The organism is Enterococcus sp. 5B3_DIV0040, from assembly GCF_002140755.1.
GTDB lineage: Bacteria > Bacillota > Bacilli > Lactobacillales > Enterococcaceae > Enterococcus_D > Enterococcus_D casseliflavus.
Map to the genome: position 1 here is coordinate 23,752 of NZ_NGLC01000003.1, position 57,671 is coordinate 81,422.

49 protein-coding genes and 1 pseudogene (1 of these 50 running past the window's edge) are annotated in these 57,671 nt (G+C 43.7%); 41 read left to right on the forward strand and 9 right to left on the reverse strand.

Annotated elements, in window-relative coordinates; genetic code table 11:
* The first annotated feature begins 399 nt into the window (after positions 1–399).
* From A5883_RS17350 to A5883_RS17370, 5 genes are all read left to right on the forward strand, one after another.
* Positions 400–3,045 carry a valine--tRNA ligase gene (locus A5883_RS17350; RefSeq protein ID WP_061053800.1) on the forward strand — a complete coding sequence of 882 codons (2,646 nt, stop codon included), beginning with the start codon at positions 400–402 and terminating at the stop codon, positions 3,043–3,045.
* Between the two features lie 147 nt (positions 3,046–3,192).
* Positions 3,193–4,506, forward strand: coding sequence for a bifunctional folylpolyglutamate synthase/dihydrofolate synthase (locus A5883_RS17355; protein ID WP_086339175.1), 1,314 nt, complete (start codon positions 3,193–3,195; stop codon positions 4,504–4,506).
* The gene (locus A5883_RS17360) at positions 4,499–5,173 is read left to right on the forward strand and encodes an HAD family hydrolase (RefSeq protein WP_005225153.1); all 675 of its coding nucleotides are present in this window, start codon (positions 4,499–4,501) and stop codon (positions 5,171–5,173) included. Before A5883_RS17355 ends, A5883_RS17360 begins: the two co-directional genes overlap by 8 nt.
* A gap of 82 nt (positions 5,174–5,255) precedes the next feature.
* Positions 5,256–5,948: a RadC family protein gene (radC, locus tag A5883_RS17365; RefSeq protein WP_005225154.1), complete on the forward strand. Its 693-nt coding sequence runs from the start codon at positions 5,256–5,258 to the stop codon at positions 5,946–5,948.
* A gap of 199 nt (positions 5,949–6,147) precedes the next feature.
* Positions 6,148–6,348, forward strand: coding sequence for a cold-shock protein (locus A5883_RS17370; protein WP_005225155.1), 201 nt, complete (start codon positions 6,148–6,150; stop codon positions 6,346–6,348).
* A gap of 144 nt (positions 6,349–6,492) precedes the next feature.
* On the opposite strand, the gene rnjA is transcribed toward A5883_RS17370, so the two are convergent.
* On the reverse strand, positions 6,493–8,172 hold the full coding sequence (rnjA, locus tag A5883_RS17375) for a ribonuclease J1 (protein ID WP_005225156.1): 1,680 nt from the start codon (positions 8,170–8,172) through the stop codon (positions 6,493–6,495).
* 1 nt (position 8,173) lies between these two features.
* Positions 8,174–8,386, reverse strand: coding sequence for a DNA-directed RNA polymerase subunit epsilon (locus tag A5883_RS17380; RefSeq protein WP_005225157.1), 213 nt, complete (start codon positions 8,384–8,386; stop codon positions 8,174–8,176).
* 401 nt (positions 8,387–8,787) lie between these two features.
* Between A5883_RS17380 and A5883_RS17385 the strand changes: the two genes are divergently transcribed.
* The 3 genes from A5883_RS17385 (at position 8,788) to A5883_RS17395 (ending at position 12,931) form a co-directional block, all read left to right on the forward strand.
* A complete protein-coding gene (locus A5883_RS17385) occupies positions 8,788–10,521 on the forward strand; it encodes an ABC transporter ATP-binding protein (RefSeq protein ID WP_074934635.1) in 1,734 nt (577 codons plus the stop codon).
* The gene (locus A5883_RS17390) at positions 10,518–12,275 is read left to right on the forward strand and encodes an ABC transporter ATP-binding protein (protein ID WP_005225159.1); all 1,758 of its coding nucleotides are present in this window, start codon (positions 10,518–10,520) and stop codon (positions 12,273–12,275) included. Before A5883_RS17385 ends, A5883_RS17390 begins: the two co-directional genes overlap by 4 nt.
* Before the next feature lie 62 nt (positions 12,276–12,337).
* Complete coding sequence (locus tag A5883_RS17395) at positions 12,338–12,931, forward strand: gamma carbonic anhydrase family protein (protein WP_005231095.1); 594 nt, start codon at positions 12,338–12,340, stop codon at positions 12,929–12,931.
* Positions 12,932–12,993: 62 nt separating this feature from the next.
* On the opposite strand, the gene clpP is transcribed toward A5883_RS17395, so the two are convergent.
* Positions 12,994–13,584, reverse strand: a complete 591-nt coding sequence (gene clpP / locus A5883_RS17400) for an ATP-dependent Clp endopeptidase proteolytic subunit ClpP (protein WP_005225161.1) — start codon at positions 13,582–13,584, stop codon at positions 12,994–12,996.
* Positions 13,585–13,759: 175 nt separating this feature from the next.
* On the opposite strand from clpP, the gene A5883_RS17405 reads away from it, so the two are divergent.
* From A5883_RS17405 to glnA, 6 genes are all read left to right on the forward strand, one after another.
* The gene (locus tag A5883_RS17405) at positions 13,760–14,278 is read left to right on the forward strand and encodes a hypothetical protein (protein WP_005231097.1); all 519 of its coding nucleotides are present in this window, start codon (positions 13,760–13,762) and stop codon (positions 14,276–14,278) included.
* 223 nt (positions 14,279–14,501) lie between these two features.
* Positions 14,502–15,251: a glycerophosphodiester phosphodiesterase gene (locus tag A5883_RS17415; protein ID WP_005225163.1), complete on the forward strand. Its 750-nt coding sequence runs from the start codon at positions 14,502–14,504 to the stop codon at positions 15,249–15,251.
* Positions 15,248–16,165, forward strand: coding sequence for a tRNA (adenosine(37)-N6)-dimethylallyltransferase MiaA (gene miaA, locus A5883_RS17420; RefSeq protein ID WP_005225164.1), 918 nt, complete (start codon positions 15,248–15,250; stop codon positions 16,163–16,165). The genes A5883_RS17415 and miaA overlap by 4 nt, the downstream gene beginning before the upstream one ends.
* Positions 16,162–17,406, forward strand: a complete 1,245-nt coding sequence (gene hflX / locus A5883_RS17425; protein WP_005225165.1) for a GTPase HflX — start codon at positions 16,162–16,164, stop codon at positions 17,404–17,406. Before miaA ends, hflX begins: the two co-directional genes overlap by 4 nt.
* 289 nt (positions 17,407–17,695) lie before the next feature.
* On the forward strand, positions 17,696–18,076 hold the full coding sequence (locus A5883_RS17430) for a MerR family transcriptional regulator (RefSeq protein ID WP_005225166.1): 381 nt from the start codon (positions 17,696–17,698) through the stop codon (positions 18,074–18,076).
* Between the two features lie 59 nt (positions 18,077–18,135).
* Entirely contained in the window at positions 18,136–19,476 is a 1,341-nt protein-coding gene (glnA, locus tag A5883_RS17435) for a type I glutamate--ammonia ligase (protein ID WP_005225167.1), read from the forward strand.
* 316 nt (positions 19,477–19,792) lie between these two features.
* Here the strand turns inward: glnA and A5883_RS17440 are convergent, their stop codons facing one another.
* Positions 19,793–20,182, reverse strand: a complete 390-nt coding sequence (locus tag A5883_RS17440; protein WP_086339176.1) for a YxeA family protein — start codon at positions 20,180–20,182, stop codon at positions 19,793–19,795.
* Between the two features lie 234 nt (positions 20,183–20,416).
* Between A5883_RS17440 and A5883_RS17450 the strand changes: the two genes are divergently transcribed.
* The 3 genes from A5883_RS17450 (at position 20,417) to A5883_RS17465 (ending at position 22,817) form a co-directional block, all read left to right on the forward strand.
* Positions 20,417–21,019: a LysM peptidoglycan-binding domain-containing protein gene (locus tag A5883_RS17450; protein WP_074536355.1), complete on the forward strand. Its 603-nt coding sequence runs from the start codon at positions 20,417–20,419 to the stop codon at positions 21,017–21,019.
* A 153-nt stretch (positions 21,020–21,172) separates the two neighbouring features.
* Positions 21,173–21,874, forward strand: coding sequence for a glucosamine-6-phosphate deaminase (gene nagB / locus A5883_RS17455; protein ID WP_086339177.1), 702 nt, complete (start codon positions 21,173–21,175; stop codon positions 21,872–21,874).
* 232 nt (positions 21,875–22,106) lie between these two features.
* Positions 22,107–22,817: an MgtC/SapB family protein gene (locus tag A5883_RS17465; RefSeq protein ID WP_074536356.1), complete on the forward strand. Its 711-nt coding sequence runs from the start codon at positions 22,107–22,109 to the stop codon at positions 22,815–22,817.
* A gap of 61 nt (positions 22,818–22,878) precedes the next feature.
* On the opposite strand, the gene A5883_RS17470 is transcribed toward A5883_RS17465, so the two are convergent.
* Complete coding sequence (locus A5883_RS17470) at positions 22,879–23,703, reverse strand: DUF92 domain-containing protein (RefSeq protein ID WP_086339178.1); 825 nt, start codon at positions 23,701–23,703, stop codon at positions 22,879–22,881.
* Between the two features lie 369 nt (positions 23,704–24,072).
* Between A5883_RS17470 and A5883_RS17475 the strand changes: the two are divergent.
* The 7 genes and pseudogenes from A5883_RS17475 to dhaS form a co-directional block, all read left to right on the forward strand.
* A pseudogene (locus A5883_RS17475) lies at positions 24,073–25,970 on the forward strand (TIM-barrel domain-containing protein); the annotation flags it as partial.
* A gap of 126 nt (positions 25,971–26,096) precedes the next feature.
* Positions 26,097–26,480: a DUF5110 domain-containing protein gene (locus A5883_RS19395; RefSeq protein WP_333493791.1), complete on the forward strand. Its 384-nt coding sequence runs from the start codon at positions 26,097–26,099 to the stop codon at positions 26,478–26,480.
* A gap of 33 nt (positions 26,481–26,513) precedes the next feature.
* Positions 26,514–27,854 carry a citrate transporter gene (locus A5883_RS17480; protein ID WP_086339179.1) on the forward strand — a complete coding sequence of 447 codons (1,341 nt, stop codon included), beginning with the start codon at positions 26,514–26,516 and terminating at the stop codon, positions 27,852–27,854.
* Between the two features lie 39 nt (positions 27,855–27,893).
* Positions 27,894–30,020: a hydantoinase/oxoprolinase family protein gene (locus A5883_RS17485; protein WP_086339180.1), complete on the forward strand. Its 2,127-nt coding sequence runs from the start codon at positions 27,894–27,896 to the stop codon at positions 30,018–30,020.
* Between the two features lie 14 nt (positions 30,021–30,034).
* The gene (locus tag A5883_RS17490) at positions 30,035–30,682 is read left to right on the forward strand and encodes a hypothetical protein (protein WP_086339181.1); all 648 of its coding nucleotides are present in this window, start codon (positions 30,035–30,037) and stop codon (positions 30,680–30,682) included.
* Positions 30,654–33,164: a glycoside hydrolase family 31 protein gene (locus A5883_RS17495; protein ID WP_086339182.1), complete on the forward strand. Its 2,511-nt coding sequence runs from the start codon at positions 30,654–30,656 to the stop codon at positions 33,162–33,164. The genes A5883_RS17490 and A5883_RS17495 overlap by 29 nt, the downstream gene beginning before the upstream one ends.
* Positions 33,165–33,503: 339 nt before the next feature.
* Complete coding sequence (gene dhaS, locus A5883_RS17500; RefSeq protein WP_060793018.1) at positions 33,504–34,031, forward strand: dihydroxyacetone kinase transcriptional activator DhaS; 528 nt, start codon at positions 33,504–33,506, stop codon at positions 34,029–34,031.
* A gap of 46 nt (positions 34,032–34,077) precedes the next feature.
* Here the strand turns inward: dhaS and A5883_RS17505 are convergent, their stop codons facing one another.
* A complete protein-coding gene (locus A5883_RS17505) occupies positions 34,078–35,070 on the reverse strand; it encodes a dihydroxyacetone kinase subunit DhaK (RefSeq protein WP_086339183.1) in 993 nt (330 codons plus the stop codon).
* A gap of 353 nt (positions 35,071–35,423) precedes the next feature.
* Between A5883_RS17505 and dhaK the strand changes: the two genes are divergently transcribed.
* From dhaK to A5883_RS17555, 10 genes are all read left to right on the forward strand, one after another.
* Complete coding sequence (gene dhaK / locus A5883_RS17510) at positions 35,424–36,404, forward strand: dihydroxyacetone kinase subunit DhaK (protein WP_086339184.1); 981 nt, start codon at positions 35,424–35,426, stop codon at positions 36,402–36,404.
* A gap of 13 nt (positions 36,405–36,417) precedes the next feature.
* Complete coding sequence (dhaL, locus tag A5883_RS17515; RefSeq protein ID WP_086339185.1) at positions 36,418–37,005, forward strand: dihydroxyacetone kinase subunit DhaL; 588 nt, start codon at positions 36,418–36,420, stop codon at positions 37,003–37,005.
* Positions 36,998–37,369, forward strand: a complete 372-nt coding sequence (dhaM, locus tag A5883_RS17520; protein WP_060793022.1) for a dihydroxyacetone kinase phosphoryl donor subunit DhaM — start codon at positions 36,998–37,000, stop codon at positions 37,367–37,369. The genes dhaL and dhaM overlap by 8 nt, the downstream gene beginning before the upstream one ends.
* 20 nt (positions 37,370–37,389) lie before the next feature.
* Positions 37,390–38,526 (forward strand): glycerol dehydrogenase, encoded by a 1,137-nt coding sequence (locus A5883_RS17525; RefSeq protein WP_086339186.1) that lies wholly within the window; start codon positions 37,390–37,392, stop codon positions 38,524–38,526.
* Positions 38,527–38,824: 298 nt separating this feature from the next.
* Positions 38,825–40,132: an NAD(P)/FAD-dependent oxidoreductase gene (locus tag A5883_RS17530; RefSeq protein WP_086339187.1), complete on the forward strand. Its 1,308-nt coding sequence runs from the start codon at positions 38,825–38,827 to the stop codon at positions 40,130–40,132.
* Positions 40,122–41,564: a helix-turn-helix domain-containing protein gene (locus tag A5883_RS17535; protein ID WP_086339188.1), complete on the forward strand. Its 1,443-nt coding sequence runs from the start codon at positions 40,122–40,124 to the stop codon at positions 41,562–41,564. Before A5883_RS17530 ends, A5883_RS17535 begins: the two co-directional genes overlap by 11 nt.
* 131 nt (positions 41,565–41,695) lie before the next feature.
* Positions 41,696–43,216, forward strand: coding sequence for a glycerol kinase GlpK (glpK, locus tag A5883_RS17540; RefSeq protein WP_005225176.1), 1,521 nt, complete (start codon positions 41,696–41,698; stop codon positions 43,214–43,216).
* 3 nt (positions 43,217–43,219) lie between these two features.
* A complete protein-coding gene (gene glpO, locus A5883_RS17545; RefSeq protein WP_086339189.1) occupies positions 43,220–45,049 on the forward strand; it encodes a type 1 glycerol-3-phosphate oxidase in 1,830 nt (609 codons plus the stop codon).
* Complete coding sequence (locus A5883_RS17550; RefSeq protein WP_005225178.1) at positions 45,042–45,758, forward strand: MIP/aquaporin family protein; 717 nt, start codon at positions 45,042–45,044, stop codon at positions 45,756–45,758. Before glpO ends, A5883_RS17550 begins: the two co-directional genes overlap by 8 nt.
* 90 nt (positions 45,759–45,848) lie before the next feature.
* Entirely contained in the window at positions 45,849–46,904 is a 1,056-nt protein-coding gene (locus A5883_RS17555; protein WP_086339190.1) for an alpha/beta hydrolase, read from the forward strand.
* A 59-nt stretch (positions 46,905–46,963) separates the two neighbouring features.
* On the opposite strand, the gene nrdF is transcribed toward A5883_RS17555, so the two are convergent.
* From nrdF to nrdH, 3 genes are all read right to left on the reverse strand, one after another.
* Positions 46,964–47,929 (reverse strand): class 1b ribonucleoside-diphosphate reductase subunit beta, encoded by a 966-nt coding sequence (gene nrdF / locus A5883_RS17560; protein ID WP_005225180.1) that lies wholly within the window; start codon positions 47,927–47,929, stop codon positions 46,964–46,966.
* Positions 47,930–48,026: 97 nt separating this feature from the next.
* Positions 48,027–50,186: a class 1b ribonucleoside-diphosphate reductase subunit alpha gene (gene nrdE, locus A5883_RS17565; RefSeq protein WP_086339191.1), complete on the reverse strand. Its 2,160-nt coding sequence runs from the start codon at positions 50,184–50,186 to the stop codon at positions 48,027–48,029.
* A 97-nt stretch (positions 50,187–50,283) separates the two neighbouring features.
* A complete protein-coding gene (gene nrdH, locus A5883_RS17570; RefSeq protein ID WP_005225182.1) occupies positions 50,284–50,508 on the reverse strand; it encodes a glutaredoxin-like protein NrdH in 225 nt (74 codons plus the stop codon).
* A gap of 356 nt (positions 50,509–50,864) precedes the next feature.
* Between nrdH and A5883_RS17575 the strand changes: the two genes are divergently transcribed.
* The 7 genes from A5883_RS17575 to A5883_RS17605 all read left to right on the forward strand — a co-directional run.
* Entirely contained in the window at positions 50,865–51,332 is a 468-nt protein-coding gene (locus A5883_RS17575) for a FeoA family protein (protein WP_060793026.1), read from the forward strand.
* The gene (feoB, locus tag A5883_RS17580) at positions 51,332–53,470 is read left to right on the forward strand and encodes a ferrous iron transport protein B (RefSeq protein WP_086339192.1); all 2,139 of its coding nucleotides are present in this window, start codon (positions 51,332–51,334) and stop codon (positions 53,468–53,470) included. Before A5883_RS17575 ends, feoB begins: the two co-directional genes overlap by 1 nt.
* A complete protein-coding gene (locus A5883_RS17585; RefSeq protein ID WP_010747544.1) occupies positions 53,467–53,598 on the forward strand; it encodes a hypothetical protein in 132 nt (43 codons plus the stop codon). The genes feoB and A5883_RS17585 overlap by 4 nt, the downstream gene beginning before the upstream one ends.
* A 280-nt stretch (positions 53,599–53,878) precedes the next feature.
* Positions 53,879–55,147: a CapA family protein gene (locus A5883_RS17590; protein ID WP_086339193.1), complete on the forward strand. Its 1,269-nt coding sequence runs from the start codon at positions 53,879–53,881 to the stop codon at positions 55,145–55,147.
* A gap of 243 nt (positions 55,148–55,390) precedes the next feature.
* Positions 55,391–56,005, forward strand: coding sequence for a hypothetical protein (locus A5883_RS17595; protein ID WP_005225192.1), 615 nt, complete (start codon positions 55,391–55,393; stop codon positions 56,003–56,005).
* A 266-nt stretch (positions 56,006–56,271) separates the two neighbouring features.
* A complete protein-coding gene (locus A5883_RS17600; protein ID WP_086339194.1) occupies positions 56,272–56,928 on the forward strand; it encodes an HAD family hydrolase in 657 nt (218 codons plus the stop codon).
* Between the two features lie 577 nt (positions 56,929–57,505).
* Positions 57,506–57,671, forward strand: partial view of a DUF7006 family protein gene (locus A5883_RS17605; RefSeq protein WP_010747547.1) — the beginning only. The gene runs 218 nt beyond the window's last position; the window shows 166 of its 384 coding nt (coding positions 1–166); the start codon lies at positions 57,506–57,508; its stop codon lies off the right edge, out of view.

Here is a 57,671-nt window from a genome sequence, read left to right on the forward strand (position 1 = left end):
GAGTGGCCCACAAAGTGGGACAGAGCAGATGATGAACAGTACTAGGCGACCATAGGGAGCGTAGTAACCATACTAGGAATCACAATGATTGGCTTGCGATGCAAGACAGAATAGATGATGAACAGTACAAGAAGTCATCAAAATTGGTTCACGAAGCGAGTCAGATCGGTTGCCAAAAGCCCTAAGACACAATAGCGGATCACGGAAGCGAGCCTTGACCTCTGTAAGCAACGTTTTTTTACGAACAACAAGCGAGGCGTCAACAAACAGCTGATAATCATCTCTACCACGGCACTAATCCTGAACGATTCAAACATTGTCACGCTTTACCCAGCAACAGGCACCAAAAATCCACACCAACCATTACGTCTAAAAAACGTAACTTTAGGAGGACCAACAATGACAGAAACTGAAAATCTATCCACCAAGTACAATCCCCAAGAAGTAGAAGCGGGGCGCTACCAAGATTGGTTAGAACATGACCGTTTTAAACCAAGCGGCAACAAAGAAGCAAAACCTTATTCTATCGTGATTCCGCCACCAAACGTAACAGGAAAATTGCACTTAGGTCATGCCTGGGATACCACGTTACAAGACATCATCATTCGTCAAAAACGGATGCAAGGGTATGACACCTTATGGTTACCAGGAATGGACCATGCCGGGATCGCTACCCAAGCCAAAGTAGAAGAAAAGCTGCGGGAACAAGGGATTTCTCGCTATGACCTTGGTCGGGAAAAATTCGTTGAACAAGTATGGGATTGGAAAGAAGAATATGCCGGTCACATTCGGGAACAATGGGCGAAACTAGGTTTATCTCTAGACTATAGCCGTGAACGGTTTACGTTAGATGATGGATTATCCGAAGCGGTTCGCAAAGTTTTCGTGACGCTATATGAAAAAGGCTTGATCTATCGTGGCGAGTACATCATCAACTGGGATCCGCAAGCCCGCACGGCATTATCTGATATTGAAGTGATCCACAAAGACATCGAAGGTGCTTTTTACCATATGTCTTACGAATTAGCAGATGGCAGCGGTGTGGTGGAGATCGCAACGACTCGTCCAGAAACGATGCTGGGGGATACAGCAGTCGCGGTTCATCCAGAAGATGAACGTTATCAAGCATTGATTGGTAAAAAAGTGATTTTGCCTTTGGTCAATAAAGAGATCCCAATCATCGCAGATGAGTACGTGGACCAAGAATTTGGAACTGGGGTCGTAAAAATCACTCCTGCCCATGACCCGAATGACTTTGAGGTCGGTAACCGCCATGACCTACCACGGGTCAATGTCATGAATGATGACGGAACAATGAACGACTTAGCAGGTACTTATGCAGGCATGGATCGTTTTGCTGCTCGTAAGCAAATCGTGAAAGACTTAGAGGCGTTAGGTCGTCTGATCAAAATCGAAAAAATGGTTCATAGCGTAGGGCACTCAGAACGGACAGGCGTAGTAGTCGAACCTCGTTTATCGACACAATGGTTCGTAAAAATGGAGCCATTAGCAAAACAAGCCATCGACAACCAAGAAACCGACGATGCGGTGGACTTTTATCCGCCACGTTTCAACCAAACATTCTTACGTTGGATGGAAAATGTCCATGACTGGGTGATCTCTCGTCAGTTGTGGTGGGGCCATCAAATCCCAGCTTGGTACCACAAAGAAACGGGAGAAATGTATGTAGGACTTGAAGCGCCAGCGGATGCCGAAAATTGGCAGCAAGATCCAGACGTATTGGATACCTGGTTTAGTTCTGCTTTATGGCCGTTTTCAACAATGGGGTGGCCAGATGAAAACAATGAAGATTTCCAACGCTACTTCCCAACGAATACATTAGTGACCGGGTACGACATCATTTTCTTCTGGGTAAGCCGTATGATCTTCCAAAGCTTGGAATTTACTGGCAAACGACCATTTGAAAATGTCCTGATCCACGGATTGATCCGTGATGAACAAGGTCGCAAAATGAGTAAGTCGCTTGGAAATGGGATCGATCCGATGGAAGTCATTGAACAATACGGTGCCGATGCATTGCGTTGGTTCTTATCAAATGGCTCTGCACCGGGACAAGACGTGCGTTTCAGCTATGAAAAAATGGATGCCGCTTGGAACTTCATCAATAAAATTTGGAATGCTTCCCGTTTCGTCTTGATGAATGTCAGCGAAATGACTGCCGAAGACATTGATTTTTCTGGTGAAAAATCAGTGGCGGATCGTTGGATCTTGACGCGCTTGAATGAAACGATTGAAAAAGTCACTGACCTTTTTGAACGCTTCGAATTTGGGGAAGCGGGTCGTCAATTATACAACTTTATCTGGGATGATTTCTGTGACTGGTACATTGAAATGTCGAAAGAAACCTTATACGGTGACAATGAAGCAGCGAAACAAGTCAATAAGAGCATCTTAGTCCATGTTCTTGATCAAATTTTACGCTTGTTGCACCCAATCATGCCATTTGTTACAGAAGAAATCTGGAGCAAACTGCCGCATACAGGGGAATCATTAGTTGTTGCTGAGTATCCACAAGTGGCACCAGAATGGACCGATGAAAAAGCGGCGCAAGGGATGGAAGTGTTGAAAGAATTGATTCGTTCGGTTCGAAACATCCGTGCAGAAGTAAACACACCACTTTCGAAACCAATCACTTTGCTGATCCAAGCAAATGAGCCTGAGATCGAAGAATTCTTGATCGCCAACAAAAACTATATCGAACGCTTCTGTAATCCAGAAGAACTAGAAATCTCTAACAGCTTACAAGCCCCTGAATTGGCGATGTCAGCCATCCTATCAGGCGCGACGATCTACTTGCCGCTAGCTGGGTTGATCAACATTGAAGAAGAAATCGCGCGTTTGGAGAAAGAACTAGCGAAGTTCACCCAAGAAGTTCAACGGGTACAAGGCAAATTGGCAAATGAACGCTTCGTTGCCAATGCACCAGAGGAAGTCGTAGCACAAGAACGCAGCAAAGAAGCCGATTATCTTGAAAAACAAAAAGCAGTCCAAGAACGGATCGAGCAATTGCGCACGATTCAATAGGAAGCGTCGACTGTCTGCAAACAAGCATCTCTTGTAGATGCTTGTTTTTGCGTAATCGATAGAAACCGTCAAACAAATTTCTCGTTTAAAGGAAAGAAATTGGGAAAGCTGTGGGATTTTTGATAAAATAAGAGCGAGGTGAAGGAGATGACAAGCGAAGAAGCAACAGCGTGGATCCATTCGCGTTTGGCATTTGGGCAAAGACCCGGATTGATGCGTGTCGAAGCATTATTAAAACGAATGGGCAATCCTGAAAAAAACATAACCATGATCCATATCGCCGGCACGAATGGCAAAGGATCAACCGTCAGCTATTTGCGCAGTCTTTTAGAAGAAGCTGGGCAGCAAGTGGGGACTTTTACTTCCCCGCACATTGAAGCGTTCAATGAACGGATCGAAATCAATGGACAATTTATATCAGATGAGGATTTGGTCGCTTGGGTGGAAAAAATCCAGCCGCTGGTTGCTGAAATCGATCGTGATGAAACCCTGACGGGCATCACTCAGTTTGAGATCATTACTGCCATGGCATTAGGCTATTTTGAAGAAAAAAAGGTCGATGTTGCGATAATGGAAGTTGGCCTAGGGGGACTTTTAGATAGTACCAACGTTATTTCCCCGATGTTGACAGCGATCACGACGATCGGCATGGATCATATGGATGTCTTAGGCGATACCATTGAAAAAATCGCTGCCCATAAGGCGGGGATCATCAAGCCACAAATTCCCCTTGTGACTGGCAATATCGTTGAAAGCGCGCTTTCGGTGATCGATTTGAAAGCTGCAGAAGCACAGGCACCTGCGTATCATGCAGGGCAAGAGTACCGTGTGACCTATCGTCATCCTGATGAAGAGTGGGGCGAATTGTTTGATTTTGAAAATGAGCATGGCAAAATCAAAGGCTTGAAAACACCGATGTTAGGCCGCCATCAACCAGAAAATGCCGGTGTTGCGATCCAATTGTACAGTCTGTATTGCGACCTGCGGCAGCTGCCATTTTCAGCTAAAGAAATTCGCAATGGGCTAAGAAAGGCCTATTGGCCCGCCCGAATGGAACGAATCAGCAGTGAACCACTGGTGATCATCGATGGCGCCCATAACGTGCATGCCATGGCTCGCTTGGTGGATACGATGAAAGAAGAGTTCAGCGACTATCGCATCCATGTGCTGTTCTCAGCCTTAGAAACCAAAAACGTCAATGAGATGCTTCAGCAATTGCTGGCAATTCCGCAAGCCGAGATTTATTTAACGACCTTTGATTTCCCAAAAGCATTGCATTTAGCAGACGGCTATCAGGAACTCGATGAAAAACGAATCTCAACCGTCTCTTTATGGCAGTTTGGCTTGGCAGAATTATTAGAAAAAATGACCAATGAAGATTTGCTGCTGGTGACAGGATCGTTGTATTTTGTTTCAGAAGTTCGTGAATTGTTGTTGGCAATAGGAGGAAGAAATGGCTAAGTTACGTGGTGTGATTTTCGATATGGACGGCTTGATTTTTGACACGGAGCTGCTCTATTACCAGGCTACTCAAATCGTGGCGGATCAAATGGGGATTCCCTATACAAAAGAGTTGTATTTAGCTTATGTGGGGGTCTCGGATGAAGAAGTCTGGGCAGCTTACCATGAGCGGTTCGACGAAGCCTTTGGCCATCAAATGATCGAAGACTTTATCCAAGCGGCTTTTCAGCAAACGCTGGAAATGTTCCAACGGGGCGAGGCTGAATTGAAGCCAGGTATCCACGAGTTATTGCATTATCTTGATGAGAAAAAGATTCCCCGAGTGTTGGCGTCTAGCAACCAGCGCAAAGTGATCGATACCTTGCTGGAAGCAGCAGGCTTAACGGCGGAATTTCCTGAGATCGTCTGCTTTGATGATGTCACACGGGCAAAACCAGATCCTGAGATTTTTGAAAAAGCCCACGCATTATTGGCGGTACCAAAAGAAGAATTGGTGATCCTTGAAGATTCGGCTAACGGTATTCATGCTGCTCATGGGGCAGGGATCTCAGTCATTATGATTCCCGATTTGATCGCGCCGACGACCATCATTGAAGAAAAAGTCTTGAAAGTCTTACCATCACTAGAGGATGTCCCAGATTTTCTAGAAACCGCCTTTTCGATCTAGCTGCGATTTTTTGCGCACCTGATTCATGAAATACTCTCTCCTTTGCGTATCTTTTATTAGACCGACGCAAAGGAGTTTTTTTATGATCAATGAAACTGTGATTCCCCAAAGTTCGTTTCCCCGAGAGCGTTTAGTAGAATATGGAGTGGATGCCCTTTCGAATCAAGAATTATTGGCCATTTTGCTGCGAACTGGCTCACGTCCTCTGAATGTCCTCGAATTAGCGGCCAGTGTCTTGAATCGTTTTCAAGAATTGTATGAACTAAAGCAAGCGACGATCGATGAATTACAAGAAATTCGCGGCGTCGGACAAATCAAAGCCATCGAGATCAAAGCGATGGTTGAATTAGGTGTGCGAATCCAGCGCTCCGCTCAACCAAAGTACGGTAAGGTCAACTCTAGTATGGCGATCGCCCATCAGTTGATCCAAGAGTTGAAGGATTGTCGTCAAGAGCATTTACTAGGGCTTTATTTGAATACGAAAAATGAGATCATTCAGAAAAAAACGATCTTCATCGGATCGTTGAATCAGTCGATCGCTCACCCACGGGAGATTTTTCATTGGGCGGTACGCTACAGTGCCGCCCGAGTGATCGTCGTCCACAACCATCCCAGCGGCAGTCCCCAAGCCTCAGAGGCAGATCTGCTGTTTACACGCCGCTTGATCAAGTGCGGAGACTTGATGGGGATCGACATATTGGATCATTTGATCATTGGCGACAATGCCTATGTCAGTTTGCGAGAAGAGGGGCTGTGGCAACAGGAAGACGTGTGAAAATAAGCCGAGTTTGCGAACATTATTAAAAATAAAGGTGAATTGTCTAATCGTCTGTCTTGCAAAAAAATACGGGCAAGTGTAAAATATTATTGTAATTTTGTTTGCTGAATAGATGTTGAAACGCACGTTAGGCCTCTATCGCACAAAGGCAATGTTACACACAATTAAGTGCTTATGCACGAGGAGGTTTTTTTTAATGGAACAAGGTACAGTAAAATGGTTCAATGCTGAAAAAGGGTTTGGTTTTATCTCTCGCGAAGACGGTACAGACGTATTTGTACACTTTTCAGCGATCCAAGGTGAAGGATTCAAAACTTTAGAAGAAGGTCAAGCAGTAACTTTCGACGTGGAAGATTCTGATCGTGGACCTCAAGCAGTTAACGTAAACAAAGCGTAAGCTTTCAAACAAACTGCCAGTAAGAGCACTTTGAAATCAAAAACCCCAAAAGACCATCGATTCGATGGTCTTTTTTTTGCTTTTTATAAGGGAAAGGAAAAAGGGTAGTTCTCAGTAACCTGAGAACTACCCTCGCATGTGAGACTATAAATCGTCCGGCGTCATGATCATCGAAAGGATCATTGGATGACGCTCGGTTTTTTCAAATAGGAATGGCTGTAACGCCGAAGACATCGCTTCTCTTAATTTATGTTCTGTTGGGTCTGGTTGGTTCAAGACTTCCCTCAATGCACGGAAGAGGATCTGCTGTGCTTCGTTGATCATCTCGCCAGATTCCCGCATATAAACAAACCCACGAGAAAGGATATCTGGTCCAGCAAGGACTTCTTTCTTCGCCACATCGACTGTCGCGACAGCTAAGACGAGGCCTTCTTCTGAAAGAATGCGACGATCTCGTAGGACGACATTTCCGATATCACCGATACCGCTGCCGTCGACATAAACATCATTGGCATTGAAATGACCAGCCAAGCGAGCGGTATCCGCTGTTAAGGCCAACATGTCACCATTTTCCATAATGAAACAATTTTCTTTTGGTACACCGACATCTTGTGCCAACTGGGTGTGGATGTTCAGCATCCGAAATTCCCCGTGGACAGGCATAAAGAATTTTGGCTTCATTAGACGCAACATCAGTTTTTGTTCTTCTTGGCCACCGTGACCAGAAGTATGGATGTTGTTCAATTTGCCATGGATCACGTTTGCGCCAGCTTCCAACAACAAGTTGATCAGCTGATTGACACTCGTGGTATTTCCTGGGATTGGTGAGCTTGAGAAAATCACGGTATCATCTGGGTGAATTTGGATTTGACGGTGAGTCCCGTTGGCAATCCTACTTAAAGCAGCCATTGGCTCTCCTTGAGAACCCGTACAAAGGATCATGGTTTCGTTTGCAGGCAAACGATTGATCTCATGAGATTCCACAAAGGTTCCATCTGGCACCTTGATATAGCCAAGGCGCTGTCCGTTGACGATCGCATTTTCCATACTGCGTCCAAAAACGGCGATTTTACGTCCAGTCGCAACCGCCGCATCTGCAGCTTGTTGGAGACGGAAAATGTTGGAGGCAAAGCTGGCGAAAATGATCCGACCATCGATTTTTTCAAAAATCTTTTGGATCGAGCTGCCGATCGTTTTTTCTGATTTGGTAAAGGTCGGAATTTCTGCATTGGTACTATCGGAAAGGAGGCAAAGGACGCCTTCTTCACCAATTTTTGCCATTTTGTGCAAGTTTGCTGGTTCGCCCACAGGCGTAAAGTCAAACTTGAAATCGCCAGTTGCGACGATATTGCCAGAAGGCGTTTTGACAACGACACCTAAAGCATCAGGGATACTGTGAGTCGTTCTAAAGAAGCTGATGGATGTTTTACGGAAACGAATCACCGTATCTTCATTGATTTCGTGTAATTCCGCATCCCGCAATAAGCCATGCTCATCTAATTTGTTGGTGATCAAAGCAAGTGCCAAGGGTCCCGCATAGATCGGGATATTGGCTTCCCGCAACAAGTAAGGGATTCCGCCAATATGGTCTTCGTGACCATGAGTGACGATCAAGCCTTTGACTTTCGGTAAATTTTGAACGATGTAGCTATAATCGGAAATGACATAGTCGATCCCAAGCAGTTCATCTTCGGGGAATTTGATTCCCGCGTCAATTAAGATGATCTCATCTTGGAATTGAACCCCATAACAGTTTTTTCCGATTTCGCCAAGTCCACCGACGCCGAATACGCCAGTCTCATTATTTTTCAGCGAAACTTTCATCTTAAAACTCCGCTAATTTGAAATCAGCGTTTTCTTTTTCGTAAGCTAAATGTTTTTCATCTAGTTCTTGAACGAACTCGATGTTGTATGGGGTATTTTGTTCAACCAGACGGCGTGCGATCACTGCATCGTCTGCTTCAATGTACAAAGAGTGGGTTTGTTCTCTCTTTGGGTTGCGGTCTTTTGTTTCTTGGTAATAAATTTTGTAAATCATATCTTTTCTCCTTTATCTGCTTTTCGCAGTAGTCTATTTGGTTGATGAATTCGCTGCATCACAAAATCGAGGTCCGAATAAAGTGACCTGAAAAGAAGGCTTCGAGAGCCGCTGCATGCTTTTTTCAGACAATCGTTGTGAGAAAAAAGAGAAAGCCTCGTCTTTGCTTTCCAAATGTCGTCATAAAAAATTCACCGGGTTTGTAAGTCGTTCCACTACAAGTATCCCTAGTTTATCACAGAAAAACGAATAAGTATAGAAACACGTCATTTTGAAAAGGCTTACTGAAAGAAAATGAAAGGACTATCGCTGAAGTTTGCTTTTTTTCGTTGAAAGTGCATTACAATAAGAATATTCCTATGCTATAGTAGAAGTAATGAAGTAAAAAAGGAGGGGATTTTTTGAAATTAATGTGGCACTACACGATGAGAAACAAGAAACTGCTGGTTTTTAATTTCATCTGTGTTTTTGGTTTTATTTTGATTGAATTAGGTTTGCCGACGTTATTGGCAAGAATGATCGACAAAGGGATCGCCGCTGGTGATCGCGACTACATATGGAAAATGGGTGCGGCGATGATCGCGATCACCATTGTGGGGATCACGATGAACATTTTGTTAGGCTATTTCACGTCACGTATCACCACTAACATTGTGGCAGATATTCGTGACGATCTTTTTGAAAAAGTCCAAGGCTATTCACATACCGAATATGAAAAAATCGGGGTTTCATCATTGATCACCCGTGTGACCAATGATGCGTATCAAATCATGCTGTTTATGCAAAGCATCTTACGGACAGGTTTGATGACACCCATGATGTTTGTGGTCAGCTTGTACATGGTCATGCGGACAAGTACACAACTAGGGTTGTATGTTTTGGGGGCATTGCCGATATTGCTGATGGCCGTCATCGCCATTGCCAAAATCTCGGAACCATTATCCACCAAACAACAAGCCAATCTAGATAAAATCAATGGCATCTTGCGGGAAAATCTCTCTGGTTTACGAGTGATCCGTGCCTTCGTCAATGAAAAATTTGAAGAAAAACGCTTTGGCAAAGTCAACCAAGCCTATGCTTCTAGTTCTCGCAGCTTGTTTCGCTTGATGGCAACGGCACAACCGGGCTTTTTCTTCTTGTTCAATATCGTGATGATCTTGATTATTTGGACGGGAAGTATTCAAATCGATCAAGGGCAACTGCAGGTCGGTGACTTGATTGCATTTATCGAATACATCTTCCATGCCCTGTTTTCTTTCATGTTGTTTGCGACTGTCTTTACGATGTATCCACGAGCGGCGGTTTCTGCTCGTCGAATCCAAGAAGCGTTAGATGCGACTTCTGAAATCAAAGAGCCAGAACATCCAGTGACAGAAACTAAGACGAAAGGCTTCTTGGAATTCAAAAATGTTACCTTTGCTTATCCAGGACATGCTCAAAGTCCAGTGATCCGTAATGTTAGCTTTACCGCTTCACCAGGGGAAACCGTGGCGTTTATCGGTAGTACTGGAAGTGGAAAATCAACCTTGATCCAATTGATCCCACGTTTTTACGACGTCAGTGAAGGCCAAGTCTTGGTGGATGGTGTTGACGTTCGGGATTACAGCTTAACGACGTTGCGCAACAAGATCGGGTTTATCCCTCAAAAAGCGTTGCTATTTACAGGGACGATCGCAGAAAACCTACGCTATGGCAAAGAAGATGCCACGCAAGCAGAGCTGGAACGAGCAGCCGAGATTGCGCAAGCGGCAGATTTCATTTCTCGCACACCAGATGGCTTTGATGCTCACTTGGCAGAAGGCGGAACCAACTTCTCTGGCGGACAAAAACAACGCCTAGCGATTGCCCGTGCGGTGATCCGCCAACCAGAGATCTATATTTTTGATGATAGTTTTTCTGCATTGGATTACCAAACGGATGCAAAATTGCGGGCACGCTTGAAAAAAGAAACCACAGAATCGACCGTTTTGATCGTTGCTCAACGAGTAGGAACGATCATGAATGCCGATAAGATCGTCGTCTTGAACGAAGGCGATGTGGTTGGCATCGGCACCCACAAAGAACTGCTGCAAACTTGTCCAGTATACTACGACATTGCGGCGTCACAATTATCAGAGGAGGAGTTGGCACAATGAAAGCAATCTCTTCTTTAAAACGGTTAGGTGCTTACATCAAACCGTACAAAGTACAATTTATCCTAGTCTTGCTGTTTACTGTTGCAACCGTCGGCTTCAATGCGGCAATGCCGTATGTTTCTGGATTACCGACGACAGAGATCAGCCGCAACATCGCTGCAGGCGAAGGCGTTAATTTTGATTACGTGATCCTTTGCTTGATCTGGATCGCAGTCGTTGGTGTCGGTTACTGTTTCTCACAATTGATGTCAGGGCTGCTGATCACCAACGTTGTCCAATCTGCGATGCGAGATCTGCGGCAAGACATTGAAGAAAAAATCAATCGTTTGCCCGTTTCTTACTTCGACCGCAACCAACAAGGGAATATCTTGTCACGGGTGACCAATGACGTGGATGCCGTCAGCGGTGCGATGCAACAAGCCTTGATCGGGATCGTCAATGCCTTCTTAGGAATCGTTATGGCGGTTTCCATGATGTTTTACATTAATACCTACATGGCGTTGGTTTCATTGATCATGATCCCAGCCTCCTTATTGATTTCTCGCACGATCGTCAAAAAGTCGCAAAAAGACTTCCAAGGCATGCAAAATGCGTTAGGGGATCTGAACGGCTACGTACAAGAAAACATGACTGGATTCAGTGTGTTGAAAGTGTATGGACGGGAAAAGCAAACACTTGAAGGGTTTAAAAACGTTAACCACCAGTTGCGCTATTACGGCTTTCGTTCTGCCTTTGTTTCAGGATTGATGATGCCGTTGGTGCAAATGACCGCTTACTTTACCTATATCGCAATGGCAGTCATGGGGAGCTTTTACGTGATCAGCGGCGTGATCGTTGTTGGTCAGCTGCAAGCATTCATTCAATACATTTGGCAAGTCAGTCAGCCAATGGGGAATATTACCCAGCTGTCTTCCGTCTTGCAAAGTGCCTCAGCAGCAGCAAAGCGGGTCTTTGAAATCCTAGATGAGGAAGAAGAGCCAGTCAATCAAACCGATATCCAATTGCCAGAACAAATCAGAGGCGACGTGACCTTTGAACATGTCGGCTTTGCCTATGATCCGAAAAAACCGTTGATCAAAGACTTGAACTTTGAAGTCAAAGCTGGACAAACCGTGGCGATCGTGGGACCAACAGGTGCTGGGAAAACCACCTTGATCAATTTGTTGATGCGTTTTTATGATGTCAATGAAGGGGCCATCAAGATCGACGGCATCGACACGAAGAAAATGGAACGTCACGATGTTCGGTCACTATTTGGGATGGTCTTACAAGATGCATGGTTGTACGAAGGCACGATCGGCGACAACATTCGCTTTGGGAAATTAGATGCCACCGATTATGAAGTCGTTGATGCAGCGAAAACCGCCAACGTCGATCACTTCATTCGCACGATGCCAGACGGCTACGAAATGATCATCAATTCTGAAGGGGACAATGTCTCCTTGGGGCAAAAACAATTGTTGACCATCGCTCGGGCAGTCATCTCTGATCCGAAGATTTTGATTCTCGATGAAGCCACCAGTTCGGTGGATACCCGCTTAGAAGCGCTGATTCAAAAAGCAATGGATAAAGTGATGGAAGGTCGTACCAGCTTTGTGATCGCCCATCGTTTGTCAACGATTCGTGAAGCAGATCTGATCTTAGTGATGGATCAAGGGTCGATCATTGAAAAAGGCAATCACGAAACCTTGTTGGCAGCTGGCGGCTTTTATAGCCAACTGTACCAAAGTCAATTTTCAGAAGAAGCCGAGTAAGCCCAAAAGAGCGTCCAGTCTGACTGGCGCTCTTTTTGCATTGTCGCAAGGGTGGTGCTATAGTGAAAAAAGAAAGCGCAGATCCGTTTATGGATTGGAAGGAGAAGTTGATGGACAAAGAACAATCAGGGAATGAAACCCACAAAACAGTTTCGCCAGCCTCGTTGCAAGGAACACCTTGTTTTGTGGCAAAAAATGCGACGATCGTAGGAAACGTGACTCTAGGAAAAGAGAGTACGGTCTGGTTTCAAGCAGTGATTCGAGGCGATGCCAATCGCATCGAAATCGGCGCGCGTACCAATATTCAAGATGGAACGATCATTCACGTTGATCACGATGCCCCGACGATCGTGGAAGACGATGTGACTGTTGGGCATCAGTGTATGCTTCATGGCTGTACCATCAAAAAAGGGGCGCTGATCGGCATGAGCTCGATTGTTTTGAATCATGCAGTGATCGGTGAAAATAGCTTGTTAGGTGCTGGTTCGTTAGTAACGGAAGGAACCGTCATTCCGCCCAATGTGTTGGCGTTTGGTCGTCCTGCACGAGTGATCCGTCCGTTGACAGAAGAAGAAATCGCCAAAAATCAGGCAAACATCACGCATTACGTGGAAAATGGGTATGCTTACCAACAGGGCGAATATGGTGAAGTCTGACGCCGAACCAAAAGACGCAAAAAGGTGTACGAATTGCTTCGTACACCTTTTTTTATGCAAGCTTATTTCAATTTGTTTGATTCCATGATCTCGTCGATCAAGCCGTAATCTTTGGCTTCTTGTGCGGTCATGAAGTTGTCACGATCGGTGTCGCGTTCAATCACTTCGATTGGTTGACCAGTACGTTCTGACAAGATTTTGTTCAGACGTTCGCGGGTTGCCAAAATGTGGCGGGCAGCAATTTCGATCTCAGTTGCTTGTCCTTGTGCGCCACCTAATGGTTGGTGGATCATGATTTCTGCATTTGGTAATGCAAAGCGTTTGCCTTTTTCACCAGCGGTCAATAAGAATGAACCCATAGAAGCAGCCATCCCCATAACGATGGTTTGAACATCGGCTTTGATAAAGTTCATGGTATCAAAGATCGCTAGACCAGCAGTAACGCTTCCGCCAGGCGAGTTGATGTACAAGTAGATGTCTTTTTCAGAATCTTGCGCGTCCAAGAATAAAAGCTGAGCAATGATCGAGTTTGCTAAGTCATCGGTTACTTGACCACTCAACATAATGATCCGATCTTTTAATAGACGAGAATAGATGTCATACGCTCTTTCACCGCGAGATGATTGTTCAATGACTGTAGGAATTAAATTCATAGTGATAGTCCTCCTAAAAATCGTTATAGATATAGTTTAGCATAAAGTTTTCGCAATATCTAAGAGATAGTATACCGATTAGGTCAAGAAAGGTCAAATAAAAAGTTCGTTATCTTTTTTGCGAAACTTTCAAATATGATACAATATGAAAAAAGGAATGAGGAAGGATCGAAGAATGGCAGTAGCAATAGCAGGTTTGATCGGCGTCTTAGTGGGCGCATTGTTAGTAACCATCATTTTTAATTTACGCATTCGGTATGAGGAGCAAAAAGAAAAACAACGCCGTTTGTTGGAGCATAAAGTCAAAGAAATCGAAACGTTGGTTTTATTGAATCAAAAAATCAGTGAGATTCTACAAAAACGGGTCATGCTGATGGATGAGTATGTCAGCTTTGATGCCTTTGACGACTGTTATATCACCATCGATGATTTTGCCTATCTACAATCTTTTGCGGCGCAAAACAGTTTTTATCTACCGAATTTTTTCTTGGAAGAATTTTTCAAAAAAATCGGAACACGTCGGGTGATTTTATCCCCAGAGGAAACTGTTAAAATCGGTGGGTATACCTATAAAGGCGGTCGGATCATTATGGAAAATTTCCTTGATCAATTAGTCGAAATGGTCAATGAGCGTAAAACCCAAATGAAAAACATGACGAGCGAACCGTTGACCTATTTTTCAAAAACGATTTGATTCTACTGGTCAGCCGTTTTCCTTGGTTAAGGCAACCAAACCAGAGTATCGACGGTTGCGCTTTTTTAACTGATCACACACACTCTTACTGCGATCATAGTAAGGGTGTTTTTCTTTGACCGAAACAAAGCGTTATTATGCATTAAGAGGATCGAAACAAACAGAGGCTTTTTGGTTCTAGGAGATTCCATGGTAAAATAAAGAGTGAGAATGGAGTGAAAGAATGATGGTACAAATCGTTGCCCACCGCGGGAGTAGCGGCAACCGACCTGAAAACACGCTACCAGCATTTGCGGAAGCGGTGCGGGTCAAAGCTGATATCATTGAGTTAGATGTACATCTATCAAAAGATGGCGGCTTGATCGTCATGCATGATGAAACGGTTGATCGAACGACCAACGGCAAAGGTCGGATCTGTGACCTGACGGTTGCTGAACTAAAAGAACTCAATGCTGGCAGCTGGTTTTCTGAGGAATTCCAAGCCGCCAAAGTCCCCACACTAAAAGAAGTGTTGGATTTACTTGCAGCGAAGAATTATCGTGGCATTTTGACGATCGAATTAAAAACCGATCATTATGAGTATGAAGGAATCGAAGCCAAAGTATCCGACTTAATGAATAGTCAAGAATGGCCCTTTACTCATTGGTATTGTTCCTTCAATATCGAGACCTTGGATCGGATCCATGCGATCGAACCGGATGCGACCCTTGATTTTATTATGGGACGCGGGGAAGACAAACCACCGTTGGCGCTCAGCCGACCGTATATCGAAGGAATTCATCCTGCCTATCGCTGGGTCCAAGAGACAGCAACGGTCTTAACTGATTTTCCGATCGCGATCCGTCCGTGGACTGTCAACGAAGAAGCGGCGATTCGCACCTGCTTGGCTCTGGGGTTGACGGGGATCATCACCGATTTTCCAGAAAAAGCTCGGGCAATTGTGCAACAGGTCCGCGAGGAAACAAAAGGATGAAAAAAGTCTTAGTAATCGTGGGACCGACCGCAGTCGGCAAAACCGCCTTGAGTATCCAGTTAGCCCAAAAATACCATGGGGAGATCATCAGCGGGGATTCCATGCAAATTTACCGTCAGTTAGATATCGGTACCGCCAAAGTGACGAAGGAAGAAATGGCAGGGATTCCTCATCATTTGATCGATATTCGTGGGATGACGGAAGCATACTCTGCCGCTGATTTCCAGCAAATGGGGCGTGAAGCCATCGAGACGATCCAGCAGCAAGGAAAGCTGCCGATCGTTGTAGGGGGAACAGGGTTATACATCCAAGCGCTTTTGTATGACTTTCGTTTAGGGGCAGAAGAAGGCGACCCAACGATTCGTCAGCGTTACGAACAAGAAGCAGTAGTCATCGGCAAAGAAGCTTTATGGCAAAAGCTGCAGGCGGTCGATCCCTTGGCAGCAGCGAAGATCCACTACAACAATGAGCGGAAAGTGATTCGTGCGTTGGAGGTTTTTGAAACGACTGGCGAAAGTATCGCTGCACCAAAAGAGACACCACAAGCTTTGTACGATTTCTTCATGATCGGGTTAACCACTGAGCGAGAAGTGTTATACCAGCGAATCAATCAGCGGGTGGACTTGATGATGGATCAAGGCTTGATCGAAGAAGCAAAAGCTGTTTTGCAGTATCCAGAAACGCAAGCCGCTAAGGGGATCGGCTACAAGGAATTTTTGCCCTATTTTCAAGGGCAGGCCACATTGGAGGAGACCATTGAGCAAATCAAGCAAAACTCACGCCGCTACGCCAAGCGGCAGCTGACGTGGTTCAATAACCGAGCACAGCCCCGATGGATTGATTTAGTGAGGCAACCTGAAGAACAACGTACCCTTGAAACAGAAATCGACCAATGGTTGGAGGAGAAAAGATGAGCCAAGAACGTGTGATTCTTGTCGGAGTAGAAACGGAGAAAAACTATCTTCATTTTGATTCGTCAATGAAAGAATTGAAAAGCTTAACAAAAACCGCCAATGGTGAAGTTGTTTTTTCACTGGTGCAAAAACGGCAGCAAGTCGATCGACAAACCGTGATCGGCAAGGGGAAAGTTGCGGAATTGCAGCAGTTGGCAGAAGCACATGAAGCAGATCTAGTGATCTTCAATCATGAACTGACACCAAGGCAAAGCCAGTTGATCGGTGATGCGCTAGAAGTGCCAGTGATTGATCGCGTTCAGCTGATCCTTGATATTTTTGCGATGCGTGCCCGTTCCAAAGAAGGAAAGCTGCAAGTAGAATTGGCGCAGCTGGATTATTTGCTTCCACGCTTGATAGGGCAAGGAAAGAACATGTCTCGGCTAGGGGGCGGAATCGGAACGAGAGGACCAGGGGAAACCAAGCTGGAGACCGATCGTCGACACATCCGCAACCGCATCACCATCATCAAACGGGAATTGAAGGAAGTGGCAGCCCATCGAGACCGGACACGCCAAAAGCGCAAAGACAGCCAAGTCTTTCAAATGGGCTTGATTGGTTATACCAATGCTGGAAAATCAACTATTTTAAACATTTTGACCAGTGCGGATACGTATGAACAAGACCAGTTGTTTGCGACACTTGACCCTTTGACGAAACGCTGGCGGATGCCAGAAGGATTCGAAGTCACCATTACCGATACGGTTGGTTTTATCCAAGAATTGCCGACCCAATTGATTGATGCGTTTCATTCCACACTGGAGGAAAGTCAAAACATGGACTTCTTGCTGCATGTCGTCGATGCCAGTTCCGAAGAACGGGTCCAGCAAGAGGAGACGGTCTTAAAATTAATGGAGGAACTTTCTTTGACCCAATTACCGATGTTGACGGTCTACAATAAGGCGGATCGCATCGACGCCGATCAGTTTGTCCCAACACTATTTCCCAATGTCTTGATCTCAGCAAAGAGTACCAAAGGCAAAGAGCGCTTGACTCAGGCGATCAAAATGGAATTGATGCAGATCATGCAGCCTTATCATCTGGTGTTGCAAGCCGATGAAGGCAATGCGCTGAATCGTTTAAAACGGGAGTCGCTAGTGTTGAGTAATGCCTTCGATGAAGCAACACAGACCTATCATATCAAAGGATTTGCGCTGGAGGATACCTATCCACTACGCAGAATGGCGCAAGAACAGGAATAAACAGAAACGGTGCAACCGATGCACCGTTTTTTTGTGGTGACAAAATTATGGGAGTATAAGTGGTTTGACTTTCTTCAAGTGCAAAACCCGAACATTTTTGGCTAAGGCACCATTTCTTCCAGAAAAAGGACTGCTTGAACATGCGATCAAATCAAGGGCCCAATGGAAAAATCAAAAAAATTTGCATTCATGTCACTTTTTCTAACATGAGGGGTTGACACACAAAAAAAGAATTGGTATAGTTTCCATAAAGTTACGCAGCATCATTGAAACGGAGGGGAGCCAAGTTATGCGGGAAAAAGAATTGCGGCGCTCAATGTCAGTCTTTCCTATCGGAACAGTCATGAAATTGACCGATCTCACCGCCCGTCAAATTCGTTATTACGAAGAACAAGAATTGATCCACCCGGAACGCAGCGATGGCAATCGACGAATGTATTCGCTGAATGATATTGATACCTTGCTAGAGATCAAAGACTATCTTTCCGATGGACTGAACATGGCGGGAATCAAACGAGTTTATGAAATGAAAGTTGCCAAAGAAAAAGAAGCGAAGAACAAACCGCCGCTGACCGATGAAGATGTACGTCGAATTTTTTATGATGAACTCTTGGCTCAAGGTGGATTGAATCAACAACAGCCATACCAGCAAAAAGGTCCACGAATGTAGAGCATTAGTAGATCGTTGCTGTGATATAAAAAAAGAATTGGGAAAAAGGAAGGGATACTATGCCAAAATTTGAAAGAACTGCCGAAGACATCAAACAAATCGTAAAGGATGAGAACGTGCGCTTTTTACGCTTGATGTTTACTGATATTTTAGGAACGAACAAGAACGTTGAAGTACCTGTAAGTCAATTAGATAAAGTACTGGAAAACAAAATGATGTTTGACGGTTCTTCTATTGAAGGGTTTGTCCGTATTGAAGAAAGTGACATGTATCTGTATCCTGATTTGTCCACCTGGATGATCTTCCCTTGGGAAAGTGAACATGGCAAAGTGGCTCGTTTGATCTGTGATATCTACAATCCAGATGGCACCCCATTTGCAGGCGACCCTCGTGGCAACTTAAAACGGGCATTAGCTGACATGCAATCCCTTGGTTTTACTTCTTTCAATCTTGGACCAGAACCCGAATTTTTCCTATTCAAATTAGATGAAGCAGGCGAAATCACAACGGAATTAAACGACAAAGGCGGCTACTTCGATTTTGCCCCAACCGATCTAGGGGAAAACTGCCGTCGCGATATCGTATTAGAATTAGAAAGCCTTGGCTTTGAAGTTGAAGCGTCTCACCATGAGGTGGCACCAGGGCAACACGAGATCGACTTTAAATATGCGGATGCAGTGGAAGCATGTGACAACATCCAAACCTTCAAGCTTGTCGTGAAAACCATTGCTCGTAAACACGGCTTGCATGCGACCTTTATGCCAAAACCATTATTCGGCATCAACGGTTCAGGTATGCACTGCAACATGTCCTTGTTCAAAGGTGATGAAAATGTCTTCTTTGATGAAGAAGGACCAATGCAATTAAGCCAAACAGCGTATCACTTCTTAGGCGGTTTGATCGAACACGCCCGTGCTTACACGGCTGTCTGCAACCCAACCGTCAACTCTTACAAACGCTTAGTGCCAGGTTACGAAGCGCCTGTATACGTGGCATGGTCAGGACGCAACCGTTCACCATTGATTCGGGTACCAGAATCAAGAGGCTTGTCAACACGTTTGGAATTGCGTTCGGTTGACCCATCCGCTAACCCATACTTAGCAATGGCTGTTTTATTACAAGCAGGACTTGATGGCGTTAGACGTGAGTTGACACCACCACCAGCTGTCGACCGCAACATCTACATCATGAACGAAACAGAACGGGCAGAAGCACAAATCGAAGATCTGCCATCAACGATCCACAATGCCATCAAAGCATTGCGTAAAGACCAAGTGATGATCGATGCCTTAGGCAAACACATCTATGCCAACTTTGTCGAAGCAAAACGATTAGAATGGGCAGCCTTCCGCCAAACAGTCTCCGAGTGGGAAAGAGAACAATACTTGGAACTCTATTAAAATCGCAAAAAAAGCCGCTAGAGATAAACAATCTAGCGGTTTTTTTATGATGAAACCAGCGTTTATCCTATTGATTCTGGTTTTATTTATTTCCGATCGTCAATAGCTGCTTGATCAAAGTTTGAGAAAAAAACCATTGCGAAGCTAGAGCGGTTTTGTCTACAAGAAGCGTAACTCCTGACCATTGGGAAAAATCAAAAAATACCAGTCGGGCGAGGACTGGTAAGAGGAAGAAAAATAGTTTTGGTATAAAGCTAGCATAGACCGTCAAAGTAAAATGAACCTTAAAAAGTAGAAAGTTTCTTGTAAGAAGTCCTTATTCGTCAAAGGTTTTCAGCTCAGATAGTATTTTTGCGGGGACTTCTGATTGAGGGACTTCATTGGGACCAGAAATGATGCGGGTCTTACTGATTTCTGCTTTGACTAAAGTATTTGGAGCCAATGGTTTTACATTTTCGCCCGTCAGGTCATAGGTCATGAGTTCTTTTTCACCATTTTTCTTTACGAATTCAAAGGTGTATTTGTAGGTAAAAGAGCCATCGATTTTTTCACCAGAATCGCTGTAGGTCTGTGTCTTTTCAGGGACTTTGTTGGGCGTGATAGCATAAGCCGTGATGCCGCGATACGTTGTTGCATAGTACGTGTAGCCGAAATAGCCGGCTACGACAATAATCAAAACGCCAAGCGTTAATAGTAGTTTTTTCATGGGTGTCATTCCTTTCCATTACTAGCATCACTATAGCATGTGGCCACTAAAAGCACTCATCGAAAGGGATAACAATATTGTAAGTTTAGCATTTTTGAATAAAAATCCTGTAACTTTCTGTTTAACAATTGTGATAATGAAAAATATTTCTGAAACCTTCCTGCAATATTGTAATGTTATTCTCTTACTTGTGCCCGATAGCGGGACAAATAATCAAAAGAGAGGTTTTTTCATTTGAAAAAATTTGCATTTACAGTTGTTGCAGGATTTGGTTTATTCGTTGGCGGAACAGTTGTTTCAGCAGCAGAACAAACCCATGTTGTCGAACCAGGAGACACTCTATCTGGGATCGCTGCTACTTATCAAACAACGGTCGAAGACCTTTTAGCTTTAAATGATTCGATCGAAAATCCAAATATGATTTTTGATGGCGAAACATTGTTGGTTTCTAACGATGGCCAATCAGTAGAAAACAAAGAGACAAGTACGAAAGAAAGCACAGAAAAAAGTGAGTCTACAGCGACTGCTAACGTGAGTCAAACTCGTTCAAGCGTTCCTGGTGCTGGTTCTGGTGTCTTGAATCCAGTGGATGGGATCAATTACTTCAATGGTGTGAGAGAATCGTACTACTCACAAAAAGTCTTGCCAGGAGGCGGATTGAATATCCCTGGTCGCCATGTAGCATCAGACGGAACCATCCGTGATGCCGATGGGTACATCGTTGTTGCCAGTGATAATCAACCGAAAGGATCGACTGGTCAATCATCTTTAGGTGCCTATAAAGTCTATGACACAGGTGTCGGTCATAGCGGTATTGATGTTTATACGAATTGGTAAACAAGTAGAATACGAGTAGAGACGAGCGCATTTTAGAGCTCGTCTTTTTTTGATTGCCGAGAAAAAATCGTCATCTGGTCTAGACTAATTATTGTAATCAAACACAACCTGTGGTATTATTGGACTATACCAAATAGAAACGGAGCGCTGATCATGGAAATTATTCGCGTTAAAGATGCTGCTCAAGGCGGAAAGAAAGCTTTTGAATTGATTCAAGAAGGTATGGCAAATGGCGCCAAGGTCCTAGGCTTAGCAACAGGAAGCACGCCAGAAACCCTTTATGCAGAAATGACTGCCAGTGAAGTTGATTTTTCAGAAATGACTTCAGTCAACTTAGATGAATACGTAGGACTAGGCGGCGAAGACGAACAAAGCTATCGCTACTTCATGAATGCTCATTTATTCAATAAAAAACCATTCAAAGAAACCTTCGTACCAAACGGCAAAGCGGAAGACTTAGAAGCAGAATGCCAACGCTACGATAGCGTGATTGGGGATCACCCAGTTGATATCCAAATCTTGGGTATTGGACAAAACGGACATATCGGCTTCAACGAACCTGGTGCATCCTTTGAAGGAACGACCTCAGTCGTTGATTTGACTGAATCAACCATCAATGCCAACAAACGCTACTTTGATAAAGTCGAAGACGTCCCAACGACGGCAATTTCAATGGGGATCGGTTCGATTATGCAAAGCAAAAAAATCATTTTGATGGCATTTGGCGAAGTCAAAGCGGATGCGATCCAAAAAATGATTGAAGGACCCGTAACCAACGAATTACCGGCTTCTGTTTTACAAAAGCATGATGACGTGATCGTGATCATCGATGAGGCTGCTGCCAGCAACCTGTAAAACAAAATCAGCCCTTTTCAGAAATAAGTCAGAAGGAAAAATGAGCCATCCTCGCAGCTTCCCCCTGCGCTTGTGCAGTAGCGCCAGCGCAGCTGCGAGCAATGGTTTGTAGCTAACTTGCTTATTTTCTGAGGGGGCTTTTTTTATTTGGCTGATTCGGCGCTGTTTTTTTCTTTTTTTCATCAGAGATGCTATAGTTAAAAGAGAGAATACGAAGAAAAGAGGGATGCAAATGGTTGATATGCATTTATCCATTCCTGAAGTAGCGCTGAGATTGCTGTTGGCAATGATCATGGGAGGAGCGATTGGGTACGAGCGGCAATACAAAAGTCGACCAGCTGGACTTAGAACCCATATCTTGGTTTGCATGGGAGCTTGTGTCATTGCTTTGATCCAAGTGGAGATCGCCACAGGTGCCATGCGAGATGCACTAAATCATCCAGATTTAGCAGGCGTGATTCGTTCAGACGAAGCACGATTGATCGCCCAAGTCGTCAGCGGGGTCGGTTTTCTAGGCGCCGGAACGATCATTGTGACGAAGCGCTCGGTGACGGGGTTGACGACGGCTGCTTCCTTATGGGCGATCGCCGGTTTAGGAATTGCCATCGGGATGGGCTTTTACACCATCGCATTAAGTAGTTTTATCGGGATCTTCTTTGCATTGACGATCGTTAAGCGGATCGTCCGCGTACCAACAGCAAAGAAATTAGAGATCCAGTACATCCACCGCACTGAGACCAAAGAGTTTTTGACGGAGTACTTCCAAGAGAAAAATATCGTGATCGAAGATGTCAATTTTGATGTCAAATTCATGGAAGACTATCGCATTTATACCAACATTTATACGATTGATCTCCCCCGAGGACTAGGCTTTTCTGAAGTGATCGAAGAATTGTCTGTCTACAAAAATGTCACGAAGATCCGCTTAGTGGATATTGCTTAATCGGTATTGAGTCAAAAAGCAGCAAGACACCTCACATTAGTGACGTGCTTTGCTGCTTTTTTTATGATGCGGTAGACATTTTTAAGTAAAAGAAACATACAGTCAAAATAACGATCACTATTGAAGTCAGCAAATTGACCCCTTCATTCGTTACAAAGGTAAGACCGCCGACTTGCTTGGTGGCAACGTCGTGGTGGACTTTTTTTTCGGTGTATTGGTGACAGACAGGACATTGATAGCGCACCTGAATCGTTGCGCCCAGTAAGCTGTCCAAAAGACTACCGCAAAAGCCTAAGGCAGTCAAGGTCAACCAGAGATCAAAGGAGAACGGCTTGCCGTTCAACCATAAGGCTGCTGCGAATAAACCAGTGATGGAGAGACTCCCTGCTAGGGAAGCGGCAGTTCCCAACCAACTGACACCGCCGGAAAGTCCCGGTGGTAATTTTTTTCCCGTTAGTAAGTGACGCGGTGGACTTGGACTCAGCACGCCGATTTCTGAGCCCCAAGTGTCAGCCGTACAGCTAGCGATTCCCGCCACAAATCCCCAAAGGAATAGCGGTTCTTTCGTCCAAAAGGCAAGCAGTAGAGCAAAGATGCTTGGTGTGATGTTCGCAAAGACTTGTTTTGCATCACGGCGAGCACCTTTGGCAAGCACAGCTAACTCTGGCTGACTGCGCATTTTCTTTAAAAGACCAATGATGCCAGAGCTGGCAAAGAAAAAGCCAATCAAAAAGATGCTGTACCACGGACCAAAGCCAATGACCAGTGTGCCGCAAAGAATCGCAGCCAGTGCGCCAGAAACAGTCAGCCACTGAAAGACGAATGCTGCCGCTGCAACGAATGTACTGGCAAACAATCCCAGCATGAATTGATAAAAGAAAACCATTTGAACACTCCTTTTTGCTGAATAGACTAGACGTTTTACAAATCACTTCGCTATCGAAAGGACAATCCAAGGGACAATCCAAGGGACCAGAATCAGGTTGCAGAAGTGAGGAGGACAATTCTCGAAATCTGTCCGTTGTATATTAATATATGAGAAGTTACTATTATCAATAAGCAAACGGTCATAGAAAATTGCTCTTCCTAGATAGAAAGCAATTATTTTTTTTAGTGTAAGTGAAAGCGATTTCTAAGTCCGTTTTTGTGACAATCGTTTAAGGAGGTATATATGAAGATTGCAACAAGTGTCATCGATAGTCAAGAAAAAAATCACTGTTTTTTGATTCGAACAAATGGTTGTTTAGTGAAGATCATGTTCTTGACTGACGAAATTATTCGGATTCGTGCCAGCTTTGATGAGGAATTTGATGAGGCGTCTTACAGTTTAGTGTTGACAGGGTGGGAAGATCGCTTCGATCAGTTGATTGGAGCAGAGCGTCAGCGAGTCGATTTACAAGAATTTCAGGTCATTGAAGAAGAAGACAAGATTGGGTTGATCGGCAAGAAATTGAAAGTGTTTCTCTACAAGGATCCCTATCAATTGGTGATTTACGACCAAGAGGATTTGGTTTTGCACAAAGATATCGTCGATCTTGCATTGATGGAAGATGCGAATAAGCGCAAAATCCACACCAGTGAAATAGTAGAGGGAGATTGCTTTTACGGATTTGGGGAAAAAACAGGTGCTATAGAGAAAAGTCATACTTTTATGGTTATGAGTCCTCGCGATACGATGGGCTATGATCCTAAAAATGCCGATTCTCTTTATAAGCACATTCCCTTCTATGTAAAAAGCAATAAGCGAACAAAAGTTGCCAGTGGTTACTTTTATCACACCACATATGAATGTGATTTTGATATGGGGCGCTCACATAGTAATTATTGGAAGAAACACAGTCGTTTTCGAGTAGACGGAGGAGACATTGACTTATTTTTTATTGCAGGACCAACGATCAAAGAAGTGGTTCAGCGCTATACCTCGTTGACTGGACGGTCGGCGATGCTACCTAAATATGCATTGGGCTACCTAGGTTCATCCATGTATTATTCTGAACTGTCTAAAGATTGCGATCAAGCGATCATTGATTTCATCGATACCGCTAAAGAAGAATCGGTACCGATCGATGGCTTCCAGTTGTCTTCAGGCTATTGCAATCATGAGGGGCAGCGCTACTTTTTTACGTGGAACAAGGAGCGATTTAAAGACCCTAAAGGATTCTTCGCTGAGATGGAGAAACGGGGCGTCACGACCTCGCCTAATGTCAAACCTGGGATTCTCTTAACGCACCCATTCTTTCAGGCACTTCAAGAAGAACAAATTTTTGTGAAAGACAGCATGGACAAAGGTAAAAATGCTTTAGGTACTTGGTGGGGAGGAAAAGGAGTTTTCGCTGATTTTACCAATCCCCATACACGGAGGATTTGGAAAAAGTATTTAAAGGAACATGTCTTATCTTACGGTGTAACCAGTGTTTGGAATGATAATTGTGAATATGAAAGTATTGTCGATCAAGATGCTCGTTGTTTTTATGATGGGAAAACCGGTACCATTGGTCAGTTACGTCCAATCATGGCAAATCTTATGTGCCAAATCACAACCGAAGCCATCATAGAAGAGCACCCTAACACCCGACCCTTTGTGGTTTGTCGGGCAGGCCATGCGGGAATTCAGCGTTTTGCCCAATCGTGGTCTGGGGATAACCGAACGAGTTGGGAGTCGCTAAAATACAACATCGCGACAGTTTTAGGAATGGCGCTTTCTGGGGTGACCAATTATGGCTGTGATATCGGTGGCTTTTATGGGGATGCTCCTGAAGAAGAGTTGTTTGTCCGCTGGGTCCAAAATGGAATTTTCCAGCCCCGCTTCTCGATTCATTCAACCAATACTGATAATACGGTGACTGAACCCTGGATGTTTTCTGCAAGTAAGCAACGGATTGCGGAGGCGATCCAATTTCGATACAAAATGATTCCTTATTATTATTCATTGATGGTGCGGGCGGCTGAGACTGGTTTGCCAATTATTCAACCGACCTTTATGAAATTTCAAGAGGATGCTAACTGTTATGACAACGGCATTGATTTTGTTGTCGGAGAATCATTACTCGTAGCGAATGTCGTTGAAAAAGGCCAAAAGTCCGTGAGGTCTATTTGCCAGAAGGGGCAGTTTATTATGACTTTTATTCACGACAGAAGTACCAAGGGGGCCAAACACTAGCCATTCCTGTGACGATCGATAGTGTACCGTTGTTCGTGATTGGTGGGTCGATCACCCTTTTTGCAGCGAATGAAGTGAGAAATCTTCATTCTGAGGCGGTCACTGATCTAGAGATTTTAGTGGCACCAGATCAAGCTTGTCACTTCACCCATTATGAAGATGACGGGAAATCATTGGCTTACAAGACAGGCGCCTACTTGAAAGAAGAGATCCATGTGGAACCTGGAGAACAGGTCAAAGTGACAGTGAAACGAACGGGTGACTATCCAACGCAGATCGAAAAGATTCTTTTAAAAATCATCAACCACGAAAAAGCCCCTTTTTGGGTAACGATTGATGATCAGCTTGTTCCTCATTTTCAGCATCATAAGCAATTCGAGGCTGCGAAGGAAGGCTGGTACTATAGTCAAACCATGGGTCAAGTCTTTATCAAATACCAAAATCCAAAAGCAGATTATCAAGCGGTGATCTCCTTTGAAAACTTTGATTTGTTAGGGATGTAAGAAAAAGAAATGTAAAAACGAGGAGGAAAAGAAATGATTACACAGGTATTAGGCGGATTGGTCATTTTGTCGATTTTATTTATGGCTTTTTATTGTATCAAGGGCTATAACATGACCGTTGGCTTTTTCTTAATGAGTGCGATTTGGATCGCCATTAGTTTTGCAGGAAATGTGATTGAGCCCAATAGTGCTATGGAGGGATTGACCGCAGTTGAAGTGCTGACGGATGTCTTCCAAGCGGGACCCGAAGCATACGGACGAAATGTTTTAGTCAATGTGTTGTTCGGGGCATTCTTTGGTACCGTTTTGATTGAAACAGGGATTGCTTCTACTTTGATTCGTAAGACCGTGGAATTAGGGGGCGATCATCCGCGAGTGACCGTCAACTTGCTGTGCTTGGTTACAGCTGTATTGTTCACTTCGTTAACAGGTGTCGGACCATACATTGCTATCGGGGTAGTTGTTTTACCGATCATGCTGGCATTAGGTATCTCACCACTTGTTTCCGTTTTTGCTTTTATTGGTTCAGCGGGAGTGAGTGCCTCCTTCTTGAATGTAGTGAATTTCCAACAGTATCAAACGATTTTCGAAACGACGAGTCCAGAATTTGCGAATTATAGTTACAATGATTATTTCCCATTTGCGATCGTGGCAGCGACGATTTCTTTGATCGTGATCTTGACGATCGTTAATGTGAAGATCGGGAAAGCCAAAAAAGTCTATTCTTGGGATGCAGGTCAGTCCACAGCCAAAAGTGCTCCTGCTCTTTCACTGATTTCCGTTGCTATGCCCGTGATTTTATTGATCGCATTTAATCTACCCGTGATCCTTTCCTTTATTTTATCCAGTTTGTTTGCACTGATCACGACAGGGCATCTAAAAGGCGGCTTTGTGGAAGCAAGTCGGAAAATTGCCAAGTATGGGTCTGATGGGGCGATCAGTGTTGCACCGATGATGGCGTTCTTGTTAGCCATCGCCACTTACAATGCGGCAGCTGCGTATGTTGCTCCCTATTTAGGCGCATTATTAAGCCCAGTGATTCCTGCGACCACATTAGGATTGGCGATCGTGTTTGGTGTCTTTGGTGTCTTAGGGCATTTTAGAGGGCCGATGAACTTAGTCGGAAGCGGTCTTGCACTTTTACATGTCGTAGCTGCGGTAACAAGTTGGCCGATTCAATTTCTCTATCCATTGTTTATCGTGACAACGATCATTCCCCAAGGACTAGACATTACCCTTTCAGGAGCAGTCTGGGCATTGGATTATGCCAAAGTACAGTCCAAAGATTATATGCGTCTTGGGATCCCAACATCAGCGACCCTATGTGTCATTATGGCAATCGTTGTCTATCTCATGTACGGATCTTTAATGTAAAAAATCAGCACAAAAGGCTAGAAAAGAGTGGTATAGAACATGACAAGAAGAGTACGGATGGGAATTGACGTGGGTGGAACCCATACAAAAGCGGTAGCGATCGATAATGCGACGCATGAGATTATTGGGAAATCTTCCGTCAAAACAACCCACGATGATGTTTCAGGAGTGGCAAAAGGTGTCATTCAGACCTTTCAAAATTGCTTAAAAGAAAACAATATTGCTCCGGAAGAAGTGATTTTTGTTGCCCATAGTACCACGCAGGCGACCAATGCATTAATTGAAGGTGACGTGGCGAAAGTAGGGATTTTAGGGATAGCCAAAGGCGGCTTAGAAGGATTTCTCGCGAAGAAACAATTAAACATAAAAAATATTGTTTTAGGAGAAGGCAAAGAAATTCAGATCGCTAATGAATTTCTGAAACTAAAAGAAGTATCCGAAGACAAAATCGGTGACAAAATTGCTGCGCTAAAGCAAGAATCTGCGGAGGTCATCGTTTCTTCCATGGCGTTTGGGGTAGATGATATCGGTCCCGAGGAGCTGGTTTCCAATGTAGCGAAGCAAAAAAATATTCCTTCTACGATGGCATCAGATATCACGAAGCTATATGGCTTAACGCGGCGAACCCGTACGGCAGTGATCAATGCCAGTATTTTACCAAAAATGCTAAATACCGCAACATCAACCGAAAATGCCGTTCGACAAGCAGGCGTAACTGTTCCGTTGATGATCATGCGTGGTGACGGTGGGGTGATGGAAATCACTGAAATGAAGCGTCGTCCCGTATTGACGATGTTGTCAGGACCGGCTGCTTCGGTCATGGGTTCATTGATGTATCTGCGGGCTTCAAATGGGATCTATTTTGAAGTTGGTGGGACGACCACCAATATCGGTGTCATCAAAAATGGACGGCCCACGATCGATTATTCTATCGTGGGTGGTCATGCTACGTACATCAGTTCATTAGATGTACGAATCCTCGGCGTTGCAGGTGGTTCAATGGTTCGCGCGGATAAAAATGGGATCATTGACGTTGGCCCACGTTCTGCACATATCGCAGGACTTGATTATGCCGTATACACCGATACTGAGAAAATCAATCAGCCAAAGGTCGATTTCTTTTCGCCTAAGCCTGGTGATCCTGCCGATTACGTCCGAATTCTTATGGAGGACGGTTCAGCTGTCACCATTACAAACTCTTGCGCAGCCAATGTCTTGGGTCTGGTAGAACCGAATCATTTTTCTTATGGAAATATTCCTTCTGCACGTAAAGCAATGCAAGTATTGGCGGATTATTGCAAGACGACAGTGGAGGATATCGCGAACCAAATCATGGAAAAATCTTACCAAAAGATTGCACCGGTCATCAACGAACTGGTAGATAAATACAAGCTAGAAAAAGACCAAATCTCCTTAGTAGGAGTAGGTGGCGGTGCCTCCTCCTTGATTACGTATTATTCCAATAAAGATCAAGTGAAATATGATATCCCAGAAAATGCGGAAGTGATTTCTTCCATCGGTGTTGCTTTAGCCATGGTGCGTGATGTCGTTGAGCGTATCATCCCATCGCCAAGTCCAGAAGACATTCGTGCCATCAAACAAGAAGCACTAGATAAGGCCATCGATAGTGGAGCAAGTGCAGAAACGATCGAAGTTCATATTGAAATCGATCAACAGACGTCAAAAGTGACCGCGATCGCGACTGGTTCCACCGAAGTCAAAGCCATGGATCTATTAAAAGAATGTTCGGAAGAAGAAGCATTGGCTTTGGCTGCCAAAGACATGCGCTTGACGGAGCAGCAAACGACCTTGTTGGCGAAAACAAATGCCTTCTTCGTGTTTAGTGAAGCGACACATGACGGTCCCACTCAAGTTCGTATCTTAGATAAAAAAGGCTTTATCAAAGTGCAACGAGCGAATGCTTTGGCAGCAAAAGCAACGATTGCCACTTACCGAGAGGCAGTGGAGAAATTGTGGGAAGAAATGTCTGTTTATCAAAGTGAGATCATTGTTCGACCAGAGTTTTATGTCTGTTTTGGTTCACGAGTGATGGACTTCTCTGCTTCAACGCTTGAACAGTTAGCATTATTGATGGGCATTGAGCTAGATGATTTACAAGGGGACACAGAAGTTTTACTGGTCGCAGGAAACATCAAACAAACATGATCAGGTGATCAATGATGAATCACACGACTATTTTAAGACGACCATTGCAGGAACTAACGCAATACGATGACGAATTTTGGGCGAATTATCTATTCATGACCGATCCCTTTGCCTGCAAATACCAAGGATCAGATCATGTGGAGCTGATTGAGCAAGCACGACAATGTGGCGAAACTGCTGCCAAAGAATTTTTAGAAATGTATGGTCACCCCTTTGATAGGGGGACCATCTGCAAACAAAACAAGCTATTGTTGCGAAATCAAGTGCCCTTAAATGCTAGTGGAATGATCTTAGGGCAGTTTCAGCCACCTAATCAATTATTCATCAATGAGGCAGCAATCACACAGATAGCAGCCTTTTTAGAAAACAGGGCAATCAAGAGCACCGACACAGAAATTGCGAACCTGGTTTTCGGACATGAATTTTTTCACTGGATCGAAGAGCAGCAACAAGCATCGATCTACACGAGAACGAAAAAAGTTCAGCTCAGAAAGTTTTTAGGGATACCGCAAATCGTTAATTTGCGTGTCTTGAGTGAAATCGCTGCGATGGTTTTTACGAAAGAAATAAATGATTCAAAATTCAATCCCTGTCTCTTGGACTGTGCATTGATTCAGGGAAAAGGGGACTATTATGAGAGTGAAAACATTTCTTTATCTTGAAAAACGACCCGATGATTACTTGATCCATACCGAAGAAGCAACGATTCAACTACTATTTCTCACGGAAGATATTGTCCGAATCCGCGCCTCTTTTGATCGGACATTTATCGAAAAATCGTATGCCTTAGTAATGACCGCTTGGGAGGATCGCTTGGATTCCTTATTGAAGGAGGAGCGTAAGCGAGTCGCAGCGGTTACTGTCCCGTGTGAAGAAACGGAAGATACCTTGATTTTTCCTGCCAAAAAATTAAAGGTGATCATCCACAAAGCACCCTTCCATTTCAGAATCTACAACCAGAAAGACGAATTGATTTACTCTGATTTGCCAGAACGGGCTTTTGAGATCGACCAGCTAGGCAGAGCGTACCATTATAATAAAATCGAACCAAAAACCAATCATTTTTATGGTTTTGGCGAAAAGACAGGGCACCATGATAAAAAAGGCAGACGAATGCGCATGTCCGCCAAAGACGCAATTGGTCACGATCCAGAGTTTGGTGATCCGTTATACAAGCATATCCCTTTCTATATTCGTCTGAGTGAAAGCAACCAAACAGCGATTGGTCTCTTTTATAACAATTCTTATGAGTCTGTATTTGATATGGGCAATGAGATCAGTGGTTATTGGGACCCTTATAGCTATTATCAAACAGATGGTAACGAGATCGATCTCTTTTTTATCAACGGTCCTTCAGTAAAAGAAGTTGTCAATCGCTATACCGATCTAACCGGCAAGCAAGCTATGCCGCCTAAACACAGCTTAGGTTTTACTGCATCTACTATGTATTATGCAGAACTTGACAAAAATTGTGACCAAGAAATCTATGGTGTGATTGAAAAGCATCGGGCCAATGGTATGATGATCGATAATTTTAAGCTAGCATCGGGCTATTCCTCTGGTGAAGAAGATAATCTGAGGTATGTGTTTCATTGGAATAAAACGCGTTTTCCTGATCCAATTGCGTTTTTTAACAAAATGAACCAGCTAGGAATCAATGTTATCGTGAATTTGAAACCGGGTATTTTAGAAAAGCATCCCTTTAGAGAGGAATTTGAAGCAAATGATGTGTTTGTGAAAGACCGCGACGGTGAACAAGATTACTATGGTCGCTGGTGGGGTGGTGAAGGTCGTTTTGTTGATTTCTTAAAAGCATCAGGGCGCAATACCTGGAAAAAAATGTTGAAAGCATCGATTTTAGAAAAAGGGACAGCTACCGTCTGGAACGATAATTGCGAATACGATGGGATCGAAGAAAAACAAGCGCTTTGTGGCGAAGGAGCAGAACGAGGACAAATTGCAGAATTAAAACCGATCCAAGCCAACATGATGGCCTATACGGCAAAACAAGCGATCAAAGAAGTTTTTCCCAATAAGCGACCGTACATCATCAATCGAGCAGGCTATGCCGGGATTCAGCGTTATGCGCAAACTTGGGCGGGAGACAATCTCACTGACTGGCGGACCCTCCGATACAATATCGATACAATCATCGGGATGGGTTTGTCTGGGGTAGCAAATACTGGCTGTGACATTGGTGGTTTTGCTGGTGGTGCACCAGATGCAGAATTATTACTGCGCTGGATTCAAAATGGTATTTTTCAACCGCGTTTTTGTATCAATTCTGCCAACGATGATAACACAGTTACGCAACCATGGATGTATGACAAAATGAATCCATTGATTCGGAAAGCCTTTCGCTTGCGCTATCAAATGCTGCCTTACCTCTATTCATTGATGTATCAAGCCCATCGAACGGGTGATCCGATCCTCAGACCGTTGTTCTACGAATTTCAAGAAGACCCTAACTGTTATGCAGATCCTTTTCATACCTTCATGGTTGGTTCGTCGCTTTTAGTTGCCAATGTTTTGGAAGCAGGTGCGACAACGCGAACCCTTTACTTGCCAAAAGGTAGTCAATGGTTCCAATTAAACGAGCAATTCACATGTTATGAGGGTGGTCAAGTGATCACGATTCCAGTCGGCTTAGAAGATATCCCGATGTTTCTTAGAGCAGATGGTATCTTTGTGACAAGTGCTGATGAGCATCAACGGGCGACTGATACGTTGAAACAGATCGAACTACTAATAGGTGAAGGAGAAAATCAACGATTCGATTTGTACGAAGATGATGGACAGAGCAATGATTTTGAACAGCAGCATTACAAGCTAACGACGATCAAGACAACTGGCAGAGAAAGAAAAACCATTCAGTTTCAAACAACAGGTACTTTCGACAGTACGATCGAGTATTATCGCTTGAAGGTGATAACTAAGGAAAAAGGTGCCTATTGGGTCACCTTAGATGGGCAAAAGCTGCCACAATATCTAAGTCGTCAAGATTTTGAAGCAGCAACAAATGGCTGGTATTACGATCTTCAAGAACGGGCAAACTGGATAAAATTCCCACGACCAAGCAGCCCATCTTTTGAAGTGATCGTTTCAACGGAAACGTTTGATCTGATCGGGATGAGTAATGAGTGAAAGCTGAAAAAAATTAGGTGAATGATTAAAAAGTGTTATGTTACCTTTATAGTAATTTTTTAGATATGATTTAACTGTTTGTTGGACCGAATTGTTTTAGATCCCTAGAAACCAGCTCTATCAACACAAATAACGATTGGTTTTTTATCAAGGGGAGGAAATGCAAAAAACGGCTGTCAATATTCATTATTTGTTATTGTAAACAGACAATAGCTTAGATAGAATACTCGTATAGCGAAGGCAGGAAGGTTCATCTTATTAACCGAACGAGTCGAAGATCTATCCATTAAGGAAGCATCAGCAAAATGGAAGATTCGTTTATTAGATAAGGGTGTTTAGATGGCAGAATCAATGATCGTAAAGAAAAAAATTTCCAAAGCATTTAAACAATTAGTAGTGGAGATTGGTTTCGAGAAAGTAACTATTTCAAAGATTATGCTAGCAGCCAATATACGTCGTCAAACGTATTACAATCATTTTCAAGACAAATATGATTTGACCGATTGGATTTTTCAGCAAGAAGCCATTGAAAAAATAGCAGATAATTTGGCTTATGAAGACTGGATGACGACGTTACAAGACTTGTTCGTTTACTTTGAAGAAAATAAGCGATTCTATTGTAATGTGTTATCTTTTCAAGGTCAAAATTCTTTTCAAGAGTATTATGTCGAACACTTAAAGGGCTTGATCAGTAAGATGTTGGATATAAAATGGGGCGACAACAGCAAAAAGAAAGAAAATCGTGAGTTTATCGAAGAATTCTATGCGACTGCGTTTATGGCAATGACGACAAAGTGGATGTCAGAAGGCTGTAAACCAAGTGGACGAGAATTTGCGAATAATATGAGCAGCTGTCTATTTGATTAAGCGAATAGACAGCTGCTCTTTTTTGTCGAAGCAAAAGGAACATGACTTAGTGCCAGCCAAAGGCATCGGTCGGAAGATGCAAGTACTCTTGCCACTTTTGGTTTTTCAAGGAAAAAAAGGAAAGTGAGAGACCATCCGTATCATAGGCGGTCAAGAAGTTGCCCATTTTTTTAAAGGAAGCACGAATCTCTTCAATCTCTAGTAATTGTTGGACATCGTTCATAAATATTGCCAGTTCCAAAAGAGGGATCGCCCCTAAGCCGTTGACCAGCAGCGCGATGTCTTTTAGCTCTTCTTTGGAAAATTGCTTGCTGAGTTTGTTGACTAACTCAATAGCGATTCGTTCAGAAGAATGGATCTTTTCAGTTCGGTAACCAGACTCTCCATGAATACCGATACCAAATGCTAGTTCGTCCGAAGCTAAGTGATATTGCTGACGAATGTGTGCGATAGGTGAGGGCGGAGTAAAAGCAACCCCTAGTGTTTTGATCCGTGGGACGATCTGTTCCCCTAATTCTTTCAATTGTTTTAATGACAGTAGCTCTTCTGAAGCAGCCCCCAATAGCTTGTGGACAAAAATCGTTCCAGCAACGCCTCTACGGCGTTTGATAAAGGTATCACTTTCAATCGAACAATCATCGGAAACAAGCAAATGATCCACTTTCATCCCAGCTTCGGCAGCCCATGTTTGCGCCTGTAAGAAATTTTGAGCATCTTTAGCAAAGTTTTTAATGATCAAGATGGTCCCATGTCCGTTGTATGATGCCTTGATACCACGGAAAATCTCTTCTGCTGAAGGAGGCTCAAAGATTGATCCCATAATAGCACCATCCAACATGTTTTTTCCAATATAGCCTATGTGGGAAGGTTCATGACCACTACCGCCACCACTTAATAAAATAACTTTATTAGTTGGCAATTCTCTTTTTAGGAAAATCCCTGTGCGGGGGATCCAGCGCAGGCGATCATGGTAGGTATAGGCAAATCCAGCAAAAATCTGTTTCTGTATCTGTGGTTTTGATCGAATAAAACGATTCATCGACGCCAGCTCCTTTTACTTAAATCGTAATTCGATTATACGCTTTTTTTCCATGGCAAACTACTATTAAGGTGCGTTTGGAAGCGGACACATTAGTGTTTCTGTCCGTTGTAAATAGAGCTTGGAAACGGTAAGGTTATAGATAAGGAGACCTATAAAAAAAGCAGGAAGACCAATTTGAATAATAGCAAGAAGCTTGTTTTTTTGAAGGTGCTAACAGTTTTTTTGGGGAGAAACTTTTTTTTAAAAAGAGAAATAAAAAATAACAAAAAATTATGAAGCGTCTTGCGAAATATCGAGAGGATAGGAAGAAGCTTTCATAAGATTCACAACGTATGGAAAGGAAGTAAGCAATGAAAAAAATTATGAATCAACCGACAGATGTTTTGGCAGAAATGATTCGAGGAATCGTTCAAGCAAATGAATCAACGATTGAACAAGTTCCCAATACATTTGTCGTAAAACAAAAAGAACTCGCCAAACAAGTTTCTTTAATCAGTGGTGGTGGAAGTGGGCATGAGCCAGCTCATGCGGGCTTTGTCGGTGAGGGAATGTTACAGGCAGCTGTTTGTGGGCAAGTGTTTACTTCACCTACGCCGGATCAAATTTACGAAGGAATCAAAAGTGTGAATACCGGCAATGGTGTCGTTTTGATCGTGAAAAATTATTCTGGCGATATCATGAACTTTGAGATGGCAAAGGAACTCGCTGAACTAGATGGTATTGAAGTTGGCACAGTGGTCGTTGATGATGATATCGCTGTGGAGGATAGCACCTTTACGCAAGGAAAACGTGGGGTCGCTGGCACGGTTTTTGTTCATAAAATTTTAGGAGCTGCTGCCAAACAGGGGTGTTCCATTGAAGAGCTAGTGTCACTTGGGAACCAAGTTGTCCGTCAATTAAAAACCATCAGCGTCGCACTGAGTGGTGCCACCGTACCAGAAGTGGGAAGTCCAGGCTTTACACTAACAGAAACAGACATCGAGTTTGGTGTGGGGATTCATGGTGAGCCTGGTTATGCTCGGGAAACGATGTGTTCTTCAAATGAGATCGCTCAAAAAATGATCGAGAAATTAAAAAAGGCTTTTTCTTGGGAAAATGGGGAGAAATTTGCTGTGATGGTCAATGGATTGGGCGGTACACCATTGATGGAGCAATATATTTTCTATCAAGATGTACGGAAACATTTGGATCGTGAGCTCGATGTGGTGTTTTCAAAGGTCGGCAATTTTATGACGGCAATCGATATGGCAGGTATCTCATTGACCCTATTAAAATTGGAACCGGAATGGGTGGCTTATTTAACGGAGCCGGTAGCACATACCGCTTGGTAAAAAGGGGAAAAGAATGTTTACAAAAGAAAATTCATTAAAAACACTTCGTCTTTTTCATCAAACGATTCAAGCAGAAAAAGATTATTTGAATGCACTAGATACAGCGATCGGTGATGGCGATCACGGAAGTAATCTAGCTCGAGGAATGACAGCAGTCATGGAGACGTTAGAAAAGGAACCTGTAGAGGAGGTGTCAGAGGTTTTTAAAAAGACAGCGATGACTCTGATCAGTAAAGTGGGTGGCGCATCCGGCCCCCTCTATGGCACGGCTTTCTTGGAGATGGCGAAAACGAGCGCCATGATGGAAAATCCCAAAGCGATTCTTGAAGCAGCGCTTAGTGGTATCAAACGTCGAGGACAATCTGAAGCTAAAGATAAAACGATGGTAGAAACTTGGGAACGAGCGATCGTAGCTCTGGAAGCAGAAACCTTGTCCTTTGAAGTCGTGAAAGAAGCTGCCGAAAAAACAGCGGATCTTGTTGCCAAAAAAGGTCGTGCTTCTTATTTGGGGGAACGATCTTTGGGACATATTGATCCCGGCGCGATGTCCAGTGCCTTTCTTTTTGGCGCAATGATTGAAGCAGGTGTTTTTGATGAATAAAATCGGCATTGTACTCGTCTCTCATGTTTATGAAATTGCTTTTGGCTTACAGCGTTTGATCAAAGAAGTTGCTCCAGATGTTCCCATTACTTTAGCAGCTGGCTTAGAGGACAATGGAATCGGGACAAATGCAGAAACGATCGTAACTGCGTTTGAAGAGAACCAGGGCCAGATACTGTTCGCTTTTTATGATTTAGGCAGTGCCAAAATGAATTTGGAACTTGCGGAGGAATTGACCGAAAAAACAGTTCACTTATTTGATACTGCGCTGATCGAAAGTGCCTATACTGCTGCTGCATTATTGCAAGTTGCTGCTTCTGAGCAAGAGATCATAGAACAATTGACTGCACTAAAAATAAAATAAAAGAAATGGAGTGTCGTGTAATGAGAAAAGCTTTTATCAGTCCAGCAAAATATGTGCAAGGAGAAGATGAATTGCTTCGCCTAGGATATTTTGTAAAAACCTTTGGGAAAAGCGCCTTATTGATTGCCAGTAAAGAAGATGTCGCAAGGGTCAAAGAAAAATTAGATCAGACGGCAAACACCTATGAAATTGTTTTGGTCGAAAGTGATTTTCACGGCGAAGCGACTCGGGGAGAAGTGGCTCGTTTAAAAGCGATCGCTGCTGCAAACGCCTGTGACTGTATTATTGGTTTAGGGGGCGGAAAAGCTATTGATACGGCAAAATGTGTGGCAGAGGGCCGCAACTTGATCATCGTTCCAACGATCGTTGCAACCGATGCACCAACCAGTCATTCTGCAGTTTTGTATACAGAAGAGGGCGCATTTGATGACTACGCGTATTTTGTCCAAAGTCCGAGCGTAGTTTTGATCGATACAGTCGTGATCGCGCAAGCACCGACACGTTTTCTTGTCTCTGGAATCGGAGATGCCTTATCAACTTATTTTGAGGCAAGAGCTACTCAACGTTCTTTTTCTAATGTCAATGCTGGATTGCCTTGTGGCGCACAAGAAGGCTGTCCACCGGCGAAAGGAACCAAAGCCGCTTATGCGTTAGCGAAGCAGTGCTATGAAACGATTTTAGAAGATGGTGCCAAAGCGAAGCAAGCTTGTGAGCGTAATGTGGTCACGCCAGCATTGGAAAATGTGATCGAAGCCAATATCCTCCTTTCTGGATTAGGCTTTGAAAGTGCCGGATTAGCAGCGATCCATGCCATTCATGATGGCTTGACTGTTCTTCATGCTGCCCATGACGCCACCCACGGAGAAAAAGTCGCTTTTAGCACGATCTGCCAACTCGTTTTAGAAAATGCACCTCAAAAAGAGTTGTTTGAAGTAATCAACTTTGCGCTATCGATTGGCTTACCTGTTTGCTTGAGAGACTTAGGGGTAGAAACGATCAGTGACGAGGAGTTAACAGAAGTAGCCGAAAAGGCTTGTATCCCTGAAGAATCGATTCATTCGATGCCGTTTCCAATTACGGTTGAACAAGTCAAAGCAGCGATCGTCGTAGCAGATAAGATTGGTAGTGCTTGTAAGCAAGATTCTCAGCCTCAATAACACAGATAAAACGATAGCAAAAATAAACCATTCAATCAGGAAGTAGGTTGCATGATCCTAGTGATGATGCAACCAAGTCTCGATTGGCTGGTTTTTTTGTGCATTTTTCTTTTTTTAGCGAATTTTTTAATGAGCGCTGTTTGGCTGATGACAGCGGAACCTCAAGGTACGGTCATTCAGATTTTTTTTTGATTTGAAAACATCTTACTATATCTGGTGCAAAAAAATAGTAAGGGAGATAGCTTTTTACTCGTCAAATGAGAGCGTTTCATTTAAGCTAAGGGAGAGAGGTGATCCAATGAAAATCATTATCATAGGCGGGTCCTTTGGGGGTGTCAGCTGCGCCCTTGAAGCACGCCGATTATACCCTGACGCAGAGATTTTATTGATAGAAAAAAAAGCCCATCTTGGGTTTGTTCCAAGCGGTTTGTTATTGCTGATCGAAGGCAGGATCGCATCGCTGGAAGAAGCATTCTTTTGTACGAAGGAGCAGCTGGAGGCAGAAACGATCGACGTTGCCTTAGAAGAAACGCTTCTGGAGATTTTTCCTTCGGATCATCGGATTCGAACGGATAAGCGAGAACTAAGTTATGATCGACTCGTCTTGGCAGCAGGCTCCAGTCAAGATTCCACTGTTTTGCCACAACCAGAAGAAGCACTACTGACCTACAAGGAATATGAGGCAGCCAAGCATTTCTTGCAGCAATTGCCCCAAGCAGAGTCGATTACCATCGTAGGTGCTGGTCAAGCGGGGATGGAAGCGGCGAATACCTTGACTGCGATCGGAAAAAAAGTCAGTGTGATCGAATCAATGTCATATCCTTTATTCAAGTACTTTGATCACGATTTTTTGCAGCCCTTTTTAACGGAGATCGAAAAAATCCCCAACTTGCAGCTGCATTGGTCCAAGCCAACTTTGGCAGTCGTTAAAACGGAAACAGGCTTTCGGATCGAAACCGCCGATCAAGGCTATGAAAGCGATCTGGTATTGACGACAGTCAACGTTCATCCTCGCTTGCCAGAGGCATTTGCGGTCTTTGAATTACACAGTGATCAAACCATCTGGACAGATGCCTACTTGGAAACTTCTGCCACGGATATTTTTGCGGTCGGCGATTTGATCCAAATTCCGAATGCTATTACGAAAGACACGGTCTATATGCCCTTAGTCAACAATGCTGTTCGCTCAGGAATCGCAGTAGCTCGTAATCTGGCAAGCAAAACCATCCCGTTTCGTGGCGGATTGCGGACAGTCGGTACGCAACTGTTTGGGTGGTACTTAGCAAGCACCGGCTTGACCGAGTCTGATCGGTTTTTCTTCGAATCTCCGATCGTCTGTCATGCGTTTACTGCCGCCAGTTCCTTGTTTGATCCAACGCAGGTTCATGGAAAAGTGATGATCGAACAAGCCAGCGGCCGAATCGTTGGTGCGCAGCTTTTATCAAAAGCCAATATTTTGGAAAAAATCAATTTATTAGCGTTTGCGATCGAGCAGCAGGCAACGATGGAGGAGTTGACCCAAAAAGACTTTTTCTTCCATCCACGGTTCACTAATGTAATCGACGAAACTTTTCTATGGTCGGGAAGTGATGCCGATGAGACTTGATCAGTTATTAGAAAAAAAAGAAGCAAAGCAATTGCAGCTGCTCAAAAAGCTTTTACTGGTGGGCGGAAAAATGGAGCTGCACGAGCTGGCGAGCTATCTTGGCATCAGTAAGCCTTCCTTGGAAAAATATGTGGAGGAGTTGCAAGATGAGCTGGCTCACTACCAAGAACAGTGTCAGTTGTATTATCGAAAAGGTGTCCTGGTCTTTGAAATGAGTCCCACTTTTTCCCTTAATCAAATCGAATGGGCGTTTTATCGTTCAGCATTGAAATTTCAAATCCTCGAGCATCTTTTGCAGCATCAAGAGGTGACCACTGTCCAGCTGGCACAAAAATTAGCGGTCAGCGAGTCATCCTTGTTTCGCAAAATCAAAGAGCTAAATGGCTTGCTAGCAGAATTCGAGTTAGAGATCTGGCAAGGAAAGCTGATTGGGGAAGAAACGCAAATTCGTTATTTCTATTTTGAACTCTTTTGGTATGTCCATTCTTTCGACAGTCAGCCGCTGCCGATCGATGAAAAATACGTCGGTCTGATCACACGAGGTCTGAACATGACCTTCACGAAAGAAGCCCAACAGCGCTTGTCCTTATGGCTGAGGATCATGAAGGCGCGACTGAAAATTACTACTCAATCCTTTCAAGTCTTACGGGAGAAAATGGTACCCTACACGAAAGATCCTTTGTTTCAGCAATTACGGGAGTTAGTATTTCGTGGGTTTGGCCATTATGCATTAGAAGTCAGAGAAGAGGAGGCGATGCTGCACTTTGTCTTTTTACTGTCGTTCTCGGTGTTATCCGAACACGATCTGCAAGTGTATATGCTGCAGCGTTCTCGGTTTACGCCAACTGCCTTGACGGATACCTTGATTTTGGAACATATTTTGCATCTCTACCGCCCATCGTTTGTTCCCCGTGAAATCGAAGCCACTTGTTATGGTCACCTGCTGCAGATCCACAGCCGCGTGTATTTTTTCAAAGGGGATGTGGAGGTTTTTGATCGAGAAAATATTTGGCAGTTAGAAGCGCAGCTATCCAGTCGTAACATCCAGCAAATCAGTCACGAACTATTGGATAAGGCTTTAGCAGAGCTTGATATCAAGCCATCTGATAAAAATAGTTTGTTGATGATGACGATGGTCAAATACTTGAGCGTGATCACGATCATCGATTATCAAATCAATCGGGAGTTTCGCGTCGGGATCGCTTTGAAAATGGATGAACTGTTTAAAGAAGCCCTCTACTACATGTGGCTGCTGTATCTCAAAAATTTGAATGGCGTAGTCGTAGAACGCTATCGCCCAGAACAAGAATATGACTTAATCTTGGCAAACTATGCTATCGAGACGAAAACACCGACTTATCGAATCAGTGAACTAGGTACCGCTTATGATCGGGAAACGATCAAAAAAATGATCCGCGAACGCTTTCAATAGTGGATTTCGTCAATTTCTTAGAAATTTGAAAAAAAATTGACGAACCACATTGCGAAAGTTCAGCTAAAATAAAAGCAAGTCAGAAAGCGCTAACAAGAAAAGCGTATAAAAAACTAAAGGGAGCGAATCAAATGGCAGAAAAAAATTATGTAATGGCGATCGACCAAGGAACCACTAGTTCAAGAGCAATTATTTTTGATCGTAACGGGAAAAAAATCGGTAGTTCACAAAAAGAGTTTCCGCAATACTTTCCAAAATCGGGTTGGGTAGAACACAACGCCAACGAAATTTGGAACTCTGTCCAATCAGTCATCGCAGGGGCATTTATTGAATCAGGTATCCGACCAGAAGCAATCGCCGGCATCGGGATCACCAACCAGCGTGAAACGACAGTGGTTTGGGACAAAACGACAGGCCAGCCGATCGCAAATGCAATCGTTTGGCAATCCCGCCAATCTTCACCGATCGCTGACCAATTAAAAGCAGATGGCCATACAGAGATGATCCATGAAAAAACTGGGTTAGTCATTGATGCGTATTTCTCAGCGACCAAGGTGCGCTGGCTATTAGACAATATCGAAGGGGCACAAGAAAAGGCGGATAATGGCGAGCTACTTTTCGGAACGATCGATTCATGGCTTGTGTGGAAACTGACAGATGGACAAGTCCATGTCACCGACTACTCCAATGCTAGTCGGACGATGCTTTACAATATCCATAAATTAGAATGGGATCAAGAAATCTTGGATCTTTTGAACATTCCAAGCTCGATGTTGCCAGAAGTCAAAAGCAACTCAGAAGTCTATGGTCACACCCGCAGCTACCATTTTTACGGCAGTGAAGTACCAATCGCTGGAATGGCTGGGGACCAACAAGCCGCCCTCTTTGGACAAATGGCCTTTGAAAAAGGCATGATCAAAAATACTTACGGCACTGGGGCATTTATCGTCATGAATACGGGTGAAGAACCACAATTGTCTGACAATGACCTACTGACGACCATCGGGTATGGCATCAACGGCAAAGTCTATTATGCCTTAGAAGGAAGTATCTTCGTTGCTGGATCAGCGATCCAATGGCTGCGGGACGGTCTACGAATGATCGAGTCTTCTCCGCAATCAGAAGAAATAGCTGCCAAAGCAAAAGGCGATAATGAAGTGTATGTGGTGCCTGCCTTTACTGGATTGGGTGCACCTTATTGGGATTCAGATGCAAGAGGAGCCGTCTTTGGCTTGACTCGTGGGACGACGAAGGAAGATTTTGTTCGGGCAACATTGCAAGCTGTTGCGTATCAATCAAAAGATGTCATCGACACGATGAAAAAAGATTCTGGCATCGATATCCCATTGCTGAAAGTCGATGGCGGTGCAGCCAAAAACGATCTATTGATGCAGTTCCAAGCGGACATTTTAGACATTGACGTGCAACGAGCTGCGAATCTGGAAACAACCGCATTAGGTGCAGCTTACTTGGCAGGGCTAGCGGTTGGCTTCTGGAAAGACTTGGATGAATTGAAATCAATGGCAGAAGAAGGGCAAATGTTTACACCAGAAATGCCAGCAGAAGAAAGAGACAATTTGTACGAAGGCTGGAAACAAGCGGTGGCAGCTACTCAGACCTTCAAATTCAAAGCGAAGAAAGAAGGCGAGTAAGCCATGACCTTTTCACATAAAGATCGGAAGCAAACCATTCAAGAAGCGGCAAAGACCACCTACGATGTATTGATCATCGGTGGTGGGATCACTGGCGCGGGGGTTGCTGTTCAAACCGCAGCCGCTGGGATGAAGACGGTACTTTTGGAAATGCAGGATTTTGCCGAAGGAACGTCTTCGCGGTCCACCAAACTCGTTCATGGTGGTATTCGCTATTTGAAAACCTTTGACGTGGAAGTGGTCGCTGACACCGTGCGGGAGCGGGCGATCGTGCAGCAAATTGCTCCGCATATCCCGAAACCAGATCCAATGCTTTTGCCAATCTATGATGAACCAGGGGCAACCTTCTCCTTGTTTTCTGTCAAAGTGGCGATGGATCTTTATGATCGCTTAGCGAATGTGACAGGCAGTAAATACGAAAATTATCTGCTGACGAAAGAAGAGGTCTTAGAACGCGAACCTCAGCTGCAGGCGGAAAACTTAGTCGGTGGCGGTGTCTATCTTGATTTTCGCAACAACGATGCCCGCTTGGTGATCGAAAACATCAAACGAGCACAAGCCGATGGGGCAGCAATGATCAGTAAAGCCAAAGTCGTCGGCATCTTACATGATGAGCAAGGCATCATCAATGGGGTAGAAGTGGAGGATCAACTGACAAACGAGCGCTTTGAGGTTCACGCCAAAGTCGTGATCAACACGACAGGCCCTTGGTCAGACATCGTTCGTCAATTAGACAAGAATGATGAGCTGCCGCCACAAATGCGTCCGACGAAAGGTGTCCATTTAGTGGTCGATCGGGAAAAACTAAAAGTGCCGCAACCAACCTATTTTGATACTGGGAAAAATGATGGTCGGATGGTTTTCGTGGTACCAAGAGAAAATAAGACCTATTTTGGCACAACCGATACGGATTATACAGGCGATTTCGCCCATCCAACGGTCACGCAAGAAGATGTTGATTATCTACTGACCATCGTGAATGAACGCTTCCCTCACGCTCAGATCACCCTTGATGATATCGAAGCGAGCTGGGCAGGATTGCGTCCGTTGATTGTGAATAATGGCGGGTCTGATTACAATGGCGGCGGTAAAGGCAAACTATCGGATGAAAGCTTTGAGCAGATCGTTGAAAGCGTCAAAGAGTATCTTGAAGATGAGCGGCAGCGACCAGTCGTAGAAAAAGCTGTAAAACAAGCACAAGAACGAGTAGAAGCCAGCAAAGTGGATCCATCGCAAGTTTCTCGCGGCAGCAGTTTGGAACGCTCAAAAGACGGACTATTGACGTTGGCAGGGGGGAAAATCACCGATTATCGCTTGATGGCGGAAGGAGCAGTTAAACGGATCGATGAATTGCTCCAAGAAAGCGGTGCATCCTTCGAGTTGGTGGATTCAACCACGTACCCAGTTTCTGGTGGTGAGCTTGATGCAGCCAATGTAGAGGAAGAATTAGCGAAGCTGGCTGACCAAGCGCAAGCCGCTGGATTCGATGAAGCAGCTGCGACGTATTTGGCTCATCTTTATGGGTCGAATCTTCCCCAAGTGTTGAACTACAAGACGAAGTTTGAGGGCTTAGATGAAAAAGAAAGTACGGCCTTGAACTATTCCTTGCATGAAGAAATGGTTCTGACGCCTGTCGATTATCTATTGCGTCGGACCAACCATATCCTATTTATGCGAGACACCTTAGATGAAGTCAAAGCCGGTGTCGTTGCAGCTATGACCGACTTCTTTGGCTGGAGCGAGGAAGAAAAAGCAGCCCGTGTAGCCGAATTGAACCAAGTGATCGCAGAATCAGATTTAACAGCCTTAAAAGGAGGAAAAAAAGATGAATGAAACAACCCAGATCTTTAGTGAATTTCTAGGAACGGCTATTTTGGTTTTGTTAGGGGATGGTGTGTGTGCGGCTGTCAATCTGAAAAAGAGTAAAGCAGAAGCCTCTGGCTGGATCGTGATCGCAATGGGCTGGGCGACAGCGGTAACGATTGCCGTTTACGTTTCAGGGTACATGGGACCTGCTCACTTGAATCCAGCCGTTACATTAGGCATGGCCATGACGGGGAATTTTTCTTGGAGCTTGGCTGTACCGTTTATGCTGGCACAAATTGCTGGTGCGATCGTAGGGGCGATCCTCGTTTGGCTCAACTACTTGCCATTATGGGATGAAACAAAAGACCAAGGCGCGATTTTAGGTACCTTTGCAACAGGGCCTGCGGTTCGTAATTTAGTATCGAATACCATCACTGAAGTGATTGGTACCTTTGTCTTAGTCTTTGGCTTATTGGCTTTTGGTGCCAATACCTTTACGGATGGATTAAATCCCATCGTCGTTGGGATCTTGATCTTAGCGATCGGGCTGTCGCTTGGTGGACCAACAGGCTATGCCATCAACCCGGCACGGGACTTAGGACCACGGATCGCTCACCAAATCTTGCCAATCAAAAACAAAGGGACTTCCGATTGGGGTTATGCGTTAGTACCAATCATCGGTCCAATGATCGGGGCAGCGATCGCAGCTGGTTTGTTTATGATGTTGCCATTATAAACGATGTTATTTTAAGGATGATGCCTATTGGTATCATCCTTTTTTAATCTTTAGCAATTGTCATTGAGTTTGCTAAAAAAACATGGTTAAATGAAAAAGCTGAAACAGAACGAAGGAAGGAGCTTTTACTTGAAAAAAATTCTGCGCTTTTTCATGTGGGTGGCGATGGTCCTGATCGGACTCTTAGCTGCCGTTTTTCTGGCTTTTCAACTCTCCCCACGACCGGGGGCTTTTTTGATCGGTCATCTGTTTAACCGAGAAGTGACCATCAAGGATGAGGCAGCTTATCAAAAAAGTTTGCCGAATGTGACGGTCAAACAGGACTTGACGTATCAATCGGATTATCAACGTAGTACCTTTGATCTATATTATCCCAAAGAGGCACAAGGCCCTGTTCCAGTCATTTTTTGGGTCCATGGGGGCGGCTATGTCGGCGGAGACAAAGAAGGGGTCAAAGAGTTTGCGACCTATGTCGTCGATGAAACCAAAGCCGCTGTGATTTCGATTAATTATGAATGGGCACCAAGTCTGCATTATCCTGGACAGGTCAAACAATTAGCCCAAGCGGTAGACTCGATCAAAGCAGATGCCCAAGCATACCCCATGCTGGATTTCGATCAACTCTTCTTCGGCGGGGATTCTGCAGGAGCCCAAATCGCTGGGCAATATGTGGCGCTGCAAACCAATCCAGCGTATGCGAAGGAAATGTCCTTTGATCAAGACATTCCTGCATCGGCCCTGAAAGGGTTTATTTCCTATTGCGGACCGCTTGATTTGAAGCAGATCGCTGGGACTTCTTCAGATGATCGCTTTATGAAATTCTTTGTCAAAACGGTGGCTTGGTCATTATTAGGAAAAAAAGAATGGCAAGATAGTCCCCAACTGCAGGAGATCTCACTGGTGGATAAATTGACGGCTGATTTTCCACCAACGTATATCACGGATGGCAATGCCTATTCCTTTGAAGACCAAGGCATTGCCTTTGCCAACCAGCTGCAAGCTCTTGATATTCCCGTGACGAGTCGCTTTTACAAAGGGGATTCGGAAACGGTGACCCACGAATACCAATTTGATTATAGCTTGCCACAAGCACAGGCCTGTTTGACAGAAACGTTGACCTTTATCAAAGACCAGCTGGCTCACTAAAAAACACCTTGTTTCTCGCCAATTGAGGGTGAGAAACAAGGTGTTTTTTTGTCAGCAAATCAATCAAGTCCGATGAAGTAGTCATCGTCTTTCATCGCTTCCACGGAACCAAGCAGATACCCGTTCCCAACTTGTGAGAAGAAGTCGTGGTTGCTGGTACCAGTTGAAATACCGTTCATGACGATTGGATTGACATCGTTGGCGGTATCTGGGAAAAGCGGGTCTTGACCTAGATTCATCAAAGCCTTATTGGCATTGTAACGCAAGAAGGTTTTGACTTCTTCGGTCCAGCCGATCTCATCGTATAATTCTTCGGTATAACGCTCTTCATTTTCATACAACTCATACAACAAGTCGTACATCCAGTCTTTCAGCTTTTGCTGTTCGTCTTCTGGTAATTCGTTGAAACCTAATTGGAATTTGTAGCCGATATACGTGCCGTGAACGGATTCGTCACGAATGATCAATTTGATGATCTCCGCTACGTTCGCTAGTTTGTTATTGCCTAAGTAGTAAAGGGGTGTATAGAAACCTGAATAGAATAAGAAGGTCTCTAAAAATACACTGGCGATTTTTTTCTCTAGCGGTGTGCCATTTTTGTAGATCTCATTGATTCGTTCGGCTTTCTTTTGCAAATATGGATTGGTGTTGGTCCATTCAAAAATATCAGCGATCTCCGCTTTTGTATTCAGGGTGCTGAAAATCGATGAATAGCTTTTTGCATGGACAGATTCCATAAATTGGATGTTGTTCAAGACCGCTTCTTCGTGTGGGGTGCGGACATCTTTACGCAGTTGATCCATACCGCTTTCTGATTGAACGGTATCTAATAAAGTCAAGCCGCCAAAGACGTAGCCCACCGTTGTTTTTTCTAATGGTGATAGCGTCCGCCAGTCATCAAGGTCATTTGATAAAGGGATCCGCGTATCTAACCAGAATTGTTCTGTTAATTTTTCCCAAGTGGATTTATCGATGATATCTTCGATCTCATTCCAGTTGATTGCTTCATAGTAAGTCTTACCCATAGTCGGTTCCTCCAATAATCGTATCAAGACAACAGCCGACCCGCTGTCAAGAAAGAGCAGGGGCAGGCGGTTGGTTCGTTTTCAGGCAAAAGTTGGATTAGATGACGCAGCTTTCACATTGGTTGCTGCCGATCTCTTCTGCATCATCTGTAAAGGTCCGTACATAGTAGATCGATTTGATGCCTTTGTGGAAAGCGTAGTGACGCAAAATGTTCAAATCACGGGTGGTTTGTTTTGTCGTTTCTTTCCATTCGTAAAGACCTTCTGGAATATCTGAACGCATAAACAAGGTCATACTCATACCTTGATCGACGTGTTTTTGAGCAGTTGCGTAAACATCGATCACTTTGCGCATATCCATATCGTAGGCTGATTTGTAGTAGCCGATCGTCTCATTGCTCAAGTAAGGTGCTGGATAGTAGATCTTGCCGATTTTCTTTTCTTGGCGTTCTTCGATCATCCGAGTGATTGGGTGGATGCTGGCACTCGTATCATTGATATAAGAGATCGAACCATTTGGTGCAACGGCTAGGCGGTTTTGGTGATACAAACCGGTTTCTTTGACGGTTTGTGCCAAGGCTGCCCAATCTTCACCAGTTGGCAAAAAGACGCCTTCAAACAATGCTTTGACTTTTTCCGATTTTGGTTGGTAGTCACCTTGGATATAATCGGTGAAGTAGCTGCCGTCTGCATACGCTGATTTTTCAAAGTTATGGAAAACTTCGCCTTTTTCTTTGGCGATGGCATTGCTTTCAACCAATGTCCAATAGTTCAACAACATGAAATAAAGATCAGTAAATTCAAGGGATTCTGGTGAACCGTATTCCATTTGATTTTTTGCAAAATAGGTATGCAAGCCCATTGCGCCTAAACCGATCGTGTGGTTCAAGGCATTCCCATTTTGGATCGATGGTACTACGTCAATGTCAGACGCATCAGTAACAAAGGTCAAGGCACGAGTCATTGCTCGAACAGATTTCCCAAAGTCAGGGCTGTCCATCAAGTTCACGATATTGGTGGAGCCTAAGTTACAGCTGATATCTGTTCCTAAAAGTTCGTATTCTTGTTTGCCGTTGATCTCAGATGGTGCTTGGACTTGAAGGATCTCGGAACAAAGATTACTCATGATGATCTTGCCATCAATTGGGTTGCTGCGGTTTGCTGTATCGATATTGATGATATAAGGATAACCAGATTCTTGCTGCAATTTAGAAATTTCGTTTTCTAGATCACGGGCTCTGATTTTGATTTTGCGAATCCGTGGGTTCATGACTAAGTTGTCGTATTCCTTGGTGATATCGACATAAGAGAAGGGTACGCCATATTCTTTTTCGACACTGTAGGGACTAAAGAGATACATCTCTTCATTTTTGCGCGTCAATTCGTAGAATTTGTCAGGTACGATCACGCCTAATGATAAGGTTTTGACACGGATTTTTTCATCCGCATTTTCTTTTTTCGCTGATAAAAAGCTGATGATGTCTGGGTGGAAGACGTTCAAGTAGACCACGCCAGCCCCTTGCCGTTGACCCAATTGGTTTGAGTAGCTGAAGCTATCTTCAAACAATTTCATTACAGGCATCACACCACTTGCTGCCCCTTCGTAGCCTTTGATAGGCGCGCCGGCTTCCCGCAAGTTTGATAACGTGATCCCGACACCGCCACCGATTCGTGAAAGTTGCAGCGCGGAGTTGATCCCACGACCGATCGCGTTCATGTCATCAGTGATTTGGATCAAGAAACAAGAAACCAACTCACCGCGACGTTTGCGTCCTGCATTCAAGAAAGAAGGGGTTGCTGGTTGGTAACGTTGGTAGATCATTTCATCTGCCAAGCTCATTGCTAACTCTTCATTGCCATCCGCAAAGTAAAGGGCGTTGAAAGCGACCCGATCTTCGTAACGTTCTAGATACGCGGTACCATCATTCGTTTTTAATGCGTATTGTGAATAAAACTTGTAAGCAGCCATAAATGATTTGAAAGTAAAGTGTTGCTCATCTAAGAATTGATACAATTGCTCAATAAAGGCAGGGCGATACTTTTTGATAAATTCTTCTTCTAAATAATCATTTTCAATCAAATAATTGATTTTGTCCATTGCAGTCGCAAAGGTTAAGGTATTTGGTTCAACGTTTTCTTTAAAGAATGCCGCTAAGGCTTCTTTGTCTTTATTTAATGGAATTTGACCATCTACTGGACGGTTGATCTCATTATTCAATTTGAAATAACTGACATCTTTGATTTCTTTCAAGCTCATAAATGGCTAACCTCTTTTCTTGTTTTGTTCGTATAAAAAAGGACTTGCGGTCTGGACGACTGACAAATCCCTCAAAAGCATCACATTGAGAAAAATCTTAGCTCGCTAATTGACGTAGTTGATCTGGACGGAAACCGATGATCGTTTGCGCATCAGAGGTAATGACTGGCACACTTTGGAATCCTTGTTCTTTCAAAAATTCTAATGCTTCAGGCTCATTATCAATATTGATTTCTTCAAATGCAATCTGATTTTCACTTAAAAAGCGTTTCGCCATTTTACATTGCATGCAGTTGTTTTTCGAAAATAGTTTGATATTCATAATTGTTTCCTCCGAGTTGTAATAGTTATAAACCTAGTATAAATAAGTCTCGGAGAAAGTCAACGAAAAAACACTATATCTTGTGCTTGTGAATTCGGCATACACAATTTATAGTGTTTCTGTGTTTTTTATGCAAGGGAAAAAGCGGAAAATACTTAGAATTACAAGGTTTTTGCGTAATTAATACAGGGGATATGCAATCAAAATGAGTAAAAAAAATCCGTATTGTGAAGGAAGATTCAAAGTGAGACCCAAAACAGATTGACTTCTTATGGAAATGGCTCTATTATAATGATAATCATTCTCAATTAAAGTGGGTTAATTATAACAACACTTCACAAAAGGAGTAAGAAGCAATGAAAATGGCGCAAACTCGGGCTTCTGGAACATACAAAATCGACTCGTTGGCAACCACCAAAGAAATCACGGCTCATTTAAATGATCTTGGTATTCGCACGGGCGTTGAAATCGTTGTGGTACAAAAAGATCGCAAAGGCGGCATCATTTTACACCAAGGGACGCGGATCGCTTTAGATGAACGGGTCATGGAACAAATCGATGTCACAGAAACCCAGCAGCAAACCATCATTACCTCTTTGGATCAGCTGCAAGTCGGTGAAAGCGGGAAGGTCAATCAGATCGCCGCCAAAGGTGCGGTGCGCCGTCGATTGATGGATATGGGGCTTACGAAAAACGTCCATTTGGAAGTGGTGAAGCTGGCTCCTTTGGGTGATCCGATGGAGATTCGGCTCCGCGGCTATGAATTGTCTTTGAGAAAGCAAGAAGCAGCGTTGGTTTTTGTCGAAAAAGGAGTCGAAGCGTAATGACCTATCACTTTGCATTAGCAGGAAATCCCAATAGCGGGAAAACGAGTACCTTCAATCAATTGACCGGTGCCAAACAAACAGTGGGGAATTGGCCAGGCGTTACCGTGGAACGAAAAGCGGGACGACTGCGAAAAGACCGACAAGTCTTGATCCAAGATCTACCAGGGATCTATTCCTTGTCGCCGTACACACCAGAAGAACTGATTTCTCGCAATTATTTGATGGAAGCATCATTGGACGCGGTGATCAATATTATCGATGGAACCAACCTGGAGCGCAACCTGTATCTAACATTGCAATTATTAGAAATGAATGTCCCGACTGTGGCAGCCATCAACATGATCGACTTATTAAAGAAAAAAGGCTTGCAGATCAATTTCGAAAAGCTAGCTTACGGTCTAGGGATTCCCGTAGTAGGGATCAGTGCTTTGAAGCAACGCGGCTTAACCAAAATGATCGAGGCAGCGAAGCATGTAGCCAATACACAACCGTTTCCTCCCCGCTACGATGCTCGTCTAGAAGCTGGCTTGACCGAGATCATGGCGATTTTGCCAGAGACGATCCCTCAGCAGCAAAAACGCTGGTTTGCCATAAAACTCTTCGAAAAAGATGAAGCGATTCAGACGATGTGTAAACTGACTGATTCCCAGCAGGCAGTCCTTCAGGAGACGATTTCGATTTTAGAGCTGATCTTTAAAGACAGCAGTGACGCCATTCTCGTCAATGAGCGCTATGGCTTCATTGAAGAATTGTTGGCCCTGGCAGTCATCAAGGAAACAGATCAGCACTTAGCCTTCAGCGACAAAATCGATCGCGTGTTGACCCATCGCGTATTGGCACTACCGATTTTTTCCTTCATTATGTGGGGAATCTACTATTTATCGATTCAGACGATTGGTACGATTGGTACTGATTGGGTCAATGATGTATTATTTGGCAGCTGGATTCCCGAAACAGCAGTGCACTGGCTAGAACAGCTGCAAGTCGCCCAGTGGCTGCAAGAACTGATTTTAGACGGCATCGTGGCAGGTGTCGGTGCGGTCTTAGGCTTTTTGCCACAGATCTTCGTGCTGTTTTTTTGTTTGGCTATCTTGGAGGACTGCGGATACATGGCACGGGTGGCATTTGTCATGGACCGCCTGTTTCGCAAGTTTGGTCTATCTGGCAAGTCGTTTATCCCCATGTTGATCGCTACCGGTTGCGGGGTGCCGGGGGTGATGGCAAGCCGAACGATTGAAAATGAAAAGGATCGTCGGTTGACGGTGATGGTCACGACCTTCATGCCTTGTTCTGCTAAATTGCCGATCATCGCATTGATTTCAGGAGCCTTTTTCCCTCAGTATAGTTGGGTCGCACCATCGGCCTATTTTGTCGGCATGGGTGCTGTGATTTTTTCAGGGATCGTCTTGAAAAAAACGCCTTTATTTGCAGGTGATCTGGCACCATTTATTATGGAACTGCCAGCGTATCATTTGCCGCAGCTCACAACGATTTTGAAAAGTGCCTGTGATCGAGCCATTGCTTTTGTGAAAAAAGCCGGTACGATAATTTTTGTGGCTTGTATCTTTGTCTGGTTTACCTCCAGCTACAGCTTTGCCTTGCAGCGGGTCACAGAAGACCAAAGCATTTTGGCCTTTTTCGGACGATTTTTGGCGCCGCTTTTCGCTCCCCTAGGCTGGGGAACCTGGCGAGGCGCCGTGGCGACGATCACTGGCTTGGTAGCCAAAGAAAATGTGATCGGTACCTTTGGGATCCTCTACGGACAAACCGGGGAGTTGTCAGAAAGCGGGACGGAGATTTGGCAAGTGTTGCGCGGCGATTACACTGCTGTGGCCGCATACTCTTTTCTCGTCTTTAATTTACTATGTGCCCCTTGTTTTGCAGCTATCGGTGCGATCCACCGTGAAATGGGGGACAGCAAGTGGACATGGTTAGCCATCGGCTATCAATGTGGCTTGGCGTACTGCGCCAGTTTGTTGGTCTACCAATTCGGGCACGTCATCTTTGAAGGCGGACACCTCACGCTGGGTGTTTTCGCGGCAATCCTCATTGCTGGGCTATTGGTATTTGCTCTGTTGAAGAAACCATTCCGAGGGAGTGCACCCTTGATCCAAGTCGTAGGAGGCGGAAAATGATTGCTACAATAATTCTAAGCGGCCTGATTTTTGGCTATGGCACCCGTGTGGTGTACCGCATGGTGAAAAAGGATCATTGTTCTGATTGTCATAGCAGTTGTCCTGTGAAGCATGAGGAAGCAAAGTAGAAAATAGCTTCAGGATGGCAAAATTTCTGAGATCAGAGCTACTATAGAAAAGAATAAAAGAAACGAATAAAACAACTCAGAAGCGAATAAAACAGTTCGATCACGATCGGGCTGTTTTTTTATTCTTTACAAAACGACCTATTAAAGGAATCTCAAATATAGTATAATTATTTAATGAAAAGATATTATTTAGTGGGTTTCGCAGGAAAGGGAGCAGGGAATCTCGTTAGAACGTAAACGAAGATAGGTTTTTGATAAAGCAGAGTGAAAGGGTGAGGGCATGAGACAACAACGAAGACGGGAGCGTCAGAAACACCAGCGGATCATTGTGGGGTTAAGTACAGCGTTGCTGGCAATCATACTTGGAGTGATTTATCTAGTGATTCAAGTGACAAGCATCCCCGAACAGCGTCATACAGCAGAAACGACAAAGGCAACAAAGTCAATACAAGAAACGAGTAGTTCTACCGAAACAAAGCCAGCAGTAAAAACCATCACAGTGACAGCTAGTGGCGATATGCTTTATCATACACCTGTTTATTTAAGCGCTTACGATGGGAAGCGTTATGATTTTGACAATGATTTTGAGCAAGTCAAACCGCTGATTGCATCGGCGGACCTTGCTTTAGGTGATTTTGAAGGAACCATCAATCCTAATAAACCGCTTGGCGGTTTTCCCTTATTCAACGCCCCTATCGATGCTGTTGCCAGTATCAAAGACGCGGGCTTTGATGTGATTGATCTTGCCCATAACCATATTTTAGATACAGGGATCGAAGGAATCAAAACAACGGCGGCTGCTTTTCACGACCAAGGCTTGGCAACGATTGGTGTCACGGTCGACAATAGCGGAATCCTGGTCAAAGAAGTCAACGGGATTAAAGTTGCTCTCTTGGCCTATGCCTATGGCTTCAATGGCCTTGAAGAAAGCTTAACTCAAGCAGAGTATGACACCTATTTGAAAGACTTGTCGTTAGATAAAGTGGAAGCAGAGATCAAAGAAGCGGAAAGCTTGGCGGATATCACCATCGTGATGCCTCAGTCTGGTGTCGAGTATTCTTTAGAACCAACGGAAGAACAACAAACTGTTTATCGGAAGATGATCGATTTTGGTGCTGATATTATCTTCGGCGGCCATCCGCATGTAGCAGAACCAACCGAAATCATCGAAAAGGACGGTGAAAAGAAATTTATCATTTATTCAATGGGGAACTTACTGTCGAATCAACGTTATGAAACCGTCAATAACAACTATTGGACCGAACGAGGCGTCATCCCAGAAGTTGAAATCTCCAAAGAAGGGCAACGGACCTATTTAAGCAAGATTGTCTTGCATCCGACTTGGGTCTCCAAAGAACCGATCCCTGAACGTACCTATTATGATCCAGAATACGGCGTCTTGCAGGCCTTTGATTTTCAAGTCTACCTTGCCGAAGATTATCTGCCAGATGGGCAATATGCCAAAAATGTCCCTGAAGAAAAACGCCAGCGGATCGAAACCGCCTACCATGAAATGCTGGAGCTGTTGGATTTGAAGTGGGAGCAGTGATGAAAATATAAAATGAAAAAGAAGGCAATCTGGCTAACAGGTTGCTTTTTTATTAGCTATCGAAGAGTATGAACCATGAAATGAAAGTTAATCTATTTTTTTTAACATGACACCAGATCACCATTTATGAACAAAAAATGACACCTCAAGCTGATAAAAATAAGTAATAATGTCAACATAAAGTATTCAGAAATCATTTCCAACTCATTTCTGAATAAATAAGAAAGGAAAGTAGGGTTTATCATGAGAATTATCATATTGACGAAAAATATATCATATGAGATTGATTTGCAGCGGGAGCTGCAGATTTTGAGCCATGAAGTGTTCGTGGGCAGAAGTACCGAAGAGGAGGAATGGTTGATAGAAAGTGCCAAGTTATTTGACTGTTTATTTGTCAGTGAAACAATTGCTGATCCAGAATTTTTATTGCTCAATCAGACATTGGCTCCTTATTATCAACAGCGGATCGTTCGAATCTTGCCAGGGAATGACGAACAAGAAATGATACTGGAAAAAGCGGAAAATGCGACCTATCTTAATCGGTCATTTGTCGAGTTGAGAGAATTTTTGGCGGCTTTGCCACCAAATACTCGCAAGTTAGAAAAGGCATCAGTAACGAAGGAATCGTTCCCTAAATTTCTTAGTCTGCAAGAACAGATCTTTTTCAATAATCTAGCAGAAGAGCAATTTATCAACCGAGAGGACCTTTGCTGGAAAATTTGGGGCAACGGCGGCACGAATTCCCGAAAATCGCAGCTATCGATTTTGGCGAAACGAATCAATGAGAAATTAGATGAATACGACTATACTGAAAAACGCGTCCGTACAGCTTGGGGCAAAGGATATATCTTGCAATAAAAAAGCTAAAAATGGGTTTAACTTTTTATGTCTGACAAATAGGTCTTCAGGTAAATTTGCCTATCTTGTAGAAACGACTCTGTTTTCAAAGCGAGTCGTTTTTTATATAAGTATATTAGCAATAAATGAAGAAGGTTATGGAAAAATATGATAATGCTTTTTTTTAGTGATAAAATAGAGATAATCAGTAATGGAAAGAAATATTGCGTAAATGAAAAAAGCATTTGTAGAAAATTGATGGAATACCTTTTGGAGGAGGAAATATCGTGAAGCAGGTTGAATGTGTGCTATTTGATTTAGATGGAACTTTATTGGATTCAAAAGAATGTAGTGTGAAGGCGACAAAAGCAGCTTTTAAAGAGATGGGACTCAAAGTACCCAGTGAAGTAGTCATTGAACATTATATGGGGATACCGATCGAAGAATCATTTTTTAAAATGTCTGAACAGCCATTAGATCAAGAAACCGCAACGGAATTGATTCGGATTTTCCGAGCCTATTACCAAACCTATGAAGAAAGTACCTTGAAAGTATTTCCAGAAATTCCCCATGTCTTAGAAATCTTAAACAAACGAAAGGTACCTTGTTTCGTCGTTTCAAGTAAGAAGACAGCGGTTGTCAAACGAAACCTAGCTGCTCAGGACCTTGTGGTGTTCTTTGAAGAAATCATCGGCTCTGATGCGGTGACCCACTACAAACCTCATCCCGAAGGAATCAATAAAGTCGTGGCACACTATCAATTTGACCCGACAAAGACGATCATGGTAGGAGATGCTATTTTTGATATCCAAATGGGAAAAGCCGCGGGTGTCAAAACGATCGCCGTTACGTGGGGCAGCCACGATCCGAAAAAGCTTTCTGAAGAAAACCCAGATGCTTTGGTAGACGCGCCACGTGAGATTTTAGATTTTCTATATGCATGATCTTTTTTTGTGCTCACAGTGTAAGAGGACGTTTTAGCCTCGCTTATATCTTGGCATGATCGAAAAAGAAAGGACAGATTGTCCTTTTACAAAATGTAAATTGAGAACTTTGACCAATGATCGAAACCAGCGATCATTGGTTTTTTGTGTTGTCGTGAGAATGAAGGCGCCACAGCATTGGTTAAAAGCATTCATTTCCATTCGTTCTTTTGTTTGATCGTGTAATCATCGGAAAATCACTGCAAATAAATTCCTTTTGATCTTTCTTCTTAGATAAAGCAATGCGGGTACGCTGGATTTTTCTCTCTTATTCCTCTGCTAGAGCAAAAAGGAATTATAAGCTTGGGCAAGAAAAAACTATAATGAGAGTAACTGATTTCCTTAGATCATGCATTGGAGGTGAGCGCAGAAAGGGATGCCACCCAAGGATTTCATGTGATTTGAAATATTAGAAGATAAAGCCTTTGTTTTATGTGAAGGGATGTAAGGGCAACTAACGAGGATGGAAATCATTACGATCAAATGAGGGATCAATGCTATCATTGAAGAAAAGCCATGGATGGAAAGGAGTGATTCTGTGTTATCAGAAAAAATAAATGACCCGAAGGATTATCTGTCTTATTCAAAGGAAGTATTGTTAAGCGCTGGGGTACTGACAGCCTATCCGAAACTTTTTACTTATTATCAGGAACTTTGTGTTGACTTCGAAGACATTTACTATGATCGAACAAAGAACTTATTTG

Bases quoted from the DNA above. Each gene is read 5' to 3' on its own strand.
- A5883_RS17350 (WP_061053800.1), top strand. From the start codon at position 400: ATGACAGAAACTGAAAATCTATCCACCAAGTACAATCCCCAAGAAGTA.
- nrdH (WP_005225182.1), bottom strand. From the start codon at position 50,508: ATGAATATCAAACTATTTTCGAAAAACAACTGCATGCAATGTAAAATG.
- A5883_RS17390 (WP_005225159.1), top strand. From the start codon at position 10,518: ATGAAAGCAATCTCTTCTTTAAAACGGTTAGGTGCTTACATCAAACCG.
- A5883_RS17415 (WP_005225163.1), top strand. From the start codon at position 14,502: ATGATGGTACAAATCGTTGCCCACCGCGGGAGTAGCGGCAACCGACCT.
- dhaM (WP_060793022.1), top strand. From the start codon at position 36,998: ATGAATAAAATCGGCATTGTACTCGTCTCTCATGTTTATGAAATTGCT.
- feoB (WP_086339192.1), top strand. From the start codon at position 51,332: ATGACCTATCACTTTGCATTAGCAGGAAATCCCAATAGCGGGAAAACG.
- A5883_RS17530 (WP_086339187.1), top strand. From the start codon at position 38,825: ATGAAAATCATTATCATAGGCGGGTCCTTTGGGGGTGTCAGCTGCGCC.
- dhaS (WP_060793018.1), top strand. From the start codon at position 33,504: ATGGCAGAATCAATGATCGTAAAGAAAAAAATTTCCAAAGCATTTAAA.
- A5883_RS17585 (WP_010747544.1), top strand. From the start codon at position 53,467: ATGATTGCTACAATAATTCTAAGCGGCCTGATTTTTGGCTATGGCACC.
- A5883_RS17550 (WP_005225178.1), top strand. From the start codon at position 45,042: ATGAATGAAACAACCCAGATCTTTAGTGAATTTCTAGGAACGGCTATT.
- A5883_RS17430 (WP_005225166.1), top strand. From the start codon at position 17,696: ATGCGGGAAAAAGAATTGCGGCGCTCAATGTCAGTCTTTCCTATCGGA.
- A5883_RS17595 (WP_005225192.1), top strand. From the start codon at position 55,391: ATGAGAATTATCATATTGACGAAAAATATATCATATGAGATTGATTTG.
- nrdF (WP_005225180.1), bottom strand. From the start codon at position 47,929: ATGGGTAAGACTTACTATGAAGCAATCAACTGGAATGAGATCGAAGAT.
- A5883_RS17485 (WP_086339180.1), top strand. From the start codon at position 27,894: ATGACAAGAAGAGTACGGATGGGAATTGACGTGGGTGGAACCCATACA.
- A5883_RS17555 (WP_086339190.1), top strand. From the start codon at position 45,849: ATGAAAAAGCTGAAACAGAACGAAGGAAGGAGCTTTTACTTGAAAAAA.
- glnA (WP_005225167.1), top strand. From the start codon at position 18,136: ATGCCAAAATTTGAAAGAACTGCCGAAGACATCAAACAAATCGTAAAG.
- rnjA (WP_005225156.1), bottom strand. From the start codon at position 8,172: ATGAAAGTTTCGCTGAAAAATAATGAGACTGGCGTATTCGGCGTCGGT.
- dhaK (WP_086339184.1), top strand. From the start codon at position 35,424: ATGAAAAAAATTATGAATCAACCGACAGATGTTTTGGCAGAAATGATT.
- A5883_RS17470 (WP_086339178.1), bottom strand. From the start codon at position 23,703: ATGGTTTTCTTTTATCAATTCATGCTGGGATTGTTTGCCAGTACATTC.
- A5883_RS17355 (WP_086339175.1), top strand. From the start codon at position 3,193: ATGACAAGCGAAGAAGCAACAGCGTGGATCCATTCGCGTTTGGCATTT.
- dhaL (WP_086339185.1), top strand. From the start codon at position 36,418: ATGTTTACAAAAGAAAATTCATTAAAAACACTTCGTCTTTTTCATCAA.
- A5883_RS17465 (WP_074536356.1), top strand. From the start codon at position 22,107: ATGGTTGATATGCATTTATCCATTCCTGAAGTAGCGCTGAGATTGCTG.
- A5883_RS17535 (WP_086339188.1), top strand. From the start codon at position 40,122: ATGAGACTTGATCAGTTATTAGAAAAAAAAGAAGCAAAGCAATTGCAG.
- miaA (WP_005225164.1), top strand. From the start codon at position 15,248: ATGAAAAAAGTCTTAGTAATCGTGGGACCGACCGCAGTCGGCAAAACC.
- A5883_RS17590 (WP_086339193.1), top strand. From the start codon at position 53,879: ATGAGACAACAACGAAGACGGGAGCGTCAGAAACACCAGCGGATCATT.
- glpK (WP_005225176.1), top strand. From the start codon at position 41,696: ATGGCAGAAAAAAATTATGTAATGGCGATCGACCAAGGAACCACTAGT.
- clpP (WP_005225161.1), bottom strand. From the start codon at position 13,584: ATGAATTTAATTCCTACAGTCATTGAACAATCATCTCGCGGTGAAAGA.
- A5883_RS17370 (WP_005225155.1), top strand. From the start codon at position 6,148: ATGGAACAAGGTACAGTAAAATGGTTCAATGCTGAAAAAGGGTTTGGT.
- A5883_RS17480 (WP_086339179.1), top strand. From the start codon at position 26,514: ATGATTACACAGGTATTAGGCGGATTGGTCATTTTGTCGATTTTATTT.
- radC (WP_005225154.1), top strand. From the start codon at position 5,256: ATGATCAATGAAACTGTGATTCCCCAAAGTTCGTTTCCCCGAGAGCGT.
- A5883_RS17360 (WP_005225153.1), top strand. From the start codon at position 4,499: ATGGCTAAGTTACGTGGTGTGATTTTCGATATGGACGGCTTGATTTTT.
- A5883_RS17505 (WP_086339183.1), bottom strand. From the start codon at position 35,070: ATGAATCGTTTTATTCGATCAAAACCACAGATACAGAAACAGATTTTT.
- hflX (WP_005225165.1), top strand. From the start codon at position 16,162: ATGAGCCAAGAACGTGTGATTCTTGTCGGAGTAGAAACGGAGAAAAAC.
- A5883_RS17575 (WP_060793026.1), top strand. From the start codon at position 50,865: ATGAAAATGGCGCAAACTCGGGCTTCTGGAACATACAAAATCGACTCG.
- A5883_RS17440 (WP_086339176.1), bottom strand. From the start codon at position 20,182: ATGAAAAAACTACTATTAACGCTTGGCGTTTTGATTATTGTCGTAGCC.
- nrdE (WP_086339191.1), bottom strand. From the start codon at position 50,186: ATGAGCTTGAAAGAAATCAAAGATGTCAGTTATTTCAAATTGAATAAT.
- glpO (WP_086339189.1), top strand. From the start codon at position 43,220: ATGACCTTTTCACATAAAGATCGGAAGCAAACCATTCAAGAAGCGGCA.
- A5883_RS17405 (WP_005231097.1), top strand. From the start codon at position 13,760: ATGGCAGTAGCAATAGCAGGTTTGATCGGCGTCTTAGTGGGCGCATTG.
- nagB (WP_086339177.1), top strand. From the start codon at position 21,173: ATGGAAATTATTCGCGTTAAAGATGCTGCTCAAGGCGGAAAGAAAGCT.
- A5883_RS17495 (WP_086339182.1), top strand. From the start codon at position 30,654: ATGAGAGTGAAAACATTTCTTTATCTTGAAAAACGACCCGATGATTAC.
- A5883_RS17490 (WP_086339181.1), top strand. From the start codon at position 30,035: ATGAATCACACGACTATTTTAAGACGACCATTGCAGGAACTAACGCAA.
- A5883_RS17380 (WP_005225157.1), bottom strand. From the start codon at position 8,386: ATGATTTACAAAATTTATTACCAAGAAACAAAAGACCGCAACCCAAAG.
- A5883_RS17525 (WP_086339186.1), top strand. From the start codon at position 37,390: ATGAGAAAAGCTTTTATCAGTCCAGCAAAATATGTGCAAGGAGAAGAT.